61 protein-coding genes (1 of these 61 only partly in view) are annotated in these 55425 nt (G+C 71.2%); 49 read left to right on the top strand and 12 right to left on the bottom strand.

Translation table 11 applies throughout. The features are described 5' to 3' along the window. Window positions 1–97 precede the first annotated feature (97 nt). Window positions 98–1726 carry a long-chain fatty acid--CoA ligase gene (locus tag ABT324_RS12725; RefSeq protein WP_351175620.1) on the bottom strand — a complete coding sequence of 543 codons (1629 nt, stop codon included), beginning with the start codon at window positions 1724–1726 and terminating at the stop codon, window positions 98–100. A gap of 144 nt (window positions 1727–1870) precedes the next feature. On the opposite strand from ABT324_RS12725, the gene proC reads away from it, so the two are divergent. From proC to ABT324_RS12760, 7 genes are all read left to right on the top strand, one after another. Next, a complete protein-coding gene (gene proC, locus ABT324_RS12730; protein ID WP_351175622.1) occupies window positions 1871–2686 on the top strand; it encodes a pyrroline-5-carboxylate reductase in 816 nt (271 codons plus the stop codon). Window positions 2687–2824: 138 nt separating this feature from the next. Beyond that, the gene (locus ABT324_RS12735; RefSeq protein WP_150067011.1) at window positions 2825–3049 is read left to right on the top strand and encodes a helix-turn-helix domain-containing protein; all 225 of its coding nucleotides are present in this window, start codon (window positions 2825–2827) and stop codon (window positions 3047–3049) included. A 201-nt stretch (window positions 3050–3250) separates the two neighbouring features. After that, a complete protein-coding gene (locus tag ABT324_RS12740) occupies window positions 3251–3352 on the top strand; it encodes a 30S ribosomal protein bS22 (protein WP_010241351.1) in 102 nt (33 codons plus the stop codon). A gap of 206 nt (window positions 3353–3558) precedes the next feature. Continuing rightward, complete coding sequence (locus tag ABT324_RS12745) at window positions 3559–4623, top strand: NAD-dependent epimerase/dehydratase family protein (RefSeq protein ID WP_351175625.1); 1065 nt, start codon at window positions 3559–3561, stop codon at window positions 4621–4623. Further along, window positions 4623–5534 (top strand): lysophospholipid acyltransferase family protein, encoded by a 912-nt coding sequence (locus tag ABT324_RS12750; RefSeq protein ID WP_351175627.1) that lies wholly within the window; start codon window positions 4623–4625, stop codon window positions 5532–5534. The genes ABT324_RS12745 and ABT324_RS12750 overlap by 1 nt, the downstream gene beginning before the upstream one ends. A 411-nt stretch (window positions 5535–5945) precedes the next feature. Next, window positions 5946–6527, top strand: coding sequence for an HdeD family acid-resistance protein (locus ABT324_RS12755; protein ID WP_351175629.1), 582 nt, complete (start codon window positions 5946–5948; stop codon window positions 6525–6527). Window positions 6528–6719: 192 nt separating this feature from the next. Then, on the top strand, window positions 6720–7127 hold the full coding sequence (locus ABT324_RS12760) for a VOC family protein (RefSeq protein WP_351175631.1): 408 nt from the start codon (window positions 6720–6722) through the stop codon (window positions 7125–7127). A gap of 390 nt (window positions 7128–7517) precedes the next feature. Here the strand turns inward: ABT324_RS12760 and ABT324_RS12765 are convergent, their stop codons facing one another. Both ABT324_RS12765 and ABT324_RS12770 read right to left on the bottom strand, forming a co-directional pair. Further along, complete coding sequence (locus ABT324_RS12765; protein WP_351175830.1) at window positions 7518–8393, bottom strand: HAD family hydrolase; 876 nt, start codon at window positions 8391–8393, stop codon at window positions 7518–7520. 181 nt (window positions 8394–8574) lie between these two features. After that, the gene (locus ABT324_RS12770; protein WP_351175633.1) at window positions 8575–9201 is read right to left on the bottom strand and encodes a sigma-70 family RNA polymerase sigma factor; all 627 of its coding nucleotides are present in this window, start codon (window positions 9199–9201) and stop codon (window positions 8575–8577) included. 387 nt (window positions 9202–9588) lie between these two features. Between ABT324_RS12770 and ABT324_RS12775 the strand changes: the two genes are divergently transcribed. The 6 genes from ABT324_RS12775 to ABT324_RS12800 all read left to right on the top strand — a co-directional run bounded on the left by ABT324_RS12775 (window position 9589) and on the right by ABT324_RS12800 (window position 15726). Next, window positions 9589–9825 carry a glutaredoxin family protein gene (locus ABT324_RS12775; RefSeq protein ID WP_351175635.1) on the top strand — a complete coding sequence of 79 codons (237 nt, stop codon included), beginning with the start codon at window positions 9589–9591 and terminating at the stop codon, window positions 9823–9825. A gap of 365 nt (window positions 9826–10190) precedes the next feature. Then, the gene (locus ABT324_RS12780) at window positions 10191–11039 is read left to right on the top strand and encodes a redox-sensing transcriptional repressor Rex (RefSeq protein ID WP_502949732.1); all 849 of its coding nucleotides are present in this window, start codon (window positions 10191–10193) and stop codon (window positions 11037–11039) included. Then, entirely contained in the window at window positions 11036–12418 is a 1383-nt protein-coding gene (locus ABT324_RS12785) for a glutamyl-tRNA reductase (protein ID WP_351175637.1), read from the top strand. The genes ABT324_RS12780 and ABT324_RS12785 overlap by 4 nt, the downstream gene beginning before the upstream one ends. Continuing rightward, on the top strand, window positions 12415–13350 hold the full coding sequence (gene hemC / locus ABT324_RS12790) for a hydroxymethylbilane synthase (RefSeq protein WP_351175639.1): 936 nt from the start codon (window positions 12415–12417) through the stop codon (window positions 13348–13350). Before ABT324_RS12785 ends, hemC begins: the two co-directional genes overlap by 4 nt. 18 nt (window positions 13351–13368) lie before the next feature. After that, window positions 13369–14901, top strand: coding sequence for a bifunctional uroporphyrinogen-III C-methyltransferase/uroporphyrinogen-III synthase (locus ABT324_RS12795; RefSeq protein ID WP_351175641.1), 1533 nt, complete (start codon window positions 13369–13371; stop codon window positions 14899–14901). 192 nt (window positions 14902–15093) lie between these two features. Continuing rightward, window positions 15094–15726, top strand: coding sequence for a DedA family protein (locus ABT324_RS12800; protein WP_351175643.1), 633 nt, complete (start codon window positions 15094–15096; stop codon window positions 15724–15726). A 120-nt stretch (window positions 15727–15846) separates the two neighbouring features. Here ABT324_RS12800 and ABT324_RS12805 read toward each other — a convergent pair whose 3' ends face one another. Beyond that, a complete protein-coding gene (locus ABT324_RS12805) occupies window positions 15847–16131 on the bottom strand; it encodes a hypothetical protein (protein WP_351175645.1) in 285 nt (94 codons plus the stop codon). 36 nt (window positions 16132–16167) lie between these two features. Beyond that, window positions 16168–16389 (bottom strand): hypothetical protein, encoded by a 222-nt coding sequence (locus tag ABT324_RS12810; protein ID WP_351175647.1) that lies wholly within the window; start codon window positions 16387–16389, stop codon window positions 16168–16170. A 120-nt stretch (window positions 16390–16509) separates the two neighbouring features. Between ABT324_RS12810 and ABT324_RS12815 the strand changes: the two genes are divergently transcribed. From ABT324_RS12815 to ABT324_RS12890, 16 genes are all read left to right on the top strand, one after another. Further along, a complete protein-coding gene (locus tag ABT324_RS12815) occupies window positions 16510–16707 on the top strand; it encodes a MerR family DNA-binding transcriptional regulator (protein WP_351175649.1) in 198 nt (65 codons plus the stop codon). Between the two features lie 541 nt (window positions 16708–17248). Beyond that, a complete protein-coding gene (gene hemB / locus ABT324_RS12820; RefSeq protein ID WP_351175651.1) occupies window positions 17249–18232 on the top strand; it encodes a porphobilinogen synthase in 984 nt (327 codons plus the stop codon). Next, window positions 18229–18819, top strand: a complete 591-nt coding sequence (locus ABT324_RS12825; RefSeq protein WP_351175653.1) for a hypothetical protein — start codon at window positions 18229–18231, stop codon at window positions 18817–18819. Before hemB ends, ABT324_RS12825 begins: the two co-directional genes overlap by 4 nt. Window positions 18820–18845: 26 nt before the next feature. Then, the gene (locus ABT324_RS12830) at window positions 18846–19331 is read left to right on the top strand and encodes a hypothetical protein (RefSeq protein WP_351175655.1); all 486 of its coding nucleotides are present in this window, start codon (window positions 18846–18848) and stop codon (window positions 19329–19331) included. A 70-nt stretch (window positions 19332–19401) separates the two neighbouring features. Beyond that, window positions 19402–20001: a hypothetical protein gene (locus ABT324_RS12835; RefSeq protein WP_351175657.1), complete on the top strand. Its 600-nt coding sequence runs from the start codon at window positions 19402–19404 to the stop codon at window positions 19999–20001. 51 nt (window positions 20002–20052) lie between these two features. Further along, on the top strand, window positions 20053–20769 hold the full coding sequence (locus tag ABT324_RS12840) for a hypothetical protein (protein ID WP_351175659.1): 717 nt from the start codon (window positions 20053–20055) through the stop codon (window positions 20767–20769). Beyond that, window positions 20769–21179: a hypothetical protein gene (locus ABT324_RS12845; RefSeq protein WP_351175661.1), complete on the top strand. Its 411-nt coding sequence runs from the start codon at window positions 20769–20771 to the stop codon at window positions 21177–21179. The genes ABT324_RS12840 and ABT324_RS12845 overlap by 1 nt, the downstream gene beginning before the upstream one ends. Then, window positions 21176–21610, top strand: coding sequence for a transport-regulating membrane protein Mce1N (mce1N, locus tag ABT324_RS12850; RefSeq protein WP_351175663.1), 435 nt, complete (start codon window positions 21176–21178; stop codon window positions 21608–21610). The genes ABT324_RS12845 and mce1N overlap by 4 nt, the downstream gene beginning before the upstream one ends. 427 nt (window positions 21611–22037) lie before the next feature. After that, complete coding sequence (locus ABT324_RS12855) at window positions 22038–22376, top strand: hypothetical protein (protein WP_351175665.1); 339 nt, start codon at window positions 22038–22040, stop codon at window positions 22374–22376. Between the two features lie 148 nt (window positions 22377–22524). After that, window positions 22525–23796 (top strand): glutamate-1-semialdehyde 2,1-aminomutase, encoded by a 1272-nt coding sequence (gene hemL / locus ABT324_RS12860; protein WP_502949735.1) that lies wholly within the window; start codon window positions 22525–22527, stop codon window positions 23794–23796. Continuing rightward, complete coding sequence (locus ABT324_RS12865) at window positions 23793–24431, top strand: histidine phosphatase family protein (RefSeq protein ID WP_351175669.1); 639 nt, start codon at window positions 23793–23795, stop codon at window positions 24429–24431. The genes hemL and ABT324_RS12865 overlap by 4 nt, the downstream gene beginning before the upstream one ends. Next, the gene (locus ABT324_RS12870) at window positions 24428–25018 is read left to right on the top strand and encodes a TlpA family protein disulfide reductase (RefSeq protein WP_351175671.1); all 591 of its coding nucleotides are present in this window, start codon (window positions 24428–24430) and stop codon (window positions 25016–25018) included. The genes ABT324_RS12865 and ABT324_RS12870 overlap by 4 nt, the downstream gene beginning before the upstream one ends. Window positions 25019–25191: 173 nt before the next feature. Continuing rightward, window positions 25192–25977, top strand: a complete 786-nt coding sequence (locus tag ABT324_RS12875) for a cytochrome c biogenesis CcdA family protein (protein WP_351175673.1) — start codon at window positions 25192–25194, stop codon at window positions 25975–25977. Further along, window positions 25977–27599, top strand: a complete 1623-nt coding sequence (gene resB, locus ABT324_RS12880) for a cytochrome c biogenesis protein ResB (protein WP_351175675.1) — start codon at window positions 25977–25979, stop codon at window positions 27597–27599. The genes ABT324_RS12875 and resB overlap by 1 nt, the downstream gene beginning before the upstream one ends. Then, window positions 27599–28600, top strand: a complete 1002-nt coding sequence (ccsB, locus tag ABT324_RS12885) for a c-type cytochrome biogenesis protein CcsB (RefSeq protein ID WP_351175677.1) — start codon at window positions 27599–27601, stop codon at window positions 28598–28600. The genes resB and ccsB overlap by 1 nt, the downstream gene beginning before the upstream one ends. Before the next feature lie 236 nt (window positions 28601–28836). After that, a complete protein-coding gene (locus ABT324_RS12890) occupies window positions 28837–30339 on the top strand; it encodes an AAA family ATPase (protein ID WP_351175679.1) in 1503 nt (500 codons plus the stop codon). A gap of 46 nt (window positions 30340–30385) precedes the next feature. Here the strand turns inward: ABT324_RS12890 and ABT324_RS12895 are convergent, their stop codons facing one another. Further along, complete coding sequence (locus ABT324_RS12895) at window positions 30386–30577, bottom strand: hypothetical protein (protein ID WP_150067035.1); 192 nt, start codon at window positions 30575–30577, stop codon at window positions 30386–30388. A 235-nt stretch (window positions 30578–30812) separates the two neighbouring features. Then, complete coding sequence (locus ABT324_RS12900; RefSeq protein WP_150067036.1) at window positions 30813–31037, bottom strand: BldC family transcriptional regulator; 225 nt, start codon at window positions 31035–31037, stop codon at window positions 30813–30815. Window positions 31038–31233: 196 nt separating this feature from the next. Between ABT324_RS12900 and ABT324_RS12905 the strand changes: the two genes are divergently transcribed. The 7 genes from ABT324_RS12905 (at window position 31234) to ABT324_RS12935 (ending at window position 35633) form a co-directional block, all read left to right on the top strand. After that, window positions 31234–31545 (top strand): DUF4229 domain-containing protein, encoded by a 312-nt coding sequence (locus tag ABT324_RS12905; RefSeq protein ID WP_351175681.1) that lies wholly within the window; start codon window positions 31234–31236, stop codon window positions 31543–31545. A gap of 8 nt (window positions 31546–31553) precedes the next feature. Next, window positions 31554–32651, top strand: coding sequence for an L-cysteine desulfhydrase Cds1 (cds1, locus tag ABT324_RS12910; RefSeq protein ID WP_351175683.1), 1098 nt, complete (start codon window positions 31554–31556; stop codon window positions 32649–32651). Window positions 32652–32663: 12 nt separating this feature from the next. Further along, window positions 32664–33227: a DUF3558 family protein gene (locus ABT324_RS12915; protein ID WP_351175685.1), complete on the top strand. Its 564-nt coding sequence runs from the start codon at window positions 32664–32666 to the stop codon at window positions 33225–33227. 141 nt (window positions 33228–33368) lie between these two features. Beyond that, a complete protein-coding gene (locus ABT324_RS12920) occupies window positions 33369–33698 on the top strand; it encodes a hypothetical protein (protein WP_150067039.1) in 330 nt (109 codons plus the stop codon). Between the two features lie 11 nt (window positions 33699–33709). Beyond that, on the top strand, window positions 33710–34690 hold the full coding sequence (locus tag ABT324_RS12925) for a WXG100 family type VII secretion target (protein WP_351175687.1): 981 nt from the start codon (window positions 33710–33712) through the stop codon (window positions 34688–34690). Between the two features lie 18 nt (window positions 34691–34708). Further along, on the top strand, window positions 34709–35137 hold the full coding sequence (locus ABT324_RS12930) for a hypothetical protein (protein WP_351175689.1): 429 nt from the start codon (window positions 34709–34711) through the stop codon (window positions 35135–35137). A 19-nt stretch (window positions 35138–35156) separates the two neighbouring features. Then, window positions 35157–35633, top strand: coding sequence for a hypothetical protein (locus tag ABT324_RS12935; RefSeq protein ID WP_351175691.1), 477 nt, complete (start codon window positions 35157–35159; stop codon window positions 35631–35633). Between the two features lie 88 nt (window positions 35634–35721). Here ABT324_RS12935 and ABT324_RS12940 read toward each other — a convergent pair whose 3' ends face one another. The 3 genes from ABT324_RS12940 to ABT324_RS12950 form a co-directional block, all read right to left on the bottom strand. Next, window positions 35722–36594: a 1,4-dihydroxy-2-naphthoate polyprenyltransferase gene (locus ABT324_RS12940; protein WP_351175693.1), complete on the bottom strand. Its 873-nt coding sequence runs from the start codon at window positions 36592–36594 to the stop codon at window positions 35722–35724. A 50-nt stretch (window positions 36595–36644) separates the two neighbouring features. Then, on the bottom strand, window positions 36645–37817 hold the full coding sequence (gene menE, locus ABT324_RS12945) for an o-succinylbenzoate--CoA ligase (protein ID WP_351175695.1): 1173 nt from the start codon (window positions 37815–37817) through the stop codon (window positions 36645–36647). A gap of 284 nt (window positions 37818–38101) precedes the next feature. Then, window positions 38102–39025, bottom strand: coding sequence for a 1,4-dihydroxy-2-naphthoyl-CoA synthase (locus ABT324_RS12950; protein ID WP_351175697.1), 924 nt, complete (start codon window positions 39023–39025; stop codon window positions 38102–38104). A gap of 134 nt (window positions 39026–39159) precedes the next feature. Between ABT324_RS12950 and menD the strand changes: the two genes are divergently transcribed. Together menD and ABT324_RS12960 are read left to right on the top strand one after the other, a co-directional pair. Further along, the gene (gene menD / locus ABT324_RS12955) at window positions 39160–40830 is read left to right on the top strand and encodes a 2-succinyl-5-enolpyruvyl-6-hydroxy-3-cyclohexene-1-carboxylic-acid synthase (protein ID WP_351175699.1); all 1671 of its coding nucleotides are present in this window, start codon (window positions 39160–39162) and stop codon (window positions 40828–40830) included. Window positions 40831–41009: 179 nt separating this feature from the next. Next, the gene (locus tag ABT324_RS12960; RefSeq protein WP_351175701.1) at window positions 41010–42509 is read left to right on the top strand and encodes a M1 family metallopeptidase; all 1500 of its coding nucleotides are present in this window, start codon (window positions 41010–41012) and stop codon (window positions 42507–42509) included. 434 nt (window positions 42510–42943) lie between these two features. On the opposite strand, the gene ABT324_RS12965 is transcribed toward ABT324_RS12960, so the two are convergent. Beyond that, window positions 42944–44224, bottom strand: a complete 1281-nt coding sequence (locus ABT324_RS12965) for an isochorismate synthase (RefSeq protein WP_351175703.1) — start codon at window positions 44222–44224, stop codon at window positions 42944–42946. A gap of 88 nt (window positions 44225–44312) precedes the next feature. On the opposite strand from ABT324_RS12965, the gene ABT324_RS12970 reads away from it, so the two are divergent. From ABT324_RS12970 to ABT324_RS12980, 3 genes are all read left to right on the top strand, one after another. Continuing rightward, the gene (locus ABT324_RS12970) at window positions 44313–44807 is read left to right on the top strand and encodes a DUF3592 domain-containing protein (RefSeq protein ID WP_351175705.1); all 495 of its coding nucleotides are present in this window, start codon (window positions 44313–44315) and stop codon (window positions 44805–44807) included. A gap of 293 nt (window positions 44808–45100) precedes the next feature. After that, complete coding sequence (gene paaC, locus ABT324_RS12975; RefSeq protein ID WP_351175707.1) at window positions 45101–45970, top strand: 1,2-phenylacetyl-CoA epoxidase subunit PaaC; 870 nt, start codon at window positions 45101–45103, stop codon at window positions 45968–45970. Window positions 45971–46310: 340 nt separating this feature from the next. Continuing rightward, window positions 46311–46886 (top strand): hypothetical protein, encoded by a 576-nt coding sequence (locus ABT324_RS12980; protein WP_351175709.1) that lies wholly within the window; start codon window positions 46311–46313, stop codon window positions 46884–46886. A gap of 10 nt (window positions 46887–46896) precedes the next feature. Here the strand turns inward: ABT324_RS12980 and ABT324_RS12985 are convergent, their stop codons facing one another. Continuing rightward, window positions 46897–47757, bottom strand: a complete 861-nt coding sequence (locus tag ABT324_RS12985) for an inositol monophosphatase family protein (protein WP_351175711.1) — start codon at window positions 47755–47757, stop codon at window positions 46897–46899. A gap of 188 nt (window positions 47758–47945) precedes the next feature. Here ABT324_RS12985 and ABT324_RS12990 point away from each other — a divergent pair, with 188 nt between their 5' ends. The 8 genes from ABT324_RS12990 to nuoE all read left to right on the top strand — a co-directional run. Further along, complete coding sequence (locus tag ABT324_RS12990; RefSeq protein WP_351175713.1) at window positions 47946–49070, top strand: glycosyltransferase family 4 protein; 1125 nt, start codon at window positions 47946–47948, stop codon at window positions 49068–49070. Between the two features lie 34 nt (window positions 49071–49104). Beyond that, window positions 49105–49794, top strand: a complete 690-nt coding sequence (locus ABT324_RS12995; RefSeq protein WP_351175715.1) for a demethylmenaquinone methyltransferase — start codon at window positions 49105–49107, stop codon at window positions 49792–49794. Window positions 49795–50206: 412 nt separating this feature from the next. Beyond that, entirely contained in the window at window positions 50207–51505 is a 1299-nt protein-coding gene (locus ABT324_RS13000; protein ID WP_351175717.1) for a geranylgeranyl reductase family protein, read from the top strand. A gap of 186 nt (window positions 51506–51691) precedes the next feature. Further along, window positions 51692–52057: an NADH-quinone oxidoreductase subunit A gene (locus ABT324_RS13005; protein WP_351175719.1), complete on the top strand. Its 366-nt coding sequence runs from the start codon at window positions 51692–51694 to the stop codon at window positions 52055–52057. 34 nt (window positions 52058–52091) lie between these two features. Further along, the gene (locus ABT324_RS13010; RefSeq protein WP_351175721.1) at window positions 52092–52766 is read left to right on the top strand and encodes a NuoB/complex I 20 kDa subunit family protein; all 675 of its coding nucleotides are present in this window, start codon (window positions 52092–52094) and stop codon (window positions 52764–52766) included. A 6-nt stretch (window positions 52767–52772) separates the two neighbouring features. Then, complete coding sequence (locus tag ABT324_RS13015; protein ID WP_351175723.1) at window positions 52773–53489, top strand: NADH-quinone oxidoreductase subunit C; 717 nt, start codon at window positions 52773–52775, stop codon at window positions 53487–53489. A 103-nt stretch (window positions 53490–53592) separates the two neighbouring features. Then, window positions 53593–54936 carry an NADH-quinone oxidoreductase subunit D gene (locus tag ABT324_RS13020; RefSeq protein WP_351175725.1) on the top strand — a complete coding sequence of 448 codons (1344 nt, stop codon included), beginning with the start codon at window positions 53593–53595 and terminating at the stop codon, window positions 54934–54936. Next, window positions 54933–55425, top strand: partial view of an NADH-quinone oxidoreductase subunit NuoE gene (gene nuoE, locus ABT324_RS13025; protein WP_351175727.1) — the 5' portion only. It continues 266 nt past the right edge of the window; the window shows 493 of its 759 coding nt (coding positions 1–493); the start codon lies at window positions 54933–54935; its stop codon lies beyond the right edge, outside the window. Before ABT324_RS13020 ends, nuoE begins: the two co-directional genes overlap by 4 nt.

Consider the following 55425-nt stretch of genomic DNA (forward strand, 5'->3'; position numbering starts at 1 on the left):
CACCGGAGTTGCGGACCTCCGGCGTGTCGGGCGCCCGACACGCCGGAGGCCTGCGGGCCCGCTCGACCTCCGGGGAGGTCGGGGCTGAGGGGGCAGCTCAGCCCAGGCGGGTCACGTCGAGCTCGCCGTCCGCGTGCTGCTTGCGGAGGCGCTTCTTGTCGAACTTGCCCACGCTCGTCTTCGGCGCCTCCGGGATGAACGCCCAGTACTCCGGCAGCTGCCACCTCGCCACCGAGCCCGCCAGGAAGTCGCGCAGCTCCGCGGCGTCCACCTGCTGGCCGTCGCGCAGGACCACCGCGACCAGCGGCCGCTCGGACCACTTCTCGTCCGGCACCCCGATCACCATCGCCTCCGCGACCGCTGGGTGGCCCATCACCTTGTTCTCCAGCTCCACCGACGAGATCCACTCCCCGCCGGACTTGATCACGTCCTTGGCCCGGTCGGTCAGCTGCAGGAAGCCGTCCGGGCTGATGTGCCCGACGTCGCCGGTGCGCAGCCAGCCGTCGTGGAACTTGCCCGGGTCGTCCTCGCCGTAGTAGGAGGCGGTGATCCACGGCCCGCGGACCTCCAGCTCGCCGACGCTCTCGCCGTCCCACGGCAGCACCCGGTCGTCCTCGCCGACCACCCGCGCCTGCACCCCGGCGGGCGGGCGGCCCTGGCTGGACCGGTACTCCCAGAGCCGCTCGCCGGTGACCCCGGCGGGAGGTCGGGCCACGCTGCCCAGCGGCGAGGTCTCCGTCATGCCCCAGGCGTGCAGCACCGTGATGCCGTACTCCTCCTCGAAGGCCTGCATCAGCGACGGCGGGCAGGCCGCCCCACCCACCACCACCTCGCGCAGCGAGGACACGTCCTGCGGGTGGGCCGCCAGGTGCTGCAGCACGCCCTGCCAGATCGTCGGGACCGCCGCGGCCATCGTCGGGCGCTCCGCCGCGGTCATCTCCACCAGCGGCCCGGGCTGCAGGAACCGGTCCGGCATGACGATCGAGGCACCCACCATGAACGCCGCGTACGGCAGGCCCCAGGACATCGCGTGGAACATCGGCACCACTGCCAGCGCGCGGTCGGCCTGCGTCAACGCCATCCCGTCGGTCATGCACACCTGCATCGAGTGCAGGTAGATCGAGCGGTGCGAGTACACGACGCCCTTCGGGTTGGCCGTGGTGCCGGAGGTGTAGCACATCGCCGCGGCCGACCGCTCGTCCAGCTCGGGCCAGTCGAACTCCACCGGCTGCCCGGCCAACAGCTCCTCGTAGCCGTGCACCTCGACGCCCTCCGGTGCCTCCAGCGCGGCCTCGTCGCCGTTGGCGACGACGACGTGCCGCACCGTTTCGAGCTCCGGCAGCAGCTTGCCGAACAGCGGCAGCAGCGTCGCGTCGACCAGGACCACCTCGTCCTCGGCGTGGTTGGCCACGTAGGCGACCTGCTCCGGGGACAACCGGATGTTCAGCGTGTGCAGCACAGCACCCATCGCCGGCACCGCCAGGTAGGCCTCCAGGTGCTCGGCGTTGTTCCACATGAACGTGCCGACCCGCTGGTCCCCGGTGACGCCGAGACCGCGCAGCGCGTGCGCCAGCTGCGCCGCCCGGCGGCCGACGTCGGCGAAGGTCCGGCGCCGCGCCCCCTCACCGGTCCAGGTGATGACCTGCGCGGAGGCGCCGTGCGGCCCGCTGCCCTGCTCGAGGATCCGGGCGATCGACAGGGGCGCGTCCTGCATAGTGCTGAACATTCGAGCTCCTTCGGGATCGAGGTCGCACGGCCGTGGCGGGAGCTGTGGTGGCAGACACAGTAGCGGCTGTGATCCAGCTGCGGGAGGTGCCGCGGACAGCTGGCTGGTGCTGTGCGCGGAGCGTGGTCTGGCACCCTGAGCGGCATGACGAGGATCGCCGTACTCGGAGCCGGAAAGATCGGGGAATCCCTGCTGACGGGGTTGCTGAAGGCCGGACGCGCCCCGGCGGACCTGCTGTTCACCGAGCGGTTCGCGACCCGCGCGGCGGAGCTCACCAAGGCCTACGGCATCACGCACGTGGACGTGCCCGCCGCCGTGCAGCGCGCGGACGTCATCGTGGTCGCCGTCAAGCCCCAGGACATCGAACCGCTGCTCGACGAGATGGCCCCCGCGCTGCCGCCCGGCAAGCTCGTGGTGTCGCTGTGCGCGGGCCTGCCCACCAAGCTGTTCGAGCGGCGGCTGCCCGAGGGCACCGCGGTGGTCCGGGTCATGCCGAACACCCCGATGCTGGTCGGCGAGGCCATGAGCGCCATCTCCGGCGGCTCCCGCGCCACGGACGAGGACCTGGCGCTGGTCGAGGAGCTGCTCGGCAGCGTCGGCAAGGTGGCGCGGGTGCCGGAGTCCCAGCAGGACGCGGTCACCGCGCTGTCCGGATCCGGCCCGGCGTACTTCTTCTACCTGGTCGAAGCCATGATCGACGCGGGCATCCTGCTGGGCATCCCGCGCGCCACCGCCGCCGAGCTCATCGTGCAGTCGGCGGTCGGCGCCGCCGCGATGCTCCGCGAGGGCGGCGGGCACCCGGTCATGCTGCGCGAGGCGGTCACCTCGCCCGCCGGGACCACCATCGCGGGCATCCGCGAGCTGGAGAAGCACGGCGTGCGGGCGGCCATGATCGACGCCATCGAGGCAGCTCGGGACCGGTCCGTCGAGCTCGGCGCGGTGCACGAGGACCGCGACTGACGGACGGGCGAATACTCAGGTAATTCGGCCATCGCAGGTTCCCCAGCCGTCCCGCTACTCTCGATAGAGCACGTGCGTGAGGTTTCCGTCGGAGGGGAAGCCGACGGGCGCGACACGTGCCGAAGGGCACGGTGAAGCATGTCTGCGAACTCCGAACCCAGCCAGCAGGCGCCACCGAACATGGGTCAGGTGCGGTTCCTCACCGTCGCCGAGGTCGCCAAGCTGATGCGGGTGTCGAAGATGACGGTCTACCGGCTCGTCCACGCCGGCGAGCTGCCCGCAGCACGCGTGGGCCGGTCGTTTCGGGTGGCGGAGAAGGACGTCCACGCCTACTTGGAGAGCGCCTACTACAACGCTGGTTGACACTGGCCGACGGGCACCGCCACCGGTCGCCGCCGCACCGCGGCGGTCGGCGGGCGGTGCCCGACGGCGTTTCGAGGACCACGGCGGCAGGGGCCAGCACCAGGGAAGGTAAAGTTCTGGGGTGGTCGTGCCTGGTGCGCTCATCGCGGCTGCGCCGGCGCGGGAGACGTTCGAACTGCCGTCAAGAGTGAAGGAGTCCGCATGGGCTCGGTCATCAAAAAGCGCCGCAAGCGCATGTCCAAGAAGAAGCACCGCAAGCTGCTCCGCAAGACGCGCGTCCAGCGTCGCAAGTTGGGCAAGTGATCTTGAACCGCCGCCGACCACCTGCAGGGGTCGGCGGCGGTTTTTCGTTCCTGGGGTGTTGCGCGCCTGCTTGGCGCCTGGGGGTCGGTGCTGGTCGTGGGTCGTGAGTGGGCCTGGTGGCAAGGGGCACCGTTCGCGCTCACGAGGGTCCGTGGGCTGTGTGGCGGTAGCATCGCGCTGGTGACCGCGGAGACCCGGGGAGGCGCATGGGGCCGAACGTCGTGCTGGTGACCGGGGTCAGCCGCTTCCTGGGCGGGCACCTCGCCGCGCGGTTGGCCGCCAACCCCGCGATCGGGCGGGTGCTCGGGGTAGACACCGCGCAACCCGGCCGCGACCTGCTGCGGCGGATGGGGCGCACCGAGTTCGTCCGCGCCGACATCCGCAACCCGCAGATCGGCAAGGTCATCGCCAACGCCGGGGTCGACACCGTGGTGCACGCGGCGGTCAACACCCACCCGGGGCCCGGGGGCCGGGCCGCGGTCAAGGAGATGAACGTCATCGGCACCATGCAGCTGCTGGCCGCCTGCCAGCAGTCCCCGCAGGTGCGCAAGGTCGTGGTGCGCTCCACGTGCGCCGTGTACGGGTCGAGCTCGCGGGACCCCGCGGTGTTCACCGAGGAGATGGAGCCGAGGGACCTCCCGTCGTCCGGGTACGCCAAGGACGCGGTCGAGATCGAGGGCTACGTGCGCGGCTTCGGGCGGCGCCGCCCCGACGTGGACATCACCACGCTGCGGTTCAGCAGCCTGATCGGCCCGCGCATCGACGCGATGCTCACCCGCTACTTCGCCCTGCCGGTGGTGCCCACCGTGCTCGGCTTCGACGCGCGGCTGCAGCTGCTGCACTCCGAGGACGCGCTGGCGGTGCTGGAGCGGGCGACGCTGGTTGAGCGGCCCGGGGTCTTCAACGTGGGCGGTGCGGGCGTGCTCATGCTCTCCCAGGCGATCCGGCGGGCCGGGCGGATCGCGCTGCCGCTGCCGGGCCCGGCGGTGCTGCCGGTGACGCAGTTCTTCCGCAGCGCGCGGCTGGTCGACTTCTCCTCCGAACAGCTCCGCTACCTGCACTTCGGTCGGGTGCTGGACACCACCAGGCTCCGCGAGCAGTTCGGGTTCACCCCGCGCTGGACCACGCAGCAGGCCTTCGACGACTTCGTCCGCGGCCGCGGCCTGCGGCCGGTGGTGGACCCCGAGACCGTCTTGGCGGCCGAGCGCGGCGCCGGGGACCTGCTGGTGAAGCTGCGCGGCTCGGCCACCGCGCCGGATGTGGAGTCGTGATGGCGGATGCGCAGGTGATCCCGCTGCGACCGGAGGACCGCGAGCCGCACGCCCCGAAGCCCGCCGCGCCGGGCTGGGAGGATGCCGCCGCCGAGGTGCTGGCCTTCGCCCGCCGCCGACTGCTAGGCGACTACCGGGTCGACGAGTTCGGCTTCGACGAGGAGCTGACCGACGAGGTGTTCCTGCGGCTGCTGCGGCCGTTCTACGACAAGTGGTTCCGGGTGGAGGTGATCGGCACCCACCACGTGCCGGAGGACCGCGGCGCGCTGGTGGTGGCCAACCACTCCGGCACGCTGCCGTGGGACGCGCTGATGACCACGGTCGCGCTGCACGACCACCACCCAGCCTCCCGGCACCTGCGGATGCTCGGCGCCGACCTGGTGTTCCAGCTGCCGGTTGTCGGTGCGCTGGCCCGCAAGGCCGGGCACACGCTGGCCTGCAACCCGGACGCCGAGCGGCTGCTGAGCGGCGGTGAGCTGGTGGGCGTCTGGCCGGAGGGCTTCAAGGGCATCGGCAAGCCGTTCAAGGACCGCTACAAGCTGCAGCGGTTCGGGCGTGGCGGGTTCGTCTCGGCGGCGCTGCGTACCGGGGCGCCGATCGTGCCCTGCGCGATCGTGGGCGCGGAGGAGATTTACCCGAAGCTGGCCGACATCAAGCCGCTGGCGCGCCTGCTCGGGGTGCCGTACTTCCCGGTCACGCCGCTGTTCCCGCACTTCGGGCTGCTGGGCGCGGTGCCGCTGCCGTCGAAGTGGTACATCGAGTTCGGCGAGCCGATCGAGACCTCCAGCTACCCGGAGGGCGCGGCGGACGACCCGATGCTGGTCTTCAGCCTCAGCGACCAGGTCCGGGAGAACATCCAGCACACCCTCTACCGCCTGCTCTCCCAACGAACCAACGTCTTCCTCGGCTGACCACCCCAACCCCAGCCCCAACTGAATCCACAAACCCCCCATCACCCGGAACTACAGTTTCAACTGAAACTGTGAGTCTCGTCGTCACCCGGGTCTACAGTTTCAACTGAAACTGTAAACCCCTCGCCGCCCGGGTCTACAGTTTCAACTGAAACCGTGCACCCCTCGTCGCTCGGGTCTGCAGTTTCAAATGAAACTGTGAATCCCTCCGTCACCCAGGCCTACAGTTTCAACTGAAACTGTGACCTCCCTGTCGCTCGGGTCGCAGTTTCAGTTGAAACTGCGGTGCCCAGGCACGTGGGATCGCAGTTTCAATTGAAACTGCGGAGGGGTTGGCGGCGCGGCCACCCGGATTGATGATCCGGGAAGTTCGGGGGTGCGGGGGTCCTGGATGCGTGCGGAGATGGGGGCATGAGCGTCTTTCCGGAGGAGCCCGGGCTGATCGCGCAACGGCTGGCGAAGATGGCCTGGCAGTCGATCCTGGTGGTCGGGGTCTGCTCGCTGGTGGTGGGCGTGCTGGCGCTGGTGTGGCCCGCCGCGACGCTGATCGTGGTCGGCGTGCTGTTCGGGATCTACCTGCTGGTCAGCGGGGTGCTGCAGATCGTCGCCGCGTTCGGCACGCACGCCTCGGTGGCCATCCGGGTGCTCGCGTTCGTCAGCGGTGCGCTGTCGATCCTGCTCGGGCTGCTGTGCTTCCGCGGTGAGATGCAGTCGATCCTGCTGCTGGGCCTGTGGATCGGGATCGGCTGGTTGTTCCGCGGCATCACGGAGATCACCGCGTCGGTGGCGGACCGGGGCATGCCAGCGCGCGGGTGGCAGATCTTCCTCGGCGTCCTCACCGCGCTCGGCGGGGTGGTGCTGATCGTCTCGCCGCTGGCCTCGGTCACCCTGCTGGTGTTGTTCGGCGGGATCTGGCTGCTGGTGGTGGGGGTCGTGGAGATCATCACCGCGTTCCGCATCCGCAGTGCGGCCAAGCGCGTCGCGAGCAGTTGACCTCCGCCGTCCGGGCGTGCGAGCGGGTGGGGTGCGCCCGGCCGGACGGACGGGCCGGTGCGGTGGGCGGGGATGCCACCGCACCGGCCCGGTTTTCGTCAGGTGCGCTCGCCAAGATCTCCACCGAGCCGACGCGGCCGAGCGTGCCTAGCCTGCAGTTGCCGCAGAATCGAGGACAAAGGGGAACTTCCGGTGCCTACTCGTCTCAACCCGTACATCAGCTTCGACGGCACGGCCCGCCAGGCGATGGAGTTCTACCAGCAGGTCTTCGGTGGGAACCTGCAGGTCAGCACCTACGGCGACGTCGGGGCCAGCGGTGAACCGCAGGCGGACAAGCTGATGCACTCGATGCTGGAGACCGACAGCGGCTTCACGCTGATGGCCTCCGACGTGCCGCCGGCCATGCAGCACCAGCCGGGCGGCAACATCTCGGTGAGCGTCACCGGCGACGACGACGCCGAGCTGCGCGGCTACTGGACCAAGCTCTCGGCGGACGGCACCGTCGCGGTCCCCCTGGAGAAGCAGATGTGGGGCGACGTCTTCGGCATGTGTACGGACAAGTTCGGCATCACGTGGATGGTCAACATCAGCGGCCAGTGACACCCCCGCGAAGGGCCCGCCCCCGGCCCCGGCGAGTTCAATGGATGATTCCTATTGCGGTTGCGCACTCCTCGGACGGGGCACCGGGTGTGGTGACGCGGTGGGGTCGGGTCTCCTGCCGGTCTTCGCGATTTCGATGGAAGTTGGACGTGTGATTTCCCTTGATGTTGCGCGGTGTCTGGGCCGGGGCCGCAGGTCGTGGCGGCGGTGGGGGTCGCTCTCCCGCCGGTCCTCGCGATCTCGATGGGAGTTGGCTGTGTGATTACCGTCGGAATCGCGTTCTGCTCAGGTGGGGGGCGCGGGTCGTGGCGGTGGTCGGAGGTCGGTCCTCCCGCCGGGCTTCGCGATTTCACCGGGGATCAGGTGCCTGATCCCACTGGAGTTGCGGGGTCAGGAGCGGTCTCGGCGGCGGTAGGCGAGGCCTGCGGCGACTGCTCCGGCGATGGCGCTCGCGCCGAGCATCGAGTTCAGGCCGATGCGGGCCGCCTTGCGGCCGGTGCGGAAGTCGCGGACTTCCCAGCCGCGGGCGCGGGCGATGTCGCGCAGCCGCTGGTCCGGGTTCACCGCCACCGCGGTGCCGACCACCGACAGCATCGGGATGTCGTTGGCCGAGTCCGAGTACGCCGTGCAGCGGCGCAGGTCCAGGCCCTCGCTGGCGGCCCGCGCGCGGACCGCGTGCGCCTTGGCCCGTCCGTGCAGCATCTCGCCGACCAGCCGACCGGTGTAGACGCCGTTCGAGTTCTCCGCGACGGTGCCCAGCGCGCCGGTCAGGCCGAGGCGGCGGGCGATGATCTGCGCCAGCTCGACCGGCGTCGCGGTGACCAGCCAGACCCGCTGCCCGGCGTCCAGGTGCATCTGCGCCAGCGCCCGGGTGCCCGCCCAGATCCGGTCGGCCATCAGCTCGTCGTAGATCTCCTCGCTGAGCTCCACCAGCTCGGAGACCTTGCGACCGGCCACGAAGGACAGCGCCTGCTCGCGGCTGGCCTGCATGTCCTGGTGGTTCTCCCGGCCGCCGACCCGGAACTTCAGCTGCTGCCAGGCGAACCCGGCCAGGTCGGTGGCGGTGAGGAACTTGCGGGCGGCCAGCCCGCGGGCGAAGTGGAACAGCGAGGCGCCCATCATCATCGTGTTGTCCACGTCGAAGAACGCCGCTGCGGTGAGGTCGGGTGGGGTGGCCAGCGAGCCGTCCGGGCCAGGGGCGGCGGCCACGGCCGCCTCCGCCGAGGCGCGACCGGCCACCTTCGCGCTGTCGACCTGCGTGCGCAGGCCGCGCTGCTCCGCGTCATCGGCCGAGCCCTGACGTGTCGGCACCGCCGCGCCTCCCTGGGGGTCCTCCGGAGTGTGAAGTTCCTGGTCTTGCCGACCCTGGGCCATCCGGCTCAGCAGGCCCCTAGCTTAGAGCCTCCCGGCAACCACCTTTGCGCACCTCCGGCGGGCGCGGCAAGGTTCAGCGAAGATCGTCCGGCAGCAGTTGCGCGAGGCGGCGGATCGCGCGGTGCTGCAGTGCTTTGACCGCTCCTTCGCCGCGCTGCATCGCGACTGCGGTCTCGGTCACCGACAGGCCTTGCAGGAACCGCAGGCGGATGCACTCGCGCTGGTCGGGGTTGAGCAGGCGGACGCAGCGCAGCAGCTCGCGGTGGGTGGCCTCGGCGAGCACGTGCTGCTCGGGGCCTGCGGCGGCGCGGTGCGCCGGGAGGTTGTCGGTCCAGTCCGCGGTGGGGATCTCCCGCCGGTACCGGCTGGACTTGATGTGGTCCAGGATCAGGTTCTTGGCGATGGTGATGAACCAGGCGGCCACGTCGCGGCCCTGGTAGTTGATGGAGGCGATCCGGCGCAGGGCGCGCAGGAAGGTCTCGCTGGTGATGTCCTCGGCCAGGCAGTGGTCGCTGACCCGGAAGAACACGTAGCGGTAGACGGTGTGGGCGTACTCGTCGTAGAGGTGCCCGAAGGCGTCGCTGTCGCCTTGCTGCGCAGCGCTGACGTAGGCCCATCCCTCCGCTCTCGGGGTGATCGGTCCGAGGCGGTGGTGGGCGGCTTGCGGGGCGGGGGGTGCGAGCGTGTTCGGGCTGCTCATCTCTTGCGACCTCCTGCCGTCGTTGGCGGACCGGTCTGGTGGTCTGGGGACGCACCAGGTACGGCGTCATGTCGCGGTGTCCTTCGGACACCCGCCTCCGGTCGCGGAGCGAGCACTCGTTCGTGGCGGTGTCGGGTCGCTCGTTCGGGACTCCTGGTGCACCGGGGGCGTGGCGCTGGAGCAGCAGCATACGTGTTGTTACTCAGAAGTAGGTAGTGCATAGTGGTGATCGTGTCGTTACGCAGGGTGTTCGACAGGCCTCCTCGGGGTCGCTCCGTGGGGTGATTTTGGACACTTGTCCAGCACGATTGCGGAAGCGGTGCGCAACTGCGGCTCGGTACCGTGGGGCACCGGGAACCAGCCCGAACTTCTCCCTGGAGCGGCGGTATGCACCAAGTGACCGTGATGACCCGCGAGGGCTGCCACGCGTGCGAGGACGCGATCTCCGACGTGCGGCGGATCTGCGCTGAGCTGGAGGTCGCGTGGTCCGCGTCCGACGTCGACGCGGATCCCGAGCTGCGGGGCGAGTACGGCGACCGGGTCCCGGTGATCTTGATCGATGGGGTCGAGCACGGCTTCTGGCGGGTCGAGGAGGAGCGCTTCCGCCGGGCGCTGTCCGGCTGACCCGGCCCCCGGGTCCCGCGCGATGCCCGTCACGTGCCCCAGACCACGCGTTTTGGCACGTCGGGGGGCCATCGGCAATGATGGCTGGGAAGGTTTGCGCCTCCTGGCCACTGCGACCGCAGCGACTTTGTGCATGTGTTCACAAGTAGTTACGGTGTAGGGGTCGGGCCGCCGGGGCTCTCGGTGCGGATCAGCGGACCAGGTGCCGTCCGCGGCACCGGGACGACGCCGCCGAGGAGCAGACCGGCTGGCGTCGGTGCTCCCCGCCTGCGGATGAAGTCGGGAAGTCGACGACCACGGCAACCACCCGCGGCGGAGCACGCGGGTGGACAGGTGAGCGAGCAGCAGGGCGAGGGAGATCCAGCGTGACGGCCCACGGAGCGGACGTGCAGGACGGAGACGGGCAGGCCGAGGCCGATTCCCGGATCGAGTCCAAGCAGTCGGTCGAGGTGCCCGCGGCCCGGGAGCGGGCCCGCGCGATCCCGGAAGCCGCCGTCGCCCGCCTCGCCGTCTACCTGCGAGCCCTTTCCGGTCTGGCCGAGCAGGACGTCACCACCGTCTCCAGCGACGAGCTGGCCGTTGCGGCGGGGGTCAACTCCGCCAAGCTCCGCAAGGACCTGTCCTACATCGGCTCCTACGGCACCCGCGGTGTCGGCTACGAGGTGTCGGTGCTGATCGGCCAGATCGAGCGCACCCTGGGCCTGACCCGCAAGCACAGCGTGGCGGTGGTCGGGATCGGCAACCTCGGTCACGCGCTGGCCAACTACGGCGGCTTCCCGAGTCGCGGCTTCCCGGTGTCGGCGCTGTTCGACCTGGACCCCGACCTGGTCGGTGTGCCGGTCGGCGGCATCCCGGTCAGCCACATCGACGACATCGTCGAGGTGTGCACCGAGCGCGAGGTCACCATCGGCGTGATCGCCACGCCCGTCCAGGGCGCCCAGGAGGTCTGCGATCGTTTGGTCGCCGGGGGCGTCACGTGCATCCTGAACTTCGCGCCCGTCGTGCTGCAGGTCCCCGAGGACGTCGAGGTGCGCAAGGTCGACCTGGCGGTGGAGATGCAGATCCTGTCCTTCCACGTGGCCCGGCGCCAGCAGGAAGCCGCCGCTCAGTCCGATGTGGACGGTGCGAACGGCGCGGACCTGGGGCCGCCGGGGGCCAGTGCACAGGTGCCAGGCGAGGTCGAATCGGCGAACAGGATGGTGGAACGGCTGTGAACCTGCTCACCGTCGGGATTTCCCACCACAGCGCCCCGGTCCGGGTGCTGGAGCGGGTCTCGATCAGCGGCGACGAAGTCCGGAAGGTGCTCGACGAACTGCTGCAGCAGGACCACATCTGCGAGGCGTTCGTGATCTCGACCTGCAACCGGGTCGAGGTGTACGCGATCGCGGAGACCTTCCACGGCGGCCTGGACGACGTCAGCTCGGTGCTGACCCGGCACGCCGGTGCGGACTTCCGCGACCTGGCCGACCACCTCTACGTCTTCTACGCGGGCGCCGCCGTCGAGCACCTGTTCTCGGTGGCTGCCGGGCTGGACTCGATGGTCGTCGGCGAGGCGCAGATCCTCGGCCAGCTGCGGCAGGCCTACGGCACCGCGGACGAGAACGGCACCGTCGGCAAGGCGCTGCACGAGCTGGCCCAGCAGGCCCTGCGCGTCGGCAAGCGCGTGCACAGCGAGACCGGCATCGACGCCGAAGGCGCGTCGGTGGTCTCCGAGGCGCTCGCCGACGCCGAGGTGGCGCTGGACGGCCTGGCCGGGCGCAGCGCGCTGATCGTCGGCGCGGGCTCGATGGGCGGCCTGGCCGCCGCGCAGCTCAAGCGCGTCGGCATCGGCGAGGTCGTGATCGCCAACCGCACCCCCGCCAACGGACAGCGGCTGGCCGAATCGCTGCGCGCCGACGGCGTCGACGCGCGCACCGCGGACCTCAGCGACCTCTCCGGCGCGGTCGCCACCGCCGACCTGGTGGTGGCCTGCACCGGTGCGATCGGTGCCGTGGTCACCTCCGACGTGGTCGCCGCGGCGCTGACCGAGCGCGGCAGCCGACCGCTGCTGTGCTGCGACCTCGGGCTGCCCCGCGACATCGACGCCGACGTGGCCGAGCTGCCCGGCGTCACCGTCGTCGACCTGGAGAGCCTGCAGAAGCGGCTCTCCGACCGGCAGGGCGGCAACGAGTCCGAGCGCGCCGCCCAGATCGTCGCCGAGGAACTGCGCGCCTACCTGGCCGCGCAGCGCTCGGCCGAGGTGACCCCGACCGTGACCGCGCTGCGCAAGCGCGCCGCCGAGGTGGTGGACAGCGAGCTGCTGCGGCTCGACTCGCGCCTGCCCGAACTCGACGGCGACGTGCGCAACGAGCTGGCGCGCACCGTCCGCCGCGTGGTGGACAAGCTGCTGCACGCCCCCACGGTGCGGGTCAAGCAACTGGCGTCGGTGCCGGGTGGCTCCGGGTACGCCGACGCCCTCCGAGAGCTTTTCGAACTCGATCCGCAGACCACCGCGGTGCTCGGTGCCCCGCAGGCCGACGAAGGCCTGCCCGGGACCACCGTCGCCAAGGCCAGCCAGCGTGATCGACCAGCACAGGACGGGGAGGACCGTTGAACAAGACCCTCCGCATCGGCACCCGAGGCAGCGCCCTGGCGATGGCGCAGACCGGCTGGGTCGCCGACCAGCTGGAGCAGGCGGGCTACCCCACCGAGCTGGTCTCCGTGAAGACCCCCGGCGACCTCTCGATGGCGCCGATCTCCGAGATCGGCGTGGGCGTGTTCACCTCGGCGCTGCGCGAAGCGCTCGCCACCGGCGAGGTGGACGTGGCCGTGCACTCCTTCAAGGACCTGCCGACCGAACCGGACCCCCGGTTGTCGCTGGCCGCCGTCCCGGTCCGGGAGGACCCGCGGGACGCGCTGGTGGCACGGGACGGTCTGACGCTCGGCGAACTGCCCCCGGGCTCCCTAGTGGGCACCGGTTCGCCGCGCCGCGCCAGCCAGCTCCGGGCCCTGGGCCTGGGCCTGGAGGTGCGCGACATCCGCGGCAATGTGGACACCCGCCTGCGCAAGGTGACCGACGGCGAGCTGGACGCCGTCGTCCTCGCCCGCGCCGGGCTGGCCCGCGTGGGCCGGCTCGAGGTGATCACGGAAACGCTCGATCCACTGCAGATGCTGCCCGCGCCCGCCCAGGGCGCGCTCGCAGTGGAATGCCGCGTCGACGACGTGGACACCGAGCACCTGCTGCAGTCCGTTCTGGACGATGAGGCCAGCCGCGCCGCGGCGGCCGCCGAGCGCGGCCTGTTGAACGCGCTCGAAGCGGGCTGTAGCGCGCCGGTCGGCGCGCTGGCCGAAGTGGTGGAGGACCTCGACGAGGACGGGCGCGTGGCGCTGCGGCTGTCCTTGCGCGGGGTGGTGGCGGCCGACGAATCCCGTCTGGTCCGCGCCTCCGCCACTGGTGAGACGACCGCCGCTGACCAGCTGGGCCGCGAACTGGCCGCTCAGCTGATCGAAGCCCGGACCGCACTGCTCAGCGGTCGCGGGCAGTAGTTGATGGGGAGTGCCCTGATGACCCGAGCACGCAAGACCCCCGGACGGATCGCATTCGTGGGCTCCGGTCCCGGAGACGCCGGACTGCTCACCGTTCGGGCCCGGGACGCGATCACTCGCGCCGCGCTGCTGGTGACCGACCCGGACGTACCCGCCGACATCGTCGGCCTGGCCGCGGACGGCGCCGAGGTACGCCCCGCCGTGGGTGACCCGGCGGACGTGGCCAAGGACCTGGCGAACGAGGCCTCGACCGGGCGCGGTGTGGTGCGCCTGATCGCCGGTGACCCGCTGACCGCCGACGCGGTGGTCCGCGAGGTCCAGGAGGTCGCCAAGACAGGTGCCGCCTTCGACGTGGTTCCCGGCGTCGCCGGTGGCAGCGCGGTCCCGGCCTACGCCGGTGTCGCGCTCGGCGCCGCGCACACCGAGGTGGACGTCCGCGGTGACGTGGACTGGGCGGCACTGGCGGCTTCGCCCGGCCCGCTGGTCCTGCACACCACCGGCAGCCACTTGGCCGAGGCCGCCTCGCGGCTGGTCGAGCACGGCAAGGCCGCGACCACGCCGGTCGCGGTGACCGCCTCCGGCACCACGGTGCAGCAGCGCACCATCGACACGACGCTGGCCTCGCTGGCCGCGGACGCCGGTGAGCTGCAGGGCCACCTGGTGGTGACCATCGGCGACGTCGTGTCCGAGCGCAACAAGCTGTCCTGGTGGGAGTCCCGCGCCCTGTACGGCTGGAAGGTCCTGGTGCCGCGCACCAAGGAGCAGGCCGGTGTGATGAGCGAGCGCCTGTGGTCGCACGGCGCCGTCTCGCACGAGGTGCCGACCATCTCCGTCGAGCCGCCGCGCAGCCCCGCGCAGATGGAGCGCGCGGTCAAGGGTCTGGTCGACGGCCGCTACCAGTGGGTGGTGTTCACCTCGGCGAACGCGGTGAAGGCGGTGTGGGAGAAGTTCGGCGAGTTCGGCCTGGACGCGCGGGCGTTCTCCGGCGTGAAGATCGCCTGCGTCGGCGAGGCCACCGCGGAGCGGGTGCGCGCCTTCGGGATCATCCCGGAACTGCTGCCCTCCGGTGACCAGTCCAGCGAGGGCCTGCTGCAGGACTTCCCACCGCACGACGACATCCTGGACCCGGTGGACCGGGTCCTGCTGCCGCGCGCGGACATCGCCACCGAGACGCTGTCGGCCGGTCTGCGCGAGCGCGGCTGGGAGGTCGACGACGTGACGGCCTACCGCACGGTCCGCGCCGCCCCGCCGCCGGCCGAGACCCGCGAGATGATCAAGACGGGCGGTTTCGACGCGGTGTGCTTCACCTCGTCGTCGACGGTCCGGAACCTGGTCGGCATCGCGGGCAAGCCGCACGCCCGGACGCTGGTGGCCTGCATCGGCCCGAACACGGCGGAGACGGCCAAGGAGTTCGGCCTGCGGGTCGACGTCCAGCCGGAGGTCCCGCGCGTCGAGGACCTGGTGGACGCCCTCGCCGAGCACGCGGCCCGGCTCCGCGCCGAAGGCGCCCTGCCGCCGCCGCGCAAGGCCAAGCGCGCCCGCCGCAGCTGATCTGAGCAGTCGAGGGGCACCTCCGACCAACCCCGGTCGGAGGTGCCCCTCGTTGCTTCGCGGACCCTGATCCCGGTTCAGGGCTCCCCTCGGTGCGGTCCCCGATGCCCGCGCGGGGCGTCGTCGGAGAAGGTCAGGAGGACATCCGACAGGTGCCGTTGACGAGGGCGGCGGACTGGCGAGGACTGATACGTGACCAATGCCGCCCTGGGCCTGTTCGAGCAGGCTGTGGCCTCGCCGTGGGTCTACCTGGCGCTCTTCGCCCTGGCCGCGCTGGACGGCTTCGTCCCGGTGGTGCCGGGGGAGGCGTCCCTCGTCGCCGCGTCGGTGTTCGCGGCTTCGGGCGAGCTGGACCTGCCCTTGATCGTGCTGGCCGGGACCGCGGGGGCGTTCGCCGGTGATCACGTGGCCTACCTGGTCGGGCGCGGCTCGATCGGCCGGCTTCGCACGCGCATCCGACGACGGCCCCGCAGCCGCGCGGCGTTCGACTGGGCTTCGGCGACGCTCGCCGAGCGCGGCGGGCTGGCCCTGCTGGCCTCGCGGTGGGTGCCGGGCGTCCGGACCGCGACCACGATCACCATGGGTGGTGTCGGTTATCCGCTCCGGTCGTTCTCGTTGTTCGACGTGGCAGCGGCCGCGCTGTGGGCGATCAGCTGGTCGCTGGTGGGCTACCTCGGCGGCTCGGCATTCGGGACCGACCCGGTCGGGGGCGTGCTGTTCGGTCTCGCCCTGGCCGCCGCGTTGACGCTGCTCGGCGGCACCATCCGCCACTTCCGCCGCCGCACCCGGCCCACCGAGCGCGCCGAACTGTCCGAGCGGGTCTAGCCGGACCTGGTCGTCCGTGGGAGGTGGCCGGTCGGCGCAGGGGGAGGGGTGACTGCGCCGACCGGCCCGCAGGGGCCGGGGACATCGGGGGCGCGCTGGGTCGCCCGGCCCGTGGTCCGGTCAGATGCGGTGCAGGGAGTTCAGGACGCGGCGCTGGAGGTCCAGCGGCGGTGGCGTCGGTGCGTCGTCGTCTGGCCAGTGGGGCTCGGGTTCTCGGAGCCGGTGCCTGCCCTGGCGCTCGTGCCGCCTCTGCTCCTCCTCGACGTGCGCGATCAGCTGCCACACCGTCAGGGCGCCCTCGCCGCCTCCGGCGTGCTGTCCGTAGGCGGCGAAGGTCCGCCACGTCCAGCCGGTGGCGACCATCGCGGTGGCGGTGCAGGCGGTGAACATGATCAGGGCGGTCATGGGCTTGTCCCTTCGGTGGCGGAGAACTGCGCCGGGTCAGCGGCTCGGGCGGGAGCAGGACGGGCAGTGCGAGGCGGTGAGGTGGCGGACCTGCTCGTGCTGTTCGAGGGCGTCGATGGCCATCTGGCCGGTGTCGGCCAGGAACCTCGCGCAACCCGGCCCAGCAACCCGGCACGAGTACCAACGACGCCCACTGACCAGCACCGTTGGGTACACCGCGGGCCGCGATGAACGGCTGATCTCAACAGGTGTGGCCATGCCTTCCCTCCAGTAAATCGGACAGTCGAGACAGTCGGAATGGAAGGATCTTATGCGCATCAACGGTCCGTACGAGCCAAACTCTCGGCAAACCACCTGTTCGAGTCATACGGTCTGGTTGTGGCAGACGAGAACCCCGGTTACCTGACTACGGGGCAGGTGGCCAAGCGGCTGGGGATCTCGCCCCGGACGCTCGCCAGGTATGTGCGCGAGGGTCTGCTGCAACCGTCGCTGACGCTGCCAACCGGCCATCACCGCTGGCTGTGGGACGACGTCGTCCGCCAGATGCAACGCGACCGCGACCAACCACCCCGCTGAACCGCGCCTCCGCGCAGCCACCCCCGGCACAACGCCCAAACGCCCTCGCCCACACCTGCAAAACACTCGTGAGTGGCGATGGTGGTCCTAACAACCGTTCCCGCTCACGAGATCCAACGCACCCTCGTGAGCGCTGATGGTGGCTCTAACGACCATTCCCGCTCACGAGGGTGGGTGTGGGGTCGTGAGTGGGGATGGTGGTTCCAACGACCGTTGCCGCTCACGAGGGTGGGTGTGTACTCGTGAGTGGGGATGGTGGTTCCAACGACCATTGCCGCTCACGAGGGGGGAGCGTGCACTCGTGAGTGCTGATGGTGGTTCTTACGACCATTCCCGCTCACGAGGGTCGGCGTGTACTCGTGAGTGGCGATGGTGGCTCCAACGACCGTTGCCGCTCACGAGGGGTGACGTGCGCTCGTGAGTGGGGATGGTCGTTGTTGCGACCGTTGCCGCTCACGAGGGTTGGCCCTTGACCGTCTGGTTCGTCGGGGTGGCTACGCTCGGGGGGTACCCCCTGTCGAGCTGCTTGGGGAGTTGCTGGATGTATCCCTCGCACCGTCCGCGTCGGCTCCGCCGGAATCCGGCACTGCGTCGACTGGTTTCCGAGACCTCCGTGGAACCGCGGCAGCTGGTGCTGCCGATGTTCGTGCGGGAGGGCATCGACGAGCCCGCGCCGATCGCTTCGATGCCCGGTGTCGTGCAGCACACCCGCGACTCGCTGCGCAAGGCCGCCGTCGACGCGGTCAGCGCCGGTGTCGGCGGGTTGATGCTCTTCGGCGTGCCCGCCGAGCGGGACGCGGTGGGGTCCGGGGCGGTCGACCCGGACGGCATCCTCAACGTCGCGCTGCGCGACCTGCGCGCCGAACTCGGCGACGACACCGTGCTGATGGCCGACCTGTGCCTGGACGAGTTCACCGACCACGGGCACTGCGGTGTGCTGGACGAGGACGGGACCGTCGACAACGACCGGACGCTGCAGATCTACGGCGAGATGGCCGTGGTGCAGGCGCAGTCCGGGGCGCACGTGGTTGGGCCCAGCGGCATGATGGACGGCCAGGTCGGCGTGATCCGCGACTCGCTGGACGCGACCGGCTTCGGCGACACCTCCATCCTGGCCTACTCGGCCAAGTACGCCTCCGCCTTCTTCGGCCCGTTCCGGGAGGCGGTCGACTCGCAGCTCCAGGGCGACCGCAACACCTACCAGCAGGACCCGGCCAACGGGCGCGAGGCGCTGCGGGAGGCCGACCTGGACCTGGCCGAGGGCGCCGACATGGTGATGGTCAAGCCCGCCCTGTCCTACCTCGACGTGCTGCGCGACATCGCCGGCGTGGCCGACGTGCCGGTGGCCGCCTACCAGGTGTCCGGCGAGTACGCGATGATCGAGGCCGCCGTCGCCAACGGGTGGCTGGACCGGCAGCGGACCGTGCTGGAGTCGCTGACCTCCATCCGGCGGGCGGGCGCGGACATCGTCCTCACTTACTGGGCCACCGAGGCCGCGCAGTGGCTGCGGGGCGCTAGCGCATGACCGACCCGGGGCAGCACATCGACGCGTTCGGTCGGCCGAAGCCGGAACCGGAGCCGAAGGTGCCGCAGTCGCTGCTGGTAGCGCGGTGGTTGTGGATCGGGACGGTGCTGATCGGCATCGTGCAGGCCTTCGTCCAGCTCGCCGACCGCACCAGGCTGATCACCGAGCTGCGGCAGCTGAACCCGGAGCTGAGCCAGCAGGAGCTCGACGCCGCGGCCAACAGCGGGATCATGTTCGCCCTGCTGCTCAAGGCCCTGCTCCTGATGGTGTACGTGATGCTCACCAAGCGGTTGCTGGAGGGGCGGAACTGGTCGCGGGTCGTGCTCACCGTGTTCGGCGGGTTCGGCGTGTTCAACGCGCTGATCACGGTGCTGACCGTCGGCGTGTTCGGCACCGCGATGATCCAGGAGCTCACCGGGATCGGCGTCAGCTGGTTCGATGCGCTGTTCTCGCTGGTCGTGGCGGGCATCGAGGTGGCAGCGATCGTGTTCATGTTCCGGTCGGACGCCAACCGCTACATCCGGGAGTCGGGGCAGCGTTTCCGGGCTGCGGGGTACCAGCCGCGCCTCGGCCGTCCGTGGCGCTGACCCCGGACCGGTCATAACCTGGGCATGTGACGTCGCAGGAGCACGGCTCCGCGGTCCGGCCGGACCGGCCGGGCACGATCGACGGCGCGTTCTGGGCGGGCATCGCCAGCGTCGTGGTGGGCTTCGCCATCCTCGCCATTTCCTTCCTGACGGTCTCGGACGCCGAGCTGCAGGTGGTGGTGGAGGAGGCCGCGGCGCAGGGCCAGCAGCTCACCCCGGAGCAGGCCCGCGCCGTCTACACCGGGGTGGCGGTGCTGGTCGCCGCGGTCGTGGCGGTCATCGCGGCGCTGTGGATCCTGTTGCTGTTCTTCCTGCGCAGGGGCCGCAACTGGGCGCGGATCGTGATCACGGTGGTGGGCGCGGTGTGGATCGTGCTCACCATGCCGTCGCTGGCCGGTGGGACAGTCGGCGGGATCGGCACGTCGCTGCTGGCGCTGCTGCAGGTGCTGACCGTGGCGGCGACGCTCGTGCTCGCCTACCTCGCGCCGTCGAACGAGTACCTGCGGCGCTGAGGAACGTGCGCGTGGTCTCGGCTTGCCGGAACTGGTGGACCGGGGTCGATCACCGCTCTACTGTCCACTCGTGACATCGCCGCAGAACCCGTGGCAGCCGAACCAGCAGTTCGCGCCGCAGCAGCAGTACCCCGCTCAGCCGCAGCAGTTCGGCTACCCGCAGCAGCACGGGTACCCGCAGCACGCCTACCCCCAGCAGCACGTGCCGCTGACCCCGCCCGGCGGACTCGTCTTCGCCAGCTGGATGGGTGCGGTGTGGGCGCCGATCTCCGCGGTGCTGCACCTCGTCGGTTTCGCGATCTCGACGATGGAGATCCTCGACTACGGGTCCGCCCCGGTGCTGCCGATCCTGATCAACGGCGTGCTGGCCCTCGGCGTGGCGGCGTGCGCGGTGTTCTGGGTGGTGTTCGCCGGAGGACTGCGCAAGGGCGGCAACTCCGCGCGGGTCACGCTCGTCGTGCTCGACATCGCCTGGATGCTCTACCTGCTCTACGCGGCCGTGATGTTCGTGCTGAGCCTCGACGGCGACTTCGGGTTGATCATCGACTACCCGGTCCTGCTGATGTCCATCGCTGACCTGCTGATTTCGCTGACCGCCACGGTCCTGTTCCTCTGCCTGGTGTTCGGCAAGAACGCGAACGCGTACGTCAAGGCGATGACCGGGCGGTGAGTTTGTCCAACCAAGTGGACAGCACATGAGTCGTGTTCATACTGTTTGCCGGTGACTTCACCGCAGAACCCATGGCAGCAGGGCGGGTACCCGCAGTACCCGCAGGGAGGCACGCCGTCCGGCGGCTTCCCGCAGCAGCAGTACCCCCAGGGCGGGTACCCCCAGCAGCCGCAGGGCGGCTACCAGCAGCAGAACCCCTACGCGGCGCCGCCGGTGCCCGCGCAGGAGATGGCCCCGGTCCCGCGGCCGATGACCGTGGAGATCGCCTTCTGGATCGCGATCGCGGTTCCGCTGCTGGTGACCGTCCTGTCCGTCGTGAGCTTCATGACGCTGCAGGGCTACCTGAACGACACGATCGCTGGCGTGACCGCGGACCCGGAGCTGCCCAGCGAGTTCCAGGACGGCGTTTCCTCGTTCGTCAACGGGATCATGCTGATCACCTTCATCTTCATGACGGTGATCTACCTGATCCTGACCGGGCTGTGGATCCTGTTCGGCTTCAAGATGCGCGCCGGCCGGAACTGGGCGCGGGTCACGCTCACCGTCTTCGCCTCGATCTGGGTGCTCAGCTCGATCATGAGCCTGATCCAGGGCGGCAGCACCGCGACCTTCACCGGTGACATGCCGGACATCGCGCTGCCCACGTCGTACTACGTGATGACCTACATCCAGGGCGGGCTCGGGCTGCTGTCCATGGGCGGGTTCATCACGCTGGTCTTCCTGCAGCCGTCGAACTGGTTCTTCAACGCCTCGCGCCGCACCTACTGATGCCACGACCGCTCCGCTGCTCCATCGTCCTGTGGTGGACGGTGGCGTTCCTGCTCCTGCTGCAGGCCGGGCTGATGTGGTCCGGTCGCGCCGAGCTCGTGCAGCAGCTCGGCGTCCAGCAGCAGCTGGCACCGGAGGACGCGGCGGAGCGGGCGCAGCAGATGATCGTGGCCAACACCGGGATCGCCGTCGCGCTCGCGGCGGCTTACCTGGGGTTCGGGATCGCGCTGCACAAGCGGCGCTCGTGGGGGCGGATCGGGGTGACCGGGTTCGCCCTGCTGCACCTGGTGCTCGTGCTGGGGTCGGGGGCGGTGTTCAGCGTGCACACCATCCTGCTCGTCCTGGGGGGAACGGCTGCGGTGTTGTTGTGGCGGGCACCTTGCACGGAATGGCTGACGGGTGAGCGATGAGCGGACCGGTGCTGTACTCGGAACGCGGTAGCAGTTGGTGGCCGGTCCTGTGGGGCCCGGCGTTCGCGCTGCTGGGGTTCGGGGTCGAGGCGTTGACGCCCGGCCCGTTGAGCCCGTGGATGTGGACCCTCACCGGCGGCCTGCTGGCCGTCGCGGCGGCGGTGTGGGTGCAGGGCCGACGTCGTCTGGTGTCGGTGCGGCTGACCCCGGACGAGCTCGTGCTCGGGCGCGAGGAGGTCGAGGTCAGCCGCATCGCGGCGGTCACCGACGTCGGAGCCCCGGTGGGCGCTCGGGTGCTCGGCGGTAGTTGGACGGTCCCGAAGGGCACGGGCGAGGTCCCGCTCCGCCTCACCGACGACAGGGTCGTCCTGGCCTGGGCCAAGGACCCCCAAGCCCTCGCCACGTCCCTCACCAAGCTCGTCGAGAAGTAGCCCCGAACCAGGTTCCCTGCGCTTCTGACCAGGGCAGATCCAGTCCTGAGAGGAACCGGCAGCTGGTTGGGCTCACGGGTCGATCGCACTGCAATCGCACCCCACTCCACCCCGCCTCAACCCACTCCACCTCATCCCGCCTCACCCCACTCCACCCCGCCTCAACCCACTCCACCTCATCCCGCCTCACCCCACTCCACCTCACCTCATCCACCGAGGCACGACCACCCGCCCAACCGACTCGGGCTCCGCAGGACATTCACAGTTTCAGTTGAAACTGTAACCAGGGGTGACGAGGCCGCAGTTTCAATTGAAACTGCGAAATCCCGTGGCTGGGTGCCGCAGTTTCAATTGAAACTGCGGTTTCGGGTGGGTGCCGGGGTGCGGTGTTCGGTGGGGGTGCGGGGGCCGTGAGACGCTCTTGGGCGTGACCACTCCGGAACCGTGGCCTGCGGACGGGCCGAAGTTCAGCGCCGAGACCCTGGAACGCGCCGAGCCGCGGGGGCGGTTGCACCAGCCGTGGCGGGCCGCCGTGGCCGGGATCGAGCTGGTCGTGGCCGTGGCGCTGGTGGCCGTCGGCTGGTGGGCGTGGCAGCACGGCACCGTGACCATCTACCTGCCCGGGCCGCAGGGCGCGATCGACGTGGTCACCCGCTCGATCGGGAGCTGGTTGGCCGCCGCGGTGGCCGCTGGGACGGTCGCCGGGTTGCTGCTGCTCGACGCGATCCGGCAGGTGACGCTCGCCCTGCGGGCCCGCCGCCGGTAGCCGTCGGCGCTGCCGACCAGCACGGGAGCGGGTGCGGAGCTCGGGGTGCGGCAGGTCACCGAGCTGCGCCTGTCAGACTGGGGGCGTGACAGCTTCTGCGAACCCCGCATCGAATCCGAACCACGATCCGGCTCCGCGGTCGCGGCAGCTGTTCGACCGCGCGCAGGCCGTGACGCCGGGCGGCGTCAACTCGCCGGTCCGCGCGTTCCACTCGGTCGGCGGCACACCCCGGTTCATGGTTCGCGGCGAGGGCCCCCACCTGTGGGACGCCGACGACAACCGCTACGTGGACCTGGTGTCCTCGTGGGGGCCGATGATCAACGGGCACGCGCACCCGGACGTGGTCCGCGCGGTGCGGGAGGCCGCTTCGCACGGCCTGTCCTTCGGCACGCCCGGGGTCGGTGAGATCGACCTCGCACAGGAGATCATCGACCGCGTCGAGCCGGTCGAGCAGGTCCGCCTGGTCAACTCGGGCACCGAGGCGACGATGAGCGCCGTCCGGCTGGCCCGCGGGTTCACCGGCCGCCAGAAGATCGTCAAGTTCGCCGGTTGCTACCACGGGCACGTCGACGCGCTGCTGGCCAGCGCCGGGTCCGGGGTGGCGACGCTGGGCCTGCCGACCTCGCCGGGCGTCACCGGCGCGCAGGCCGCCGACACGATCGTGCTGCCCTACAACGACCTCGACGCGGTGCGGCAGGTCTTCGCCGAGCAGGGCGACGAGATCGCCTGCGTGATCACCGAGGCCGCGGCGGGCAACATGGGTGCCGTCGCGCCGCTGCCCGGTTTCAACCAGGGCCTGCGCGAGACCACCCGCTCGGCCGGGGCGCTGCTGATCATGGACGAGGTCATGACCGGCTTTCGGGTCTCCCGCGCGGGCTGGTTCGGTGTCGACGGCGTGGCTGGTGACCTCTACACCTTCGGCAAGGTGATGTCCGGCGGGCTGCCCGCCGCCGCCTTCGGTGGCCGGGCCGACGTGATGGACCGGCTGGCCCCGTCCGGCCCGGTGTACCAGGCGGGCACGCTGTCCGGGAACCCCGTCGCGGTGGCCGCTGGGCTGGCGAACCTGCGGGCCGCCGACGACGAGGTGTACGCGGCGCTGGACCGCAACGCCGAACGGCTCGGCGAGCTGCTCGGCTCGGCACTCACCGAGGCGGGCGTGCCGCACCAGGTCGCTCGCGCGGCCAACATGGTCAGCGTCTTCTTCAGCGAGACCCCGGTGCACAACTACGAGCAGGCGCAGGCCCAGCAGACCTGGCGCTTCCCGCCGTTCTTCCACGCGCTGCTCGACCGCGGCGTCTACCCGCCGCCGAGCGCGTTCGAGAGCTGGTTCGTGAACGCGGCGATGGACGAGGCCGCGTTCGAGGTGATCGCCGACGCCCTGCCGCACGCGGCCCGGGCCGCCGCGGAGGCGACCGAATGACCACCTCGGAGCGGACCGTCGTGCACTTCATGCGCCACGGCGAAGTGCACAACCCGGAGGGCATCCTCTACGGGCGGTTGCCCGGGTACCGGCTGTCGGACCGCGGTGAGCAGCAGGCGAAGATCGTCGCCGAGTTCCTCGCCGGGCGCGACGTCGTGCACGTGGTCGCTTCGCCGTTGCAGCGCGCGCAGCAGACCGCCAAGCCGATCGGCGGGACCTTCCAGGTCGACGTGGCCACCGACGAGCGGCTGATCGAGTCGGAGAACCGGTTCGAGGGGTTGAAGGTCTCGGTCGGTGACGGCGCGCTGAGCTCGCCGAAGCACTGGCCGAAGCTCTGGAACCCGCTGCGGCCGTCCTGGGGCGAGCCCTACCTGCAGATCGCGCACCGCATGCTCGGTGCCGCGCACCGCGCCCGCGCGGCCGCGGCCGGGCACGAGGCGGTGTGCGTGTCGCACCAGCTGCCGATCTGGACGCTGCGCCGGTTCCTGGAGGGCAAGCCGATGTGGCACGACCCGCGTCGGCGCCAGTGCTCGCTGGCGTCGCTGACCAGCCTGGTGTTCCGCGGCGAGGAGCTGGTGCGGATCGCCTACGTGGAACCGGCCGGAGCAACCGATCCGAAGGTGACAGGGGCATGAGGAAGCTGTGGGTACGCCTGGGCCTGGTGGCCGCGGCGGTGGCGCTCGTCGGCGGGTGCGCGACGCAGGGCGAGGACGCGGTGGCCAGCGGCGGTGAGTTCACCTTCGTCTCGCCCGGTGGGCAGACCCGCCTCTTCTACAGCCCGGACGAGCGCGGCCGGGTGTCCGGGCTCGGTGGCGAGGACCTGCTGAACGAGGGCCAGCAGCTCGGCCTGGACAACTTCAAGGACCAGGTCGTGGTCCTCAACATCTGGGGCTCGTGGTGCGGGCCGTGCCGGGCCGAGGCCGACGACCTGCAGGCCGTGCAGGACAAGGCTGGGCCGAAGGGCGTGCAGGTGCTCGGCATCAACGTGCGGGACAGCCGCTCTGCGGCGCTGGACTTCCACCGCGACCGCGGGCTGACCTACCCGTCGATCTACGACCCGTCCGGGCGTTCGCTGCTCGCGCTGCGCCAGTTCCCGCGCAGCACCGTCCCGGCGACGATCATCCTGGACCGCCACCACCGCGTCGCCGCGGTCTTCCTGACCGCGATGCTGGAGAGCGAGCTGCTCCCCGAGGTCGAGAAGGTGGCCGCCGAGCCGGCGTGACGTCCGGGGCGGCTGTGACGCTCGCCTCGCGGGCCCTGGGGTCCCGAAAAGCCGGGACCTATGGCCCTGGTGGGGCTCCGTCGTGCCTGGGCAAGCCCGTCACCAGCGAAGATGTGGTCCCGTTCACCGAGCCCGGTGCGTCGCGGTGGTCTTGACTTTCCTACCCTCGAGGTGTGAACCCCACCGAGCTCGCCCAATCCGGCCCGCTGTTGCTCGCGGCTGTGGTGGCGGTGCTCGCCGGGGCGATCAGCTTCGCCTCCCCGTGCGTGGTGCCGCTGGTGCCCGGCTACCTGGCCTACCTGGCCGGAGTCGTGGGCGCTGAGACCCCGCCGGTGGACGCCGCCGAGGACAAGCTCTCGCGCAGCGGTCGCTGGCGCGTCGCCGGTGCGGCGCTGCTGTTCGTCGCCGGGTTCACCGTCGTCTTCGTCGCCGGGACGATGCTGCTGCTCGGCCTGTCGGACGCGTTGCTGGCCAACGAGCTCCTGCTGCAGCGGATCGGTGGCGTGATCACCGTCGCGATGGGCCTGGTGTTCCTCGGGCTGGTCCCCTCGCTGCAGCGCGACGTCCGCATCCACCGGGTGCCGCGCGCCGGGATCTGGGGAGCTCCGCTGCTGGGCGCGGTGTTCGGCCTGGGCTGGACGCCGTGCATCGGCCCGACGCTGGCGGGTGTGGCCTCGCTCGCCGTCGCCACCGAGGCGTCCTCGTCCGGCACCGCGGGGCGCGGTGTCCTGCTGATCGCCGCCTACTGCCTGGGCCTGGGGTTGCCGTTCGTGCTGCTGGCCCTCGGCGCGCGGTGGGCGCTGCGCAGCGCGGGCTGGCTGCGGCGGAACGGACGTGCCATCCAGATCGCAGGTGGCGTGCTGCTGGTCGTGGTCGGCCTGCTGCTCGTCACCGGTTTGTGGGGAGAGTTGATCGCCTTGCTGCGTGGCCCGATCGCCGGATACGAGACGATCCTCTGATGCGCGGCCACCTGAAGACGGCACTGGCGTTCCTGCGCAACACCTGGCGCGGGTTGACGTCCATGCGCACCGCGCTGGTGCTGCTGTTCCTGCTCGCCCTGGCCGCCTTGCCGGGCGCGCTGATCCCGCAGCGCTCGCTGAACACCACCGAGGTCGACCGGTACTTCGCCGAGTACCCGACGCTGGCGCCGATCCTGGACAAGCTCGGTGCTTTCGAGGTGTTCGGTTCGGTCTGGTTCGCCTCCATCTACGTCCTGCTGTTCATCTCGCTGATCGGCTGCCTGCTGCCGCGCTGCTACGAGTACTACAAACAGTGGCGCAGCAAGCCGGTCCGCACCCCGCGCAACCTCTCCCGGATGCCGCACCACGAGCAGGCCACCCTCGACGCCTCGGTCGACGAGGTGATGGCCAGCACCCGGACCCGGCTGCGCGGGTGGCGGATGGTCGAGCGGGAGGAGGACGACGGCGCGAAGTCGATCAGCGCCGAACGCGGGTTCCTGCGCGAGATCGGCAACCTCGTCTTCCACTTCGCCCTGGTGGGGCTGCTGGTCGGCGTCGCGGGCGGCAAGCTGTACGGCTACGAGGGCCAGGTCATCGTGGTGGCCGACGGCTCCGAGTTCTGCAACTCCGGCACCTACAACTACGACTCCTTCCGCGCCGGGCTCACCGTCGACGGCACCCAGCTCTCCCCGTTCTGCGTCCGCGTCGACGACTTCGACATCCACTACCAGCCCAACGGCCAGGTCGGCGACTACCAGGTGGGCCTGAAGTACCAGTCCGGCGAGGACCTGGAGAACAACACCTGGCAGCCGTACCTGCTGCAGGTCAACCACCCGCTGCGCACCGCGGGCGACCGTATCTACCTGACCGGCAACGGCTACGCGCCGCGCTTCACCGTCACCTTCCCGGACGGCCAGCAGCGCACCAACGTCATCCAGTGGCAGCCCGCCGACCCGGCGACGATGCTCTCGCAGGGCGCAACCAAGTTCGACCCACCCGGGGTGCTCGACGAGGAGCAGCGCCGCAAGAGCCAGATCGCCGTCACCGGGCTGTTCGCGCCCACCGCCGCGTTCGACGGCGCCATCCTCAGCTCCCGCTTCCCGGACCTGCTGGACCCGGCCGCCGCGGTCGACGTGCTGCGTGGTGACCTCGGGCTCGACTCCGGCCGCGGCCAGTCGATCTTCGGCGTCGACCAGTCCATGGTGGACCAGGGCAGGCTGCAGCGGGTGGCCCGCGAGAACCTGCGCGTCGGCGAGGAGGTCCGCCTCGACGACGGCACCACCGTCCGCTTCGACGGCGTCGAGCGCTGGGCCAACCTGCAGGCGTCGCACGACCCGTTCCAGCCGTGGGTGCTGTTGTTCGCCGTGCTGGTCATCTTCGGCATCAGCACCTCGCTGATGATCAAGCGCCGCCGGGTGTGGGTCCGCGCGGCGCCGCACCCGGACCAGGACGGATCCGGTTCCGCACGTACCGTTGTCGAAGTCGGCGGGCTCGCCCGCACCGATCAAGCTGGCTACGGCGAGGAGTTCACCAGGCTCGCCGCCGACCTCCTCGGCACGGGGGTCGACCACTCGCCGAAGTCCCGCGCGGCCACTGGCCCCGCGCGCGAAAGGAAGAGCTGATGCCGGTCAACCAGACGCTGTCGACCTACAGCGACATGGCCTACGCCACCTCGGTGGTGGTCTACATCCTGGCGATGCTGCTGTACTTCGCGGAGTTCTCCCGCGGCCGCGCCGGAACGGTCGCCCGCAGCCGCGAGGCGGCGCTGGTCGGTGCGGGTGACTCGGGCGCCACCTCGACCCCGGTCGTCGGGCACCTGCCCGCCCCGGAGAAGCGCCCGTTCTCGGAGCGGCTGGGCGGCATGGCCGTCGCCATGACCTCGCTCGGTGCGGTGATCCACTTCGCCTCCCTGCTGTTGCGCGGTCTGGCCACCGGTCGAGTGCCGTGGGGAAACATGTACGAGTTCGGCTCGGCGATCTCGCTGGCCGCGGTGGTGGCCTGGTTGGTCGTGCTGTTCCGGCAGACGCGCACCGCTCGCCGCGACACGACCTCGAGCCAGCTGCGCGGGCTCGGCGGGTTCCTGATGCTGCCGGTGGTGCTGCTGCTCTTCCTGTCCGGCACCATCCTCTACGCGCAGGCGGCACCGCTGATCCCGGCGCTGCAGTCCTACTGGATCGTGATCCACGTCGCCGCGGCAATCATCTCCAGCGGGGTCTTCGTGTTCGGCGGGGTGGCGAGCCTGCTGTACCTGGTGCGCTGCCGGTACGAGAACAACCCGCTGAAGATGACCAAGGTCGGTTCGCGGCTGCCCACCAGCCAGGCGCTGGACCGGGTCGCCTACCGCGCCACGGTGATCATCTTCCCGGTGTGGACGTTCGCCATCGTCGCGGGCGCGATCTGGGCGGAAGCGGCCTGGGGCCGGTTCTGGGGCTGGGACCCGAAGGAGACCTGCTCCTTCGTCGCCTGGGTCGTCTACGCCGCGTACCTGCACGCCCGCGCCACCGCGGGCTGGCGCGGGGTGCGCGCCGCGTGGATCAACGTGCTCGGCCTGGCCGTCATGATCTTCAACCTGTTCTTCGTGAACATCGTCGTCGCCGGTCTTCACTCGTACGCTGGACTGTGAGCGGGTGATCGGTGCCCTCCGGGGCGCGGCTCGGAGCCCGTCGCGCGCGGCGGGCTCCGCAACGTCGAGTCCGCCACCTGCGCAATTCACGCCCGGTCGGCGAACGGAACCGGGGGAATCGACCGCCCACCCCCGGTGACTGGTGGGGCTGCCTGCGACTACCGTGCCTTGCGGAGACGGGGAGTTCTCGATTCGGTCCGGCAGGGCCCGGCTCGATCGCAGGAGGGACGGCAACGGTGACCGGACAGTACGAAGAGCCCGAGACGCGACGGAACGCGGGGGCCACCGCGGCGCAGGCCGACGGCGCGGACGTCGAGTCCGGCAGCGCGGGGTCGGCACCCGATGGCCAGTACGTCGAGCCGGAGACCCGGCCGGCGCACCCCACCCCGTCGTACGTCGACCCGTCGCAGGTCGACCAGTCCGGAAACCCGGTCGGCGACGCGCCGCAACCGTACTACCCGGGTGGCGCCCCGGCCTTCCCCGACCCGAACCAGTCCGGGCCGCAGCAGGCCTACCACCCCGACCCGTCGGCTTCCGGCCCGCACCCGCAGGCGTCCGGACCGCACCAGGTCCCGGGCGCGCAGTCGGGCCCGTACCCGGTCTCCGGTGGACCCTCCGGCCCGTACCCGCCGGTGTCGGGCGGGCCGTCCGGTCCGTACGCGCCGGTGTCCGGCGGGCCGTCCGGCCCGTACCCGACCGGTGCCCAGCAGTTCCCGCAGGGCGGACCGCAACCCGGTCCGCAGCAGCCGTACTCGTCATACCCCCAGGCTGCCCCGAACGGCCGCCCCGGGGATCAGCCATCTGGCCAGGACCTCTCGTCCGCCCAGCTGCTCCGGCAGACCAAACGGCCTCCCCAGTCCGGGTGGCGCAAGGCCGTCTACCTGGCCAGCGGGAAGACGGTCAACTTCGGCGAGGGCCCGGCCGACCGGCGCCGCCGCGAGCTGATCGGCCGGATCAACCAGCCGCTGCAGGGCTGCTACAAGATCGCGATGCTGAGCCTGAAGGGCGGCGTGGGCAAGACCACCACGACCGCCACCCTCGGCTCCACGTTCTCCTCGCTGCGCGGCGACCGGGTGATCGCGGTGGACGCCAACCCGGACCGCGGCACCCTGGCGCAGAAGATCCCGCTGGAGACCACCGCGACGGTGCGGCACCTGCTGCGGGACGCGCACCGGGTCCGCAAGTACAGCGACGTCCGCGCCTACACCTCGCAGGGCCCGTCCCGGCTGGAGGTGCTGGCCAGCGAGCAGGACCCGGCGGTCTCGGAGGCGTTCAGCGAGGACGACTACCGGCGCACCGTCACGATGCTGGAGCACTTCTACAACGTGGTGCTCACCGACTGCGGCACCGGCCTGATGCACTCGGCGATGAAGGGCGTGCTGGACCTGGCCGACTCGCTGGTGATCGTCTCCTCCAGCTCGATCGACGGCGCGCGCAGCGCATCGGCCACCCTGGACTGGTTGGACGCGCACGGCTACGGCGACCTGGTGGCGCGGTCGGTGGCGGTGATCAACTCGGTGCGCCCGGCGTCCGGCAAGGTCGACGTGGACAAGCTGGCCGCGCACTTCAGCTCGCGGTGCCGCGCCGTGTCGAAGATCCCGTTCGACCCGCACCTGGAGGAGGGGGCCGAGGTCGAGCTGGACCAGCTCAGCGCCCCCACCCGGATGGCGCTGCTGGAGCTGGCCGCGACGGTGGCCGACGACTTCCCGCACGCGCCCGGCCGGAACCGGCAGGGCTGACCGGCGGTTCAGTGGAACGGCACCTGCCGGGGCAGGTGCCGTCCGATCACTCGTCCTCCGCCGGACGCGACTTGCGCCGCTGCTCGTCCAACCGGCGCAGGAAGTCGGGGTCGTCGTCGGGCGCGATCGGCGCCTGCCGGGAACGGGGCCGGTCCGGCCCGGTCGCGACGGGGCCGAACGCCTTCCACATCAGCACCGCGATGGTGAGCGCACCGATCGCTGCCAGGACGTAGATCATCTGGCCACCTCCAACTCTGCCGCTGACCCGAGACTAGCCAATTCAGACCGGGTTGTCGGCGTCGCAGGTGACGGCGTTGTCGCGAGCGCGCTGAGCGGGCCCAGGTGGTGCCTCGCGGTTGACGAGGCGCCACCTGGACCCGCCGTTCGGGCGCTCTTCAGGTCTGCGTCCGGAGCACTCGCCGACGAGGGGCGCTGGCGAGCAGGAGCTCAGCGCGTCGTCGAACCAGTCGGTGTCAGACCGCGCGGTTGACGTCGTTGGTGAGCTCGGCGAGCAGGGCGCGGACCTCAGACTCGCGGAAGCGGCGGTGGCCGCCGGGGGTCCGGATGGAACCGATCCGGCCGGCGGTGGCCCACCGCGTCACGGTCTTGGGGTCGACCCGGAAGAGCGCCGCGACCTCACCGGGCGTGAGGAGCTGCTCCTGGCCGTTCTGGCGCGGCTGCTGGGTCGTCGCGGTCACAGGTGACCTCCACGTTGCGAGATGGTCATTCGGGCAATCCGGTCGCATCCTGGCACCTCGGGGGCCAGGTACTCGAACATTTGGGTTTAGGTAAAGGGAAGGTAAGGGACGAAAACGGCGCTTCGGGCGGTGCGCGCGAACCGCTGGTCACCGGCCGCCCGGCCAAGTCGCCGGACCCTTGCTCTACCCTGGTGACGTGCAGGAACAGCAGCCCGAACCCGCGGCCCAGGGGGCGGCGTCGACCCTCGCGCGCGACATCGCGCTGTACACCGTCGCCCGGTTCTCCATGGTGATCGTGGTCGCCGTCCTGTTGATGCTGGTCAACGTGCCGGTGCTGGTCGCGCTCGCGGTGTCGGTCGTGGTCGTGATGCCGCTGTCGCTGCTGGTCTTCGGCAACCTGCGGCGCCGGGTGGCGGTCGGGATGGCCGAACGCGGTGCGGCGCGCAGGGCCCGCCGCGAGGAGCTCATGGCGCAGCTGCGCGGCGAGCGCACCACGGACGCCGGGTGATCCCGGGGATGGTCGGCAGCATCGACCGGTCCTGCGCGCGGACCAGGGCCTGGACCAGCGAAGCCGTCCGGATCATCGAGGCCGACGCGAACCGCAGCGCCGACACCCACCTGCTGCGCTACCCGCTGCCCGCGGAGTGGGGGATCGACCTCTACCTCAAGGACGAGTCAACACACCCGACCGGCTCGCTGAAGCACCGGCTGGCCCGGTCCCTGTTCCTCTACGCGATCTGCAACGGCTGGGTGACCGAGGACACGCCGGTGATCGAGGCCTCCTCCGGCTCCACGGCGGTGTCCGAGGCCTACTTCGCCCGGCTGCTCGGGCTGCCGTTCATCGCCGTGATGCCGCGCTCCACCAGCCGCGAGAAGGTGTCGCTGATCGAGTGGCACGGCGGTCGCTGCCACTTCGTGGACGAGCCGGGCGCGATCTACACCGAGTCGCGCCGGTTGGCCGCCGAGCTGGGCGGCCACTTCATGGACCAGTTCACCCACGCCGAGCGGGCCACCGACTGGCGCGGCAACAACAACATCGCCGAATCGATCTTCGAGCAGCTGGCGCTGGAACCGCACCCCGAGCCGAGCTGGGTAGTGGTCGGCGCGGGCACCGGCGGCACCAGCGCCACCATCGGCCGCTACCTGCGCTACCGGTGCCACCGCACCGAGCTGGCCGTGGTCGACCCGGAGTGCTCGGTGTTCTTCGAGGCGTGGCGGGACGGCGATCCGGACCGCACCAGCGACCGCGGGTCGCTGATCGAGGGCATCGGCCGTCCGCGGGTGGAGCCGTCCTTCGTCGGCCAGGCCATCGACCGGATGATCAAGGTCCCGGACGCGGCCTCGATCGCCACGATCCGCCATGTCGAGAAGGTGCTGGGACGGCGGGTCGGTGGCTCCACCGGGACCAACCTGTGGGGCGTGTTCTCCCTGGTGTCGGAGATGATCGCGGCCGGTCGGCGGGGCAGCATCGTGACGCTGCTCTGCGACGGCGGTGAGCGCTACGCCAACACCTACTACGACGACGAGTGGGTCTCCGCCCGCGGCCTGGACCTGGACGCGCCGCTCGCGGTGCTGGGGCACTTCCACGCGACCGGCGAGTTCCGGGCGGTTTAAGGAGGTTTGCTGGTGAGGCCTTGGCGTTGGGCTGCCGCGGTGGCGTTGCTCACCGCGGTGAGCGGGTGCGCTGCCGAGCAGTCCCCACCGGCCGGGACGCCGTCGACCTCGGAGACCGCTAGCGAGGAGCCGGACACGGAGTCCGCGGAGCCCTCCATCACCCGCGACATCCCCCCGGAGCAGCGCGCGCACCTCGCCGAGCTGTCCGGTGAGCAGATCTGCCAGCTGGCCGATCCCGCCGACCTGGAAGCGCTGGCCTTCGCAGTGGAGCCCGGACGCCCGCGCGAGCTCGGCTTCGACCCGCCGGTGCGGGGCTGCGAGTTCCACGCCCAGTCCGGTGGCCGCTCGGTGCTGGTCGGCGCGCAGCGGGACGGCTTCGCCGAGCTGGGCCGGGACGAGGTCGAGCTCGACGCGGGCCGTGGCTCCCGGACGCTGCGCGCCAGCGACTGCACGGTCTACGCGGGTGTCGCCGGTGCGACCCTGCAGGTCTCGGTGACCGCGGCGGAAGCGGACTCGGACGACTGCGGCGTGGCGGAGCGCATCACCGAGTACGTGCTGCCCGCGCTGGTCAGCTAGCCCCCCGCGCCGGGCGTTTCGGTCATTCCGACCGCTGCGCATCACGACTGGAGAACGAGTCGGCCGAACCGGGGAACGTCCAGCCGCCAAGTGGCGTCAAATCATCCCGAACGGATATGGGGACGAGTCGGGGGAGTTCGGGTGGCCGAAAACCTCAAGGCGATTCCGGAGGAGATGAAGGCCTTCGAGGGCCTCCTCGAGCGGAACGCCGGGTACTTCAAGAAGATCGATGAGTGGGCGGAGAACACCGCGTCCGACACCAGCGGGTTCACCGGCCTGATGATGGTGCTGATCCCGGTCGTCGAGATGGTGACCGCGCTCTACGGCGAAACCCTGGAGTGGGCGAACAGCGCGTTGCTCAAGGTCAAGGAGGACCTTGCCGACGCCTCCGCGGAGTACGAGGAGATCGAGCAGAAGATCGTCGGGGTCTTCCAGAAGATCCAGGCCGAGCTCGACGACATCAAGATCTGAGGAGGACGGGAATGGCATCGTTCGCTGACGCCGAAGACCCGATGGGGGCCCTCACGGCGGATCCGAGCCAGAGCAACGCGGAGTCGCAGAAGCAGGCGATCGAGGACGCCGGCTGGCAGGTGCAGGCGGTCAACTGGGTCTACGAGAAGGTCACCGGCCAGAACCTCATCGAGACGCTGATCTCGCCGATCACCGGCGACTTCTCGAAGATCGAGACCAACGCCGAGGCCTGGGGGCAGGTCGGTGACGCGCTGCGCGCCATCCGCAAGAACCTGAACCAGGGCATCAGCGACCTGCGCGAGAGCTGGGACGGCTCCGGCGCGATCGCGTTCGAGACGCTGCTGGTCTCCACCTGGACCGTGGCGCTCGAGGGCGACGCCATGCTGGCGCAGCTGATCGGCCAGGGCTTCCAGAAGGCCGCGGACATGTCGCGGAAGATGACCGACAAGGCCCTGGAGCTGATCAAGAAGCTGGTCGACCGGCTGATCGAGACCGCGGCCACCGGGTGGATCCCGGTCGCGGGCTGGGCCAACGTGGTGCGCAACGTCGAGAAGTGCGTCGAGATCGTGATGGCGATCCTGGAGCTCTTCGAGGCGCTGCAGCAGATGTACGACTCGGTGGTGCAGCTGGTCGAGTCGATCAAGAACGCGGGCACCAACCTGGCCAAGATCAAGGACGCCAACAGCCTCGGTGACGTGGTCAACATCGGCCTGCAGGCCAAGGACGACTTCACCGCGGTGTCCGACGCCGCCACCGGGGTGCAGAACTCCGCGACGGGCGTGAAGGACGCGACCACCGGGGTGAAGGACGCCGCGACCGGCGGGAACGGCGACGGCAACGGCACCGGCGGGAACGGGACTGGCGACGGTGGCGGGAACGGCACCGGCGACGGCGGTGGGAACGGCGACAACGGCACCGGTGGGAACGGCGACGGTGGCACGCCGACCGGTGACGGCAACGGCTACCAGACGCTGGCGTCCGGGACGCTGTGATCGGGAGGATGACGCGACGTGAGTGACGACTGGAAGACTCAGGAGATCCGCGACGCCGAGGCGATGCTGGAGGAGCGCATGCGCCAGGCCGAGGAGGTGCTGGACCGCGTCAGCCAGTACGAGGCGGAGCTGCCGGAGATCAAGCTGACCGACGACCAGGTCGAGGACATCGAGCAGCGCATCCGCTCCGGCCAGGCCCCGCCGGAGGTCGTGGCGCTGCAGGCGCGCATCGACGCGGGCGAGTTCACCTGGCAGGACATCGCCAGCGGCGAGGCGCTGCACGACGAGTCGGTCCAGGCCGCCTTCGCCAAGAGCGTGGAGAACGCGCAGCAGGCCAAGGAGCTGCTGGACGCCGGATACGATGCGGCCACGGTCATCAACAACGACCCGAACCGCCCGCCGGAGGACACCTACGACGACGAACCGCCGGACTCGTTCCTGCGGTGAGGGACTGAGTGATTCGCGTATGAACCGCAAGACCCTGATCGGCATCACCATCGGCTGGGGCGTCCTGGTCGCCGCGGTCTTCGCGGTGCTGCTGGGCATGGCGATGTTCAGCGGCACCTCGCTGGAGAAGTCCAGCACGGCGGACGGTTCCACCGGCCCGTACTACCGCTGGACCGGTGAGCCGATGCTGATCACCAGCACGCAGAGCGGCAAGTCGGCGGTGTGCAAGGTCGTGCCGGACGAGGGCGAGGTGCGCGACGTCTCCACCTACCGCGCGGAGGGGCGCCGGTACGTGGACCCGGTCACCCCGTGGTTCTCCGGCGAGGCGCAGATGTCGTGCACGACGCCGGTCAAGATCCGGGTCGGTTCCGAGGTCACGAACTACGAGCTGTTCGCCAAGAATCGCGTGGTGCAGATCGCTGCGGCGGTGCTCGCCGCCGGTCCGTTCCTCGCGGTGAGCGTGTTCGGGCTCGGCACCCGCAAGGCGCGCGCCTGATCGACCAGCGCGAACGGCCCGTCCACCACAGGTGGGCGGGCCGTTTCGCACCTGACGCAACGGGTCCGGGTACCCGCCCGGGCGCTGATCAGCCGAAGGCGAGCGCGCCGCCGGTCACCGCGGCCCAGATCAGCATCGCGAGGCCGGTGTCGCGCAGCGCCGGGATCAGCGCTCGCCCCTGCGCGCCGCTGATCACCGCTCGCAGCGGGACGACGAGCGGCAGGAGCGCGGCGAAGCCGAGCAGCACCCACGAGTTCCGCAGGCCGATCAGCACGGTGATCAGGAACGGGACCAGCGCGAGCGCGACGTAGAGGGTCCGGGTGTCCCGGTCGCCGAGCAGCACCGCGAGGGTGCGCTTGCCGGTGACGCGGTCGGACGGGATGTCCCGCAGGTTGTTGGCCACCAGCACCGCGCAGGACAGCGCCCCGACACCCACCGCGGCGCCGATGCCGAAACCGGTGACCGTCCCGGCCTGCACGTACATGGTGCCCAGCACCGCGACCAGCCCGAAGAAGACGAACACGGCGAGCTCGCCGAACCCGGCGTAGCCGTAGGGCCGCTTGCCACCGGTGTAGTACCAGGCCCCGGCGATGCAGAGCGCGCCGACGGCGAGCAGCCACCAGTAGCCGCTGAGGACCACCACGCCCAGACCTGCGATGGCGGCCAGGCCGAAGCAGGTGAAGGCCGCGGTGCGCACCGCGGTCGGCTGGGCGGCGCCGGAACCGACCAGGCGGAACGGGCCGACCCGGTCGTCATCGGTGCCCCGGATGCCGTCGGAGTAGTCGTTGGCGAAGTTCACCCCGACGATCAGGAACAGGGAGACCAGGAGGGCGAGGACCGCGATCAGCGGATCGAACCCGTCGACCCCCGCGGCGGCGCCGGTCCCGGCGAGCACCGGCGCGATCGCGTTCGGGAAGGTACGGATCCGAGCTCCCTCGATCCACTGCGCAACAGTCGCCATGGGAGCCATCTTCGCGCACCGGGATCACCCGCCCGTGGCAGCCTCCCGGCTCAGCCCTGGAACAGCGCCGCCAGCGCCCGCCGGTCCGGCTTGCCGGGGCCGCGCAGCGGCAGCTCCCGGAGGAAGGCGAAGCGCTTCGGCGCGGCGGCGGCGTCGAGCCGGGCGCGGACGGCGGCGCGCAGCTCCGGTTCGGCCGGTGGCCGGTCCTGGTCGGAGGGCACGATGGCGGCGACCACCGCCTGGCCCCACTCGGGGTCGGGGACGCCGAGCACGCACGCCTCGCGGACGCCGGGCTGCTCGGTGAGGACCCGCTCGACCGGCAGCGGGGCGACGTTCACCCCGCCGGTGATGATCATGTCGTCGGCGCGGCCGAGCACCTCCAGCCGACCGTCCTGCCAGCGGCCGAGGTCACCGGTCCGGAACCAGCCTCCGGAGAACGCGGCCGCGTTCGGCTGGTGGCGGTAGCCCCTGGCCAGCATCGGCCCGCTCAGCAGCACCGGCCCGGTCCCGCTGTCGACGCGGACCTCGGCGACGTCCAGCGGCCGCCCGTCGTACACGCACCCGCCCGCGGTCTCGCTCATGCCGTAGGTCGTGGTCACGCGGACGCCGTCGGCCTGGGCCCGGTGCAGGAGCGCGGGCGGGGTCGCGGCGCCGCCGAGCAGCACCGCGTCGAACTCACGGAGCGTGGCGAGACCCTCCCCGCCCGCGTTGATCAGCCTGGACAGCTGGGTGGGCACGAGCGCGGTGTAGTGCGGGCCGTCCGCTGCGAGGACGCGTCGCGCGGCTGCGGCGAAGTTGTCCGGGCGGAAACCGCCAGCGGTGTCCACGGCGTCGGGGCGGGTGCCCGCGAGCAGTGACCGGACCAGGACCTGGATCCCGGCGATGTGGTGCGCGGGCATCGCCAGTAGCCAGTGGCCGGTCCCGCCGAGTCGGCGGTGGGTGGCCTCGGCGGAGGCACGCAGGGCGGAGGCCGCCAGCAGCACGCCCTTCGGTGTGCCGGTGGAACCGGAGGTGGCGATGACCAGCGCCGTCGGGTCGTCGGCGGAGTCCTCTGCGCTGGTCAGCGGGCCTGCCAGCGCTTCGGCGAGGTGGCCGTCGCCGCCCTGCACCGGGAGCAGCGCCGGGCCTTCGCCGCCCAGCGCACGCTCCAGCGCGGGCAGGACGTCCAGCGCGCCCGCTCCTGGCGGCACGGGCAGTGGCTGCAGGTCACGGGCTCTCGGCATGTGCTCCATTGTCGACCGGCTCGCGGGCGGCGCCCGCGTGATTCCCGGCATCGATCACCTGTTCTAGCGATCAAGTGTTCGATCCGGCGGGTCGATCTAGTGGGTACGCGCTTGGAGAGGAGTTGCTCATGTTGGTTCTGGTTGTGCTGGTGCTGCCCGCCGACCTGGTCGGTGGTCAGGTTTTCCCCGGTGAGGGCTCGGCCGGGGGCGGTCCTGCGCCGCCCGGCTCCGAAGCCGCGCCGCCGGGTGGCCGCGCGGGCGGAGCTCGGCGGTCGACGTCCGGTTCAGAAGTACCAGGGGAAGGCGGACCAGTCCGGGGTGCGCTTCTCCAGGAAGGCGTCGCGCCCCTCGACGGCCTCGTCGGTCATGTAGGCGAGGCGGGTGGTCTCACCGGCAAAGAGCTGCTGGCCGACCAGTCCGTCGTCGATGGCGTTGAACGCGTACTTGAGCATGCGCTGCGCGGTCGGGGACTTGCCGTTGATCTCGCGCGCCCACTGCAGCGCGGTGCGCTCCAGCTCCTCGTGCGGGACGACCTCGTTGACCATGCCCATCTGGTGCGCCTGCTCGGCGGTGTAGGGGCGGCCCAGGAAGAAGATCTCGCGGGCGAACTTCTGGCCCACCTGGCGGGCGAGGTAGGCCGAGCCGAAGCCGCCGTCGAAGCTGCCGACGTCGGCGTCGGTCTGCTTGAACTTGGCGTGCTCGGCGCTGGCGAGCGTGAGATCGCACACCACGTGCAGGCTGTGCCCGCCACCGGCCGCCCACCCGGGCACCACCGCGATGACGATCTTGGGCATGAACCGGATCAGCCGCTGCACCTCGAGGATGTGCAGCCGCCCGGCGCGGGCCGGGTCGACCGTGTCCGCCGTCTCACCCCCGGCGTACTGGTACCCGGAGCGACCGCGGATCCGCTGGTCCCCACCGGAGCAGAACGCCCAGCCGCCGTCCTTGGCGGACGGGCCGTTCCCGGTGATCAGCACGCAGCCGACGTCGCTGGTCATCCGCGCGTGGTCCAGGGCGCGGTACAGCTCGTCGACGGTGTGCGGGCGGAACGCGTTGCGCACGTCGGGCCGGTCGAAGGCGATGCGCACGGTGCCCTTCCCGGGGCCGTCCTCGACGCAGCGGTGGTAGGTGATGTCGGTGAAGTCGAAGCCCGCGACGGGCTCCCACGACGCCGGATCGAACAGCTCAGAGACACGGGGATTCTGCACACCTGGGACAATAGGCGCAGCGCGTGCTCGGGGCGGGGGCCTCCCCGCGGCAGCCCGGCACCTGCGCGGACGACGGCGAGGAGGAGCATGGACTGCTCCGCCGGGGTCCGCCAACGAGGTTCAGAGGTGATGGGTTGAATCCGTCCACGGCTCAGGCTGAGGTCATCGTCGACGAGCTCGTCCGCAACGGGGTGCGGCAGGTGGTGCTCTCCCCGGGATCCCGCAACGCACCTCTCTCTTACGCACTGCACAAGGCCGACCACGCTGGGCGGTTGCGGTTGCACGTGCGCATTGACGAGCGCAGCGCGGGGTTCCTGGCCCTGGGGCTGGCCGCGCGCGCCCACTCACCGGTGGCGGTGGCCTGCACCTCGGGGACGGCGGCGACGAACCTGCACCCGGCGGTCAGCGAGGCGTTCCACTCCGGGGTGCCGCTGATCGTGCTGACCGCGGACCGGCCGCCCGAGCTGCGGGCCGCGGGCGCCAACCAGACCATCGACCAGCACCGGCTGTTCGGCTCCGAGGTCCGGCTGTTCGACGAGCTCGCGGTCGCCGAGGAGCGGCCCGGGCAGAACGCCTACTGGCGCAGCCAGGTGTGCCGCGCCTGGCACGCGGCGCGGGGCGCGGTCCGGGGCGGGCCGGTGCACCTGAACCTCCCGTTCCGGGAGCCGCTGGTGCCCTCCGGCGACGACCACTGGTGCGAGTCGTTGGACGGGCGCCCGGACGGTGCGCGGTGGACCGACGACTCCGACCTCGGGCGGGCGCCCAGCGCGCTGTCCCGCGTTCGGGCGCGGCACGGGCTGGTGCTGGCGGCGGACTCGGGCGTGGGCGGTGCCGGCGAGTGGGGCGAGCGGTACGGCTGGCCGGTGCTGTCCGAGGTCGGCGCGGTGGGCGTGCCCGGCTCCGCGGTGATCAGCACCGGGATGTGGCTGCTCGGCCTGCCGGAGTTCCTCCGGGAGCACCAGCCGGAGCAGGTGCTGTGCGTCGGGCGCCCGACGGTGTTCCGGCAGGTGCAGCGGTTGCTGGCGGACACCGGGGTGGAGGTGCTGCTGGCGCACGGCGGGGTCGACTGGCCTGCGCCCGCGCACAACCTGCGGGAGGTCGCCGACACCTTCGGTCCGACGGCGACCCCGGCGGACCCGGACTGGCTGACCAGCTGGCAGCAGGCCGACCAGAAGGCCTCCGCCGCGCTGCACGCCGCGCTGGACCTGGAGCGCTGGCCGAACGGCCCGGTGGTGGCGCGGTCGGTGGTGGACGCCTTACCGGAGGACTCGCTGCTGGTGCTGGGTTCGTCGAACCCGACGCGCGACGTCGCGCTGGCCGCGCGGCAGCGGCCCGACGTGGTCGTGCACCGCAACCGCGGCGTGGCCGGGATCGACGGCACCATCTCGACCGCGATCGGCGCGGCCCTCGCCCACGAGCGACCGGCCTACGCGCTGCTGGGCGACCTGACCTTCCTGCACGACAGCAACGGCTTGGTGCTCGGGCCGCACGAGGCGCGACCGGACCTGACGATCGTCGTGCTCAACGATGACGGCGGCGGCATCTTCTCGCTGCTGGAGCAGGGCAGCTCGGAGCACCGCGAGTCCTTCGAGCGGATCTTCGGCACGCCGCACGGCACCGACCTCGGGCAGCTCTGCGCCGCGCACGGCGTCGAGCACCAGCTGGTGCGCCAGCACTCCGAGTTCGTCGAGGCGCTGCGGTGGCGTCCGGGACTGCGCGTGATCGAGGTCCAGGCGGACCGGGCCGCGCTGCGGTCGGTGCACGAGCGCCTGCAGGCCGCCGTCCGCTCCGCGCTGCTGGGCTGACCGGGTCCCACGTGGTGGGACGGCCGGTGTTCGCCGGTCCCGCCTCTTGCCGTGGTCCGTCGGGGTGATTCGCGGATTCCGCGGCATTCTGGGAAAAACGTGCCGACGGAAAACCCACCTGCTGGTCACGACCTTCTCTAGGCTCCGTTCGGAGCATGTGAATCCCGAGGAGGTGGCAGGTGTTCCGACGACACGGCCTGCGAGCGGTGGCCGCGGCCTGCTGTGCGACAGCGCTTTTCGCATCCCCAGCGCTGGCCGGGGATGGTGGTCCAGGGGCGCCCGGTGCGGGCGACGAGTACTTCCCCGGCTACGGCAACGGCGGGTACGACGTCTCGCACTACGACATCCAGGTGCGCTACCAGCCCGCGGACGACCACCTGCGCGGCACCACGACGATCGTGGCGAAGCCGACGCAGGACCTGACCGCGTTCAACCTGGACTTCGCGCTGACACCGAAGTCGGTGCGGGTCAACGGATTGCCCGCGGAGTTCTCCCAGAACGGCACCGAGCTGACGGTGACCCCGGCGGAGACGCTGCCGGAGGGCAGCCTGGCGACCTTCGTCGTCGAGTACGAGGGCGTGCCGTCCACCGTGGAGGTCGACGGGCTCAACCCGTGGATCCGCACCTCCGACGGGGCGCTCGCGGTCGGGCAACCGGAGATCTCCGCCTGGTGGTTCCCCGGCAACGACCACCCGCGGGACAAGGCCACCTTCGACATCTCGGTCACCGTGCCGGACGGCACCGAGGCAGTCGCCAACGGCGTGAACACCGACCGCAGCAGCCTGGCCGGGTGGACCACCTGGAAGTGGCGCACCACCAAGCCGACCGCCACCTACCTGGCGTTCTTCGCCGCCGGGCAGTACGAGGTCAACGAGCGGGCCGGTGCCTTCGGGCAGCCCTACGTCTCCGCCTACTCCGACGGGCTCGGTGAGCTCGAAGGTCCGGCGAAGGCCAGCGTGGAGCGCACCCCGGAGGTCCTGGAGTTCCTCAGCGGCGTGCTCGGCGAGTACCCGTTCGAGGCGCAGGGCGGCCTGGTGTCCGCGGAGGGGATGAACTTCGCGCTGGAGAACCAGACCCGGCCCACCTACAGCCACCTGTTCTTCCGCGACGGGGCGAACACCTCGGTGGTGGTGCACGAGCTCGCGCACCAGTGGTTCGGCGACTCGGTCTCGGTGGACACCTGGCGCAACATCTGGGTCAACGAGGGCTTCGCGTCCTACGCGGAGTGGCTCTGGTCGGAGGCCCAGGGCACCGGCACCGCGCAGGAACTGTTCGACCACTACTACGCCCAGTACCCGGCCGACGACCCGTTCTGGCAGGTCACGCCGGGTGACCCGGGCAAGGAAGCGGTGTTCGACGGCGCGGTCTACGACCGGGGCGCGATGACCCTGCAAGCCCTGCGCAACGTGGTGGGCGACGAGGTCCTGCTCGACATCGTTCGCACCTGGGTGGCGCAGAAGCAGTACGGCACCGCCACCGTCGAGGAGTTCATCCAGCTCGCGGAGCAGAAGTCCGGCAAGCAGCTGGACGAGCTGTTCAACGCCTGGCTGTTCACCCCCGGCAAGCCCCCGGTCGGCGAAGCCACCGGTGTGCCGCCCAGCGCGCTGCGCATCCAGTCGGCGCCGCCAGCAGCGGTAGCAGAACTGGACCGCACCCACGCCCTCCTGCACGACCACTGAGGTCATTCAGTGAGCACTCGCCCTGAGGGGCGGTGCGGATGGCGGAACCTCAGGGGCTTTCTCGCTGCGGGATCCCGTTTTCATGCATGAACCGGTACACGGCGAACGGGCTGTCCTCGCGAGAAAGCCCCTGAGAACCCGCGGCGGTGCCAGCTGCGGGGTGGTCATGCGCCTTCGGCGCATGCGGCGGTCTTGTGATCGGTGCCGGTCGCTCGTCGCGGTTGCTGTTCACCGCTGGAAGTGGCTTCGCCGCTTGCCTGGCGGTGGAGCTTCGCGGGCACCCTCGCACCACCGATGCGTCGGTGCTCGCCCGCTGACCTGCACCGGTGGTGGGCGCGCACTGGGCCGGTGGTTCGTGCTCGGCAGCACCCGTGTTCTTGCTCACCTGCGTGGTGGTTCGGCCTCGCCCGTGGTGGTGGGTTTGCTCGCCGGGGTTAGTGGAGGCCTTCCAGGGCTTCGCGTACTGGAAGGAGTTTCGCCTCCGCTTCGGCGACCTCGAGGTCTGGGTCGGAGTCGGGGACTATCCCGCATCCGGCGAACAGGCGCGCCGTGCCGCCGTTGCGGCCGGGGGTGGCGGCGTTCTCCACCTGGGCGCAGCGGAGGGCGACGCCGAGCTCGCCGTTGCCACTGGCGTCCAGCCAGCCGACCGGCCCCGCGTAGCGGCCCCGGTCCATCCCCTCCAGCTCGCTGATCAGCCGCACCGCGTCCGGGGTGGGCGTGCCGCCGACCGCCGCCGTCGGGTGCACCTCGGCGGCCATGCGCAGGAGCGTCGCCGCCCGGCCGTCCGCGTCGCTGAGCTTGCCCTCGACGTTGGTGGCCAGGTGCAGCACGTTGCGCAGCTGGAGCACCTCCGGCTCGTCGGGCGCGGTCAGGTCGCTGCAGAACGGGCGCAGCCGCACGGCCAGGGACTCCGCCGCGTAGGCGTGCTCGTGGCGGTTCTTCTCCGACGACAGCAGCTCCGCGGCGAGCTGCTCGGTGCTGTGGCCCTCGCGTGGCCAGACCGTGCCCGCCAGCACCCGGGAGCGGACCTCGTAGCCCGTCCGCTCCAGCAGCAGCTCCGGGGTGGCCCCGACCAGGCCGTCGACCGCGAACGTCCAGCACGACGGGTAGCGGGCGGCCAGGTTGTGCAGCAGGAACCGCACGTCCAGCGGCTCCGAGGTGGTGGCGAGCAGGTCGTGGGCGAGGACCACCTTGGCCAGGCCGTCGGGCTCCTGCATCCGGCGCACGGCCTCGGCCACCGCCTGCCGGTAGCCGGTGGTGGAGAGCTGCCCGTCGCCGTAGGACACGGTGCCGGGCGGGTGCACCGGTTCGGGGGTCACTGGCTCGGTCGACCCGTTGCCGATCGTGGTGATCCAGCGCACCCCGTCGCGCTCCCCGATGACGACCTCGGGGACCACCAGCACCGAGTCCCCGGGCTCGTCGGCGAAGGCCAGGCTGGCGAACGCGACCGGGCCGCAGCCGGGCAGGCCCACCGAGTCGAGCACCTCGGTCCGCTCGCACAGCTGCTGCCACCAGGCGTCGGCCTGGCTGAAGCGGTCCGGACCGGCCACGTCGAGGCGGGCGGCGCAGCCCCAGCCGACCAGCCCGGCGCCGTCGCGGACCCAGCTCAGCGCCGCCCCGTCGGGCAGCAGGTCCAGCAGCGGGCGGTCGTGCCGGGGGTCACTCGGTTCCAGCCGGCGGGTCCGCGCCACCAGCAGCCGGGATGTAGTCACCACTCTTGGAGGGTATGCGCCGGGCCCGGGGCGGCGGACGCCCCCGAAGCCGCGCGGGCCCGCCACGGCGAGGCGCTTACAATCGGTCACCGTGGCGAGCGACGCGGTGGTACCGAACGCGGCCGACTCGGTGACCGGTTCCAGCACGGAAGGTGACCAGCCGGTGGCGCGTCCCGCGCGGCGCAAGGGCTGGTCGCGTGCCGCGCGCGGGGTCCTGGTGCTGGGTGTGTTGATGACCGCGATGGGTGCGTCCATCATCATCGCCTGCTTCATCAACGACCGGACCATCGAGGAGTCCAGGGGGCAGGCGGTCGCGGAGGTGGTCGACACCTCGCTGACCCGGACCGTGGTGCGCTTCAACACCGACGAGGGCCGGGTCTACATCCCGCCGAACGGCGTGCTGTACCCGACCGACCTGCAGACCGGTCAGCTGGTGCGGGTGGAGTTCGACTCGCGCAACCCGGACCTGGTGCGGGTGGCCGGGCGCAACGCGGTGCTGTCGCTGCTGCCGGTGGGCAGCATGCTGGCCATTCTCTGGGCGGTCCTGCTGCCGCTCTACTACCTCTTCCGCCGCGCGGCGAACTGAGACCCCCGGGCCACTGCCACCAACCCCGCGCGATTTCAATGGGAATCAGTCCTCTGCTTTCCCTTGAATCGCGGGGGTCCTCGGCAGCTCGGGGCGACTTCTGCACGACCTCCGGCGTGTCGGGCGTCCGACGCGCCGAGGCGGCGCGGTTCCAATTGGAACCGCGCGGGTGCTGGGGAAACGGGCTTCCCTAACCCGGTCGGGTGGTGTGACACTGGACCTGCCCCGACGGACGCCAGCGTGGACGGTTGGTTCCCCTGCGTTGGGAGTCGGCCCCGGGCTGCGAGGTCGCCATGAGGAACGTCCGGGAAGAGCGAGCGGGCGCAGCGCAGGCGCAGCAGTGGGTGCTCGGTGCGCCATCGATGTCCACTGTGGATCGAACCGTGCCGGGAGGCGTGCCCGCCGCCGACCTCGCCCAGTACAGCGCGATGCTCGGCGACGACGCGCTGGTCCTGGCGCACCGGCTGAGCGAGTGGGGCGTCCGCGCGCTGGAGCTCGAGGAGTCCGCGGCGCTCGGCAAGATCGTGCTGGACCTCGTGGAGCAGGCTCGGATCCTGTTGCACCGCGCGGGTGAGCTCGAGGGCGCGGGGCGGGACGAGGACCGGCTGGCCTACTTCCGCCCGGCCGAGGACTTCCGCAACGTCCGGCTCGTCGAGATCGACTGCGGTCCCGGCCCGGGCGGCGACTTCCCCGCCACGGCCGCCCGGTTGCTGCTGTTCGCGGCGTGGCGGCACGCGGTGTTCGAGCGGCTGGCGAGCAGCCGGGACGCGGTGCTCGCCGCCCTGGCGGCGGGCTCGCTGAACCGGCTGGCCCGGCACCGCGACCACGCGGCCCAGTGGGTGATCCGGTTCGGTGACGCGAACGCGGAGTCGGCGCGCCGGATGGCGGCCGGGCTCCAGCGGGTGTGGCCGCTGACCGCGGAGCTGTTCGTCCCGCACCCGGTCGAGGCCAGGTTGGCCGACCTCGGCTGCGGGGTCGACCCGGCCCAGGTCCGCGACCAGGTGGCCGACGTGCTGGACGAGGTCTTCTCGGTGGCCCGGATCCAGCGCCCCGAACCGGCCGACTTCGGCGTGTTCACCCGCCCCGGCGGCCGCGACGGCGTGCACACCGGGGACTTCGAGTTCCTGGTCGCCGACCTCCAGTACCTGGCCAGGTCCGGCTGACCACTGCGAGTGGCGGTGGGGGGCTCGAAGCTCGCGGCTGACTGGGTGGTCTGGCGCCGCGCCGTGGTGGGACGGCTGTGCGCAGCCGTCGTGCGGCGGCTCCAGACCGGAACCGGTGCTCACCTCGCGCGCGGCGCCGCTACGTCGGGGATTCGCTACGCAGGCGGTGCGGTGCGGGAGATTGAGTACTTTTCCCCAAGACCTCCGGCTGGGATCGGAGCAGAGTGATCCGGAGAGGAGCTCGGGAACTCCGGTCCAGCGCACGGCGTCGCACCGGTGTCCGCGGGCGAGGACACCGGTGTGCACGGCTGCTCGCGGCCGAGTGGAAGGACGACCCGACGTGGACGGATTCTGGGTGCAGGTGCTGATCGCACTGGTCGCGGGGGGTTGCGGGGCCGGAGTGGTGCTGGTTGCCCGCCCCGGAGGACGGCGGTCCGCGGTGCCGCCGCCCGTGGTGCCGCGGCCCCAACCCGTCCCGGCGCAGCGGCACGACCCCTGGTTGCAGGACGTCCGCCGCTGCGAGCAGGCGGTGCACCGGGCTGCTCGCGCGGTCGACGCGGTGTCCTCGACGCGAGCCCGGCAGAACCTGCAGGCGGTGGTCCGCCGCATGGACGCCGAGATCCCGAACGTCCGCGCGCTCGCCGAACTGGGGCGGGGGTTGATGAGCAGCGGTGGGGACGCCGTGGTGCTGCGCCGGGTCCGGGGTCAGCTCGCGGATGCGGTCGTCCGCTTCGGCATGGTCACCGACCACGTCCTGGAGGCGGTGGTCGAGCTGGTCGCCGACCCCGACCTGAACCGGGTGCACCAGCAGGTGGTGGTCCTGCGGGAGCAGTTCCCGCTGCTGCGCCCGATGTCGGCGGTCTTCGGCCCGGTCCCGGGCTCGACCCCTGCCCGAACCTTGGCCCCAGCGGCCTGACCTGCGCGGGTCAGCTGCGGGCCACCGCCTGGTACCACCAGTCGTGCACGTCGGCGGCGACGCCGGGGGCGGCCACCAGGAGCCCGTCCAGCGGTAGCGGGTTCGGTTCGCCGCGGCGGTCCAGGACGGTGGCACCGGCCTCGGTGGCCAGCGCGAGCGCCCCGGCGACGTCCCACTCCTGGTAGGAGTCCAGCACCGCGGCCACCGCGTGGCCGAGCGCGACCTGGGTGATGGCCAGCGCGGGGGAGCCCAGCAGCCGGACGCCGACCTGCGCGCTGGCCGCGTTGGTGATGAACCGGTCCATGCCCCGCCACGGGCCGGTCCTGGTCAGCTCGGTGCACACGATCCCGCCGCGCGTCTCGCGCTGCTCGCCCAATCGCACCGGTGCTCCGTTCGCCCGCATGCCGCGGCCGCGGGCGGCGGCGTAGATCTGCGTGCGGTAGGGGTCGGCGACCACCCCGACGACCGGGCCGTGCTCGTCGAGCATGGCCAGGCTGTAGGTGCACCAGGGCAGTCCGGCGACGTAGTTGGCGGTGCCGTCGACCGGGTCGACCGACCAGCGGAACCGGGCCGTCCCGGCGCGGGCCGCCCAGTGCTCGGCGATGGTGGTCGGGGCCGCGTCGAACTCCTCGCCGAACACCGGGATGCCGGGGAACTCGTCGGCCAGCACCCGCCGGGTGTGCCGCTCCAGGGTCCGCCCGGTGTCGGTGACCCAGTCGAACGGCGACTCGGTCGGGGCGGGCTGCGCCCCCCGCCCCGCGGTTGCGATGATCACGTCGGCGGCGTCGTTGGCGAGCCGCCCGGCGACCTCGAACGCTCGCGAGACCAGCGCCGGGTCGCTCTGCGCGGGCGGGGTAGGCAGGACCGTCATGCCGTCCCAGGTTCCGTGCGCTGGGTGACCGGAGCGCAACGCTCAGGTGACACCTGGTGGAGGGGCAGATCACGATTGCGGGTGGCCGACCACCGCGAGGCCCCCGGAACGACTTCTTCGGCCGCCGTTGGCGGTGCCGTCACGTCGCGGTCGACTGCTCGCCGACCCGGGGCGCGACCGTGTGGTGCGTGCGCGTAGCGATCGTGACCGAGAGCTTCCTGCCGCAGATCAACGGGGTGACCAACTCGGTGCTGCGGGTGCTGGAGCACCTCCGGCGCCGCGGGGATTCGGCGCTGGTCATCGCGCCCGGCGCGGGCCCGCAGGAGTACGCGGGGTTCCCGGTGGTCCGGTTGCCCGCGGTGGACCTGCCGGTGGTGTCGTCGTTGCCGATCGGCTTCCCGACCCGCCGGTTGCTGCGCGGGTTGCAGGACTTCCGGCCGGATGTGGTGCACCTCGCGTCGCCGTTCGTCGTCGGGGCGCGGGGTTTGGCGGCGGCGCGGCGGCTGGGGGTGCCGACGGTCGCGGTGTACCAGACCGATGTCGCGGGTTTCGCCGCGTCCTACGGGCTGGGGTTGACCGCGCGGGCGGCGTGGCGGTGGATCCGGCGCCTGCACGGCGCGGCCGACCGCACCCTGGCGCCGTCGAACTGGGCCGTGGAAACGCTGCGGGAGCACGGGGTTCCGCGCGTGCACCGGTGGGGTCGGGGTGTGGACGCGGAGCGCTTCTCGCCGGGGCAACGGGATCCGGTCCTGCGGCGGGAACTGGTTGCGGGCGGTGAGCTGCTGGTCGGTTACGTCGGCCGGTTGGCCCCGGAGAAGCGCATCGAGCGGTTGGCGGCGCTGAGCCGGTTGCCGGATGTGCGGGTGGTCGTCGTGGGGGGTGGCCCGGACCGCGAGCGGTTGGTCGAAGCGGTGCCGAACGCGGTGTTCCTCGGCCAGCGGACCGGCGAGGAGCTGGCGCGCATCTACGCCAGCCTCGACGTCTTCGTGCACACCGGGCCGCACGAGACGTTCTGCCAAGCGGTGCAGGAGGCGATGGCCTCGGGTGTCCCGGTGGTTGCCCCGGACGCGGGCGGGCCGCGTGACCTGGTCGACCACGGCCGCACCGGCTACCTGCTCCCGGCCCACGACGCCGACCGCCACGCCGAGGCGCTGCGGGACGCGGTCGAGCAGCTGCGCGATGCCGACCGCCGCCGCCGGTTCGGCGCGGCTGCGCGCGAGGCGGTCGCGGGGCGGACGTGGCCCGCGCTGTGCGAGCAGTTGATCGGGCACTACGCCGCGGTCTCCGCCGGGGAGCAGCCGCTGGCCGCCTGAGGGCTCTGCTGGGGGCGCCACGTACGCTGCTGGTGTGTCTCGGGCAGGTTTGGACAAGGACCCTCGCGCGGTCGCCGCGATGTTCGACGCTGTTGCGCGCCGGTACGACCTGACCAACACCGTGCTGTCCTTCGGCCAGGACCGGCGGTGGCGGGAGGTCACCAGGCGGGCGCTGGCGCCCAAGCACGACGAGCGGGTGCTGGACCTGGCGGCGGGCAGCGGGGTGTCGACCGAGGAGTTCGCCCGGTCCGGTGCCTGGTGCGTGGCCGCGGACTTCTCGCTGGGCATGCTGTCGGTGGGCCGCCACCGCGGGGTCCCGATGGTCGCGGCGGACGCCCTGCGGCTGCCCTTCGCCGACGAGTCCTTCGACGCGGTGACGATCTCCTTCGGCCTGCGTAACCTGGCCGACACCGCGGCTGGCCTGCGGGAGATGCAGCGCGTGGTGCGCCCGGGCGGTCGGCTGGTGGTGTGCGAGTTCTCCACGCCGACCTGGCAGCCGTTCCGCGCGATCTACCTGAACTACCTGATGCGCGCGCTGCCGCCGATCGCCCGCGCGGTCTCCTCGAACCCGGACGCCTACGTCTACCTGGCGGAGTCGATCCGCGAGTGGCCGGACCAGCGCCAGCTGGCCGAGCTGATCGCCGAGTCCGGTTGGACCGACGTCGCCTGGCGGAACCTGACCAGCGGCGTCGTCGCCCTTCACCGCGCCGTCAAGCCCGCCTGAGGAGGCTCGCCGCCGGTGCCGGTCGAGCAGGTGGTGCTCGGCCGTTCAGCCCTCCGGCCCTGGCCTCGACCAGGCGCACCACGTGGTCCGAAGGGCGCCGCTCCGGTTCCTCCGGGAGTGCGGTGGTGCGGGTGTGGCGGATGAGGTTCCCGCCAGCCGGATGATGCCGCCCCGCGGCGCGGCTGGTTCCCACCACTGGAGCCCCGGAACGGCAGCTCGTACCCCGTCATGACCCGACCCAGTGGCCCCCACCTGGGGTGATGGTCACTCGGGTGGCCTAGCGCGCGGGGTCGATCGCGGCGTTTGTCCGTCCTAAACTCCCAGTTAGTGAACTCGTTCACAAGCGGGTTCCCGGTGCGGTCCGCCGGGAGGGGAGGGCCGCACCGCGCACTGCACTAGCTCAAGGAGTGTCATGACCAGCGCCACCAGCCGCCGCCGACCGGACGAGGACGCCGAGGTGATCGTCGTCGGGGCCGGACCGGCCGGATCGACGGCTGCGACGTACCTGGCCCGGGCTGGCCTGGACGTCCTGCTTCTGGAGAAGAGCGTCTTCCCGCGCGAGAAGGTCTGCGGTGACGGCATCACCCCGCGCGGCGTCAAGCAGCTCATCGACCTCGGCATCGACACCCGCGAGGAGGCGGGCTGGCTGCACAACCGCGGCCTGCGCGTGGTCGGCGGTGGCGTGGAGCTCGAACTGGACTGGCCGAGCCTGGCCAGCTTCCCGCCCTACGGGGTGGTGCGGCCCCGCAACGACTTCGACGACCTGCTCGCCCGCGGCGCGCAGCGGGCCGGGGCGCGGCTGCTGCAGCAGACCACGGTGACCGGCGCGGTCACCGACGAGCGGACCGGCCGGATCACCGGGGTGACCGCCAAGGCCGGTCCGGAGCGCACCCCGGTCACCTACCGGGCGCCGCTGGTGCTGGCCTGCGACGGCGTCTCCGCGCGGCTGGCGCTGTCGGTCGGCATCGAGAAGCGCGAGGACCGCCCGATGGGGGTGGCCGTGCGGCGCTACTACGACAGCCCGCGGACCAAGGACGACTTCCTGGAGTCCCACCTGGAGCTGTGGGACCGCTCGAACCCGGCCAACCCGACGCTGCTGCCGGGCTACGGCTGGATCTTCGGCATGGGCGACGGGACGGTGAACGTCGGGCTGGGCATCCTGTCCACCTCCAAGGCCTACGGCAGGACCGACTACCGGCAGCTGCTGCGCTCCTGGCTGGACGGCACCCCGGAGGAGTGGGGCTTCCGCGAGGAGAACGCGACCGGCCGGGTCGGCGGGGCCGCGCTGCCGATGGGCTTCAACCGGACCCCGCACTACCGGAACGGGTTGCTGCTGGTCGGGGACGCGGGCGGGATGGTCAACCCGTTCAACGGCGAGGGCATCGCCTACGCGATGGAGTCCGCCAAGCTGGCGGCCGAGTGCGCGGTGCACGCGCTGGCCCGCCCGACCACCCACTCCAGGGAGCAGGCGCTGCGGCGGTACCCCGCAGCGGTGCAGCAGGCGCTGGGCGGCTACTTCCGGCTGGGAAACATCTTCAGCAAGTTGATTGGCAATCCAGTTGTCATGCGGGCGGCCACGAAGCACGGTCTACCGAGGACCACGTTGATGCGTTTCGTGTTGAAGCTGCTGGCAAATCTCTACGACGCGAAGGACGGCGACGCGATGGACCGTGTGATCAACGCCACTACTCGTCTCACCCCTAGCGCCTGATGGCACGTGTCTGGTCAGATGTGCACGCAAGTGTGCGAGAGGTCATAAAGTTAGGTTCGCCTCACTACGGAGCCGACACAGTCGACCGCATAGAGTGTGGGCCACCGGCTGGGACGTGACGTGCGTCTCGGCGGGGGCCGTACGAGGTGCCCCGCGACAAGCGGGGGTGATCCGGAGGGCAGCGGAGTGCTCGATCCCTACATCCCGCTCGTACTGTTGTTCGCGCTGGCGTTCGCGTTCGCCCTGTTCTCGGTGACGATCGCCCCACTCGTCGGCCCTCGCCGGTACAACAAGGCGAAGCTCGACGCCTACGAGTGCGGCATCGAGCCCTCGCCGCAGCCGGTGATCGGCGGCGGCCGGATGCCGGTCGCCTACTACCTGACCGCGATGTTGTTCATCCTCTTCGACATCGAGATGGTCTTCCTCTACCCGTTCGCGATCTCCGCCGACGCCCTGGGCCTGTTCGGCGTCGTCGAGATCGTGCTCTTCATCGCCACCGTCGGCTTCGCCTACATCTACGTCTGGCGCCGCGGCGGACTGGACTGGAACTAGGGAACTTCGCGCGGCGACTGGGAAGGAGTGCCAGGTGGGACTTGAGCAGCAGTTGCCCAACGGAATCCTGTTGGCCAACGTCGAGAAGCTCGTCAACTGGACGCGGAAGACCTCGATGTGGCCCGCGACGTTCGGGCTGGCCTGCTGCGCCATCGAGATGATGACGGTCGGCGGGTCCCGCTACGACATCGCCCGCTTCGGCATGGAGCGGTTCTCCGCCACCCCCCGCCAGGCCGACCTGATGATCGTGGCCGGTCGGGTCACCAACAAGATGGCGCCGGTGCTGCGGCAGATCTACGACCAGATGCCGGAGCCGCGCTGGGTGCTGGCGATGGGCGTGTGCGCCTCCAGCGGCGGCATGTTCAACAACTACGCCGTGGTGCAGGGCGTGGACCACGTGGTGCCGGTGGACATGTACCTGCCGGGCTGCCCGCCGCGCCCGGAGATGCTGCTGGACGCGATCCTCAAGCTGCACGCCAAGATCATGGACGAGCCGATCAACGCCAAGCGGGCGCAGCTGCAGCTGGAGCGCGGCGACCGCACCCGGATGATCCCGTCCTCCGAGCGGTACGCGCCGAAGAACGCGTCGCAGCGGCGCCGCGCGCAGCGGCAGCAGGCCGCCCAGCGCCGGGAGATGGGCTCCGATCCGGATCTGGGGGCGTTGCAGCAGTCGCCGCAGCGGCCCCGCGAGCTCAAAGCGGGCAGGTGAGTTCGGTTGGCTGACAACGAATCCAAGCAGAACTGGGCGGTCGAACCGGCCCGGCCGCAGTCCGGCCCGGTGGCCGGGCGCGCGCGGCGGGGCATGTTCGGCGTGCGCGGCACCGGGGACACCTCGGGCTACGGCGGGCTGCGGTTGCCCGCCTACGTGCCGCCCGCCGCGGAGCGGCCCTACGGCGGCTGGTTCGACGAGGTGGCCGACGCGCTGCTGGCCGGGCTGAACGAGCGCGGCCTGCCCGCGGACACCGTGCAGCAGGTGACCGTGGACCGCGGCGAGATCACCTTCTACGTGCGCCGCGAGCACCTGCTGGAGGTCTGCCGGACGCTGCGCGACGACCCCGCGCTGCGGTTCGAGCTGTGCAGCTCGGTGTCGGGCGTGGACTACGGGCCGGAGGTGCCGCAGCGGCTGCACTCGGTCTACCACCTGACGTCGATGACCTACCGGCGGCGGATCCGCGTCGAGGTCGCGGTGGACGTCGAGGACCCGCACGTGCCGTCGGTGGTCGAGGTGTACCCGACCGCGGACTTCCAGGAGCGCGAGACCTGGGACATGTTCGGGATCGTCTACGACGGGCACCCGGCGCTGACCCGGATCCTGATGCCGGACGACTGGGACGGCCACCCGCAGCGCAAGGACTACCCGCTGGGCGGCATCCCGGTGGAGTACAAGGGCGCCGAGATCCCGCCACCCGACCAGCGCAGGGCGTACTCGTGATGGCGGCGACCAGGTTCCCCGCGACCCCGGTGGAGTCCAGGCGTGCGGCCTGCCCCGGAGTTGCGTTCCCGGAGGGCGGCGGCACCGCGGAGAGGTGTTGGAGATGACTACCGAATCACTGGCCGGGACCGGGCTCGGCGGTCCGGAGACCGCTGAGTCGCGGGAGACGACGGAGGGCCGGGTCTACACCGTCACCGGTGGCGACTGGGACCAGTTCATCGACGAGACCGCCGGTGAAGAGCGCGTCGTCATCAACCTCGGCCCGCAGCACCCGTCGACGCACGGCGTGCTCCGGCTGGTGCTGGAGCTGGAGGGCGAGACGGTCACCAAGGCCCGCTCGGTGATCGGCTACCTGCACACCGGCATCGAGAAGAACTGCGAGTACCGCACCTGGACCCAGGGCGTCACCTTCGTGACGCGGATGGACTACCTCGCTCCGCTCTACACCGAGGCCGCCTACTGCCTCGGCGTGGAGAAGCTGCTCGGCATCGAGGCGCCGCCGCGGGCCCAGACGTTCCGGGTGATGCTGATGGAGCTCAACCGGATCTCCTCGCACCTGGTGTTCCTGGCGACCGGCGCGATGGAGCTCGGCGCCACCACCGGCATGACCTTCGGGTTCCGCGAGCGCGAGGAGGTCCTGCACCTGCTGGAGTTCCTCACCGGCCTGCGGATGAACCACGCGTTCATCCGGCCGGGCGGCACCGCGCAGGACCTGCCGGAGGGCTGGCAGCAGAAGGTGCAGTCGTTCATCGAGGTGATGGACTCCCGGCTGCCGTCCTACGACAAGCTGTTCACCGGGCAGCCGATCTGGAAGCAGCGGCTGAAGGACGTCGGGTACCTGCCGCTGGACGGCGCGCTGCAGCTGGGCGTCACCGGCCCGCTGCTGCGCTCGGCCGGACTGGGCTGGGACCTGCGCAAGATCCAGCCCTACTGCGGTTACGAGGACTACGAGTTCGAGGTGCCGACCAGCACCGACGGCGACTGCTACGCCCGGTACCTGCTGCGGCTGGAGGAGATCCACCAGTCGCTGAAGATCATCCGGCAGTGCGTGGACAAGATGGAACCCGGCCCGCACATGGTCGACGACCCCAAGATCGCGTGGCCGTCGAAGCTGAGCATCGGGCCGGACGGCATGGGCAACTCGCTGGAGCACGTCCGCAAGATCATGGGTCAGTCGATGGAATCGCTGATCCACCACTTCAAGCTGGTGACCGAGGGCTTCGACGTGCCCCCGGGCCAGGTGTACGCGCCGGTGGAGTCGCCGCGCGGCGAGCTCGGCGTGCACCTGGTGTCCGACGGCGGCACCCGGCCGATGCGGGTGCACGTGCGGGAGCCCAGCTTCGTGAACCTGCAGGCGATGCCCGCGATGTGCGAAGGCGGACTGGTGGCCGACGTGATCGCGGCGGTCGCCTCCATCGACCCGGTGATGGGCGGGGTGGATCGATGACCGAGCAGTTCGAGTTCACCACCACGGAGGAAGCGGTGCACGCCACCGCGGACACGTCGGTGTTCGACGCGAAGACGCGCGACGAGGCGCGGCAGATCATCGCGCGGTACCCGGAGTCGCGGTCGGCGCTGCTGCCGATGCTGCACCTGGTGCAGTCGGTGCAGGGGCACGTCAGCGCGGCGGGGATCCAGTTCTGCGCCGAGCTGCTGGCGCTGTCCACCGCCGAGGTGAGCGCCGTCGCGACCTTCTACACCATGTACAAGCGCAAGCCCTGCGGCCAGCACCTGGTGAGCGTGTGCACCAACACGCTGTGCGCGGCGCTGGGCGGCGACACGATCTACCGCCAGCTCAGCGAGCACCTGGGCGTCGGGCACGACGAGACCGCGGGCACGCCCGGCGAGGAGGGCTCGATCACCCTCGAGCACGCCGAGTGCCTGGCGGCCTGCGACCTGGGCCCGGTGCTGCAGGTGAACTACGAGTACTTCGACA

The sequence above is a fragment of the Saccharopolyspora sp. NPDC000359 genome, assembly GCF_040300525.1.
GTDB lineage: Bacteria > Actinomycetota > Actinomycetes > Mycobacteriales > Pseudonocardiaceae > Saccharopolyspora.

Bases quoted from the DNA above. Each gene is read 5' to 3' on its own strand.
- ABT324_RS13020 (WP_351175725.1), top strand. From the start codon at position 53,593: ATGACTACCGAATCACTGGCCGGGACCGGGCTCGGCGGTCCGGAGACC.
- ABT324_RS12745 (WP_351175625.1), top strand. From the start codon at position 3,559: ATGGGGCCGAACGTCGTGCTGGTGACCGGGGTCAGCCGCTTCCTGGGC.
- ABT324_RS12925 (WP_351175687.1), top strand. From the start codon at position 33,710: ATGGCATCGTTCGCTGACGCCGAAGACCCGATGGGGGCCCTCACGGCG.
- ABT324_RS12750 (WP_351175627.1), top strand. From the start codon at position 4,623: ATGGCGGATGCGCAGGTGATCCCGCTGCGACCGGAGGACCGCGAGCCG.
- ABT324_RS12865 (WP_351175669.1), top strand. From the start codon at position 23,793: ATGACCACCTCGGAGCGGACCGTCGTGCACTTCATGCGCCACGGCGAA.
- ccsB (WP_351175677.1), top strand. From the start codon at position 27,599: ATGCCGGTCAACCAGACGCTGTCGACCTACAGCGACATGGCCTACGCC.
- ABT324_RS12825 (WP_351175653.1), top strand. From the start codon at position 18,229: ATGACCGACCCGGGGCAGCACATCGACGCGTTCGGTCGGCCGAAGCCG.
- paaC (WP_351175707.1), top strand. From the start codon at position 45,101: ATGAGGAACGTCCGGGAAGAGCGAGCGGGCGCAGCGCAGGCGCAGCAG.
- ABT324_RS12940 (WP_351175693.1), bottom strand. From the start codon at position 36,594: ATGGCGACTGTTGCGCAGTGGATCGAGGGAGCTCGGATCCGTACCTTC.
- resB (WP_351175675.1), top strand. From the start codon at position 25,977: ATGCGCGGCCACCTGAAGACGGCACTGGCGTTCCTGCGCAACACCTGG.
- hemB (WP_351175651.1), top strand. From the start codon at position 17,249: ATGTATCCCTCGCACCGTCCGCGTCGGCTCCGCCGGAATCCGGCACTG.
- ABT324_RS12795 (WP_351175641.1), top strand. From the start codon at position 13,369: ATGACCCGAGCACGCAAGACCCCCGGACGGATCGCATTCGTGGGCTCC.
- ABT324_RS12895 (WP_150067035.1), bottom strand. From the start codon at position 30,577: ATGATCTACGTCCTGGCAGCGATCGGTGCGCTCACCATCGCGGTGCTG.
- ABT324_RS12770 (WP_351175633.1), bottom strand. From the start codon at position 9,201: ATGAGCAGCCCGAACACGCTCGCACCCCCCGCCCCGCAAGCCGCCCAC.
- ABT324_RS12935 (WP_351175691.1), top strand. From the start codon at position 35,157: ATGAACCGCAAGACCCTGATCGGCATCACCATCGGCTGGGGCGTCCTG.
- menE (WP_351175695.1), bottom strand. From the start codon at position 37,817: ATGCCGAGAGCCCGTGACCTGCAGCCACTGCCCGTGCCGCCAGGAGCG.
- ABT324_RS13000 (WP_351175717.1), top strand. From the start codon at position 50,207: ATGACCAGCGCCACCAGCCGCCGCCGACCGGACGAGGACGCCGAGGTG.
- ABT324_RS12845 (WP_351175661.1), top strand. From the start codon at position 20,769: ATGCCACGACCGCTCCGCTGCTCCATCGTCCTGTGGTGGACGGTGGCG.
- cds1 (WP_351175683.1), top strand. From the start codon at position 31,554: ATGGTCGGCAGCATCGACCGGTCCTGCGCGCGGACCAGGGCCTGGACC.
- ABT324_RS12810 (WP_351175647.1), bottom strand. From the start codon at position 16,389: ATGGCCACACCTGTTGAGATCAGCCGTTCATCGCGGCCCGCGGTGTAC.
- ABT324_RS12735 (WP_150067011.1), top strand. From the start codon at position 2,825: ATGTCTGCGAACTCCGAACCCAGCCAGCAGGCGCCACCGAACATGGGT.
- proC (WP_351175622.1), top strand. From the start codon at position 1,871: ATGACGAGGATCGCCGTACTCGGAGCCGGAAAGATCGGGGAATCCCTG.
- mce1N (WP_351175663.1), top strand. From the start codon at position 21,176: ATGAGCGGACCGGTGCTGTACTCGGAACGCGGTAGCAGTTGGTGGCCG.
- ABT324_RS12870 (WP_351175671.1), top strand. From the start codon at position 24,428: ATGAGGAAGCTGTGGGTACGCCTGGGCCTGGTGGCCGCGGCGGTGGCG.
- ABT324_RS12755 (WP_351175629.1), top strand. From the start codon at position 5,946: ATGAGCGTCTTTCCGGAGGAGCCCGGGCTGATCGCGCAACGGCTGGCG.
- ABT324_RS12775 (WP_351175635.1), top strand. From the start codon at position 9,589: ATGCACCAAGTGACCGTGATGACCCGCGAGGGCTGCCACGCGTGCGAG.
- ABT324_RS12740 (WP_010241351.1), top strand. From the start codon at position 3,251: ATGGGCTCGGTCATCAAAAAGCGCCGCAAGCGCATGTCCAAGAAGAAG.
- ABT324_RS12985 (WP_351175711.1), bottom strand. From the start codon at position 47,757: ATGACGGTCCTGCCTACCCCGCCCGCGCAGAGCGACCCGGCGCTGGTC.
- ABT324_RS12805 (WP_351175645.1), bottom strand. From the start codon at position 16,131: ATGACCGCCCTGATCATGTTCACCGCCTGCACCGCCACCGCGATGGTC.
- ABT324_RS12725 (WP_351175620.1), bottom strand. From the start codon at position 1,726: ATGTTCAGCACTATGCAGGACGCGCCCCTGTCGATCGCCCGGATCCTC.